47 protein-coding genes (2 of these 47 only partly in view) are annotated in these 57,671 nt (G+C 63.5%); 39 read left to right on the forward strand and 8 right to left on the reverse strand.

Translation table 11 applies throughout. From position 1 onward, the window contains the following. The 16 genes from Q5H93_RS11770 to amaB all read left to right on the forward strand — a co-directional run. Positions 1–34, forward strand: partial view of a hypothetical protein gene (locus tag Q5H93_RS11770; RefSeq protein WP_305006723.1) — the 3' portion only. 263 nt of this gene lie to the left of the window's left edge; only the last 34 of its 297 coding nucleotides appear in the window; its start codon lies off the left edge, out of view; the stop codon is at positions 32–34. A 72-nt stretch (positions 35–106) separates the two neighbouring features. After that, complete coding sequence (locus Q5H93_RS11775; RefSeq protein ID WP_305006724.1) at positions 107–1,906, forward strand: T9SS type A sorting domain-containing protein; 1,800 nt, start codon at positions 107–109, stop codon at positions 1,904–1,906. A gap of 57 nt (positions 1,907–1,963) precedes the next feature. Continuing rightward, entirely contained in the window at positions 1,964–3,691 is a 1,728-nt protein-coding gene (locus Q5H93_RS11780) for a T9SS type A sorting domain-containing protein (RefSeq protein ID WP_305006725.1), read from the forward strand. 102 nt (positions 3,692–3,793) lie between these two features. Further along, positions 3,794–5,560, forward strand: coding sequence for a T9SS type A sorting domain-containing protein (locus Q5H93_RS11785; protein WP_305006726.1), 1,767 nt, complete (start codon positions 3,794–3,796; stop codon positions 5,558–5,560). 48 nt (positions 5,561–5,608) lie between these two features. Then, positions 5,609–7,408 (forward strand): T9SS type A sorting domain-containing protein, encoded by a 1,800-nt coding sequence (locus Q5H93_RS11790; RefSeq protein ID WP_305006727.1) that lies wholly within the window; start codon positions 5,609–5,611, stop codon positions 7,406–7,408. Positions 7,409–7,429: 21 nt separating this feature from the next. Then, on the forward strand, positions 7,430–8,941 hold the full coding sequence (locus tag Q5H93_RS11795) for a hypothetical protein (protein WP_305006728.1): 1,512 nt from the start codon (positions 7,430–7,432) through the stop codon (positions 8,939–8,941). Between the two features lie 36 nt (positions 8,942–8,977). Further along, positions 8,978–10,075, forward strand: coding sequence for a glutamate 5-kinase (gene proB, locus Q5H93_RS11800; RefSeq protein WP_305006729.1), 1,098 nt, complete (start codon positions 8,978–8,980; stop codon positions 10,073–10,075). A gap of 45 nt (positions 10,076–10,120) precedes the next feature. After that, complete coding sequence (locus Q5H93_RS11805) at positions 10,121–11,374, forward strand: glutamate-5-semialdehyde dehydrogenase (RefSeq protein WP_305006730.1); 1,254 nt, start codon at positions 10,121–10,123, stop codon at positions 11,372–11,374. Between the two features lie 147 nt (positions 11,375–11,521). Next, positions 11,522–12,202, forward strand: a complete 681-nt coding sequence (gene deoC / locus Q5H93_RS11810; protein WP_305006731.1) for a deoxyribose-phosphate aldolase — start codon at positions 11,522–11,524, stop codon at positions 12,200–12,202. A 7-nt stretch (positions 12,203–12,209) separates the two neighbouring features. Further along, positions 12,210–12,761, forward strand: coding sequence for a hypothetical protein (locus Q5H93_RS11815; RefSeq protein WP_305006732.1), 552 nt, complete (start codon positions 12,210–12,212; stop codon positions 12,759–12,761). A 207-nt stretch (positions 12,762–12,968) separates the two neighbouring features. Further along, positions 12,969–14,159: a M20 metallopeptidase family protein gene (locus tag Q5H93_RS11820; RefSeq protein ID WP_305006733.1), complete on the forward strand. Its 1,191-nt coding sequence runs from the start codon at positions 12,969–12,971 to the stop codon at positions 14,157–14,159. 15 nt (positions 14,160–14,174) lie between these two features. After that, on the forward strand, positions 14,175–15,014 hold the full coding sequence (locus Q5H93_RS11825) for a hypothetical protein (protein ID WP_305006734.1): 840 nt from the start codon (positions 14,175–14,177) through the stop codon (positions 15,012–15,014). A gap of 234 nt (positions 15,015–15,248) precedes the next feature. Then, complete coding sequence (locus Q5H93_RS11830; protein ID WP_305006735.1) at positions 15,249–15,755, forward strand: Hsp20/alpha crystallin family protein; 507 nt, start codon at positions 15,249–15,251, stop codon at positions 15,753–15,755. A 279-nt stretch (positions 15,756–16,034) separates the two neighbouring features. After that, positions 16,035–17,543, forward strand: coding sequence for a Do family serine endopeptidase (locus tag Q5H93_RS11835; protein ID WP_305006736.1), 1,509 nt, complete (start codon positions 16,035–16,037; stop codon positions 17,541–17,543). A gap of 161 nt (positions 17,544–17,704) precedes the next feature. Further along, positions 17,705–18,103 carry a hypothetical protein gene (locus Q5H93_RS11840; protein ID WP_305006737.1) on the forward strand — a complete coding sequence of 133 codons (399 nt, stop codon included), beginning with the start codon at positions 17,705–17,707 and terminating at the stop codon, positions 18,101–18,103. 63 nt (positions 18,104–18,166) lie between these two features. Further along, complete coding sequence (gene amaB, locus Q5H93_RS11845; RefSeq protein ID WP_305006738.1) at positions 18,167–19,771, forward strand: L-piperidine-6-carboxylate dehydrogenase; 1,605 nt, start codon at positions 18,167–18,169, stop codon at positions 19,769–19,771. Between the two features lie 105 nt (positions 19,772–19,876). On the opposite strand, the gene Q5H93_RS11850 is transcribed toward amaB, so the two are convergent. Continuing rightward, complete coding sequence (locus Q5H93_RS11850; RefSeq protein ID WP_305006739.1) at positions 19,877–20,056, reverse strand: hypothetical protein; 180 nt, start codon at positions 20,054–20,056, stop codon at positions 19,877–19,879. A gap of 124 nt (positions 20,057–20,180) precedes the next feature. Between Q5H93_RS11850 and Q5H93_RS11855 the strand changes: the two genes are divergently transcribed. From Q5H93_RS11855 to Q5H93_RS11885, 7 genes are all read left to right on the forward strand, one after another. Further along, complete coding sequence (locus tag Q5H93_RS11855) at positions 20,181–20,759, forward strand: RNA polymerase sigma factor (RefSeq protein WP_305006740.1); 579 nt, start codon at positions 20,181–20,183, stop codon at positions 20,757–20,759. 133 nt (positions 20,760–20,892) lie between these two features. Further along, positions 20,893–21,663, forward strand: a complete 771-nt coding sequence (locus Q5H93_RS11860; RefSeq protein ID WP_305006741.1) for a hypothetical protein — start codon at positions 20,893–20,895, stop codon at positions 21,661–21,663. Further along, positions 21,660–22,913: a hypothetical protein gene (locus Q5H93_RS11865; protein WP_305006742.1), complete on the forward strand. Its 1,254-nt coding sequence runs from the start codon at positions 21,660–21,662 to the stop codon at positions 22,911–22,913. Before Q5H93_RS11860 ends, Q5H93_RS11865 begins: the two co-directional genes overlap by 4 nt. Positions 22,914–23,025: 112 nt before the next feature. Further along, positions 23,026–26,325, forward strand: coding sequence for a tetratricopeptide repeat protein (locus tag Q5H93_RS11870; protein WP_305006743.1), 3,300 nt, complete (start codon positions 23,026–23,028; stop codon positions 26,323–26,325). Positions 26,326–26,415: 90 nt separating this feature from the next. Next, positions 26,416–28,365 carry a DUF3857 domain-containing protein gene (locus Q5H93_RS11875; RefSeq protein ID WP_305006744.1) on the forward strand — a complete coding sequence of 650 codons (1,950 nt, stop codon included), beginning with the start codon at positions 26,416–26,418 and terminating at the stop codon, positions 28,363–28,365. Between the two features lie 80 nt (positions 28,366–28,445). Beyond that, positions 28,446–30,419, forward strand: a complete 1,974-nt coding sequence (locus Q5H93_RS11880) for a DUF3857 domain-containing protein (protein WP_305006745.1) — start codon at positions 28,446–28,448, stop codon at positions 30,417–30,419. 30 nt (positions 30,420–30,449) lie between these two features. Then, the gene (locus Q5H93_RS11885) at positions 30,450–30,929 is read left to right on the forward strand and encodes a DUF4442 domain-containing protein (RefSeq protein ID WP_305006746.1); all 480 of its coding nucleotides are present in this window, start codon (positions 30,450–30,452) and stop codon (positions 30,927–30,929) included. 7 nt (positions 30,930–30,936) lie between these two features. On the opposite strand, the gene Q5H93_RS11890 is transcribed toward Q5H93_RS11885, so the two are convergent. From Q5H93_RS11890 to Q5H93_RS11900, 3 genes are all read right to left on the reverse strand, one after another. Beyond that, positions 30,937–31,206 carry a hypothetical protein gene (locus tag Q5H93_RS11890; protein WP_305006747.1) on the reverse strand — a complete coding sequence of 90 codons (270 nt, stop codon included), beginning with the start codon at positions 31,204–31,206 and terminating at the stop codon, positions 30,937–30,939. Between the two features lie 75 nt (positions 31,207–31,281). After that, the gene (locus tag Q5H93_RS11895; RefSeq protein WP_305006748.1) at positions 31,282–32,808 is read right to left on the reverse strand and encodes a diadenylate cyclase; all 1,527 of its coding nucleotides are present in this window, start codon (positions 32,806–32,808) and stop codon (positions 31,282–31,284) included. A gap of 252 nt (positions 32,809–33,060) precedes the next feature. Continuing rightward, positions 33,061–33,870 (reverse strand): energy transducer TonB, encoded by an 810-nt coding sequence (locus Q5H93_RS11900; protein WP_305006749.1) that lies wholly within the window; start codon positions 33,868–33,870, stop codon positions 33,061–33,063. 303 nt (positions 33,871–34,173) lie between these two features. Here Q5H93_RS11900 and Q5H93_RS11905 point away from each other — a divergent pair, with 303 nt between their 5' ends. Then, positions 34,174–34,584 carry a RidA family protein gene (locus Q5H93_RS11905; protein ID WP_305006750.1) on the forward strand — a complete coding sequence of 137 codons (411 nt, stop codon included), beginning with the start codon at positions 34,174–34,176 and terminating at the stop codon, positions 34,582–34,584. 97 nt (positions 34,585–34,681) lie between these two features. Here Q5H93_RS11905 and Q5H93_RS11910 read toward each other — a convergent pair whose 3' ends face one another. After that, positions 34,682–36,481 (reverse strand): DUF8696 domain-containing protein, encoded by a 1,800-nt coding sequence (locus Q5H93_RS11910; RefSeq protein ID WP_305006751.1) that lies wholly within the window; start codon positions 36,479–36,481, stop codon positions 34,682–34,684. A gap of 119 nt (positions 36,482–36,600) precedes the next feature. On the opposite strand from Q5H93_RS11910, the gene Q5H93_RS11915 reads away from it, so the two are divergent. The 4 genes from Q5H93_RS11915 (at position 36,601) to Q5H93_RS11930 (ending at position 44,043) form a co-directional block, all read left to right on the forward strand. Beyond that, a complete protein-coding gene (locus Q5H93_RS11915; RefSeq protein ID WP_305006752.1) occupies positions 36,601–37,557 on the forward strand; it encodes a bestrophin family protein in 957 nt (318 codons plus the stop codon). 707 nt (positions 37,558–38,264) lie between these two features. Continuing rightward, on the forward strand, positions 38,265–38,699 hold the full coding sequence (locus tag Q5H93_RS11920) for a helix-turn-helix domain-containing protein (RefSeq protein ID WP_305006753.1): 435 nt from the start codon (positions 38,265–38,267) through the stop codon (positions 38,697–38,699). An 809-nt stretch (positions 38,700–39,508) separates the two neighbouring features. Continuing rightward, on the forward strand, positions 39,509–41,680 hold the full coding sequence (locus Q5H93_RS11925) for an FUSC family membrane protein (RefSeq protein WP_305006754.1): 2,172 nt from the start codon (positions 39,509–39,511) through the stop codon (positions 41,678–41,680). A gap of 122 nt (positions 41,681–41,802) precedes the next feature. After that, the gene (locus Q5H93_RS11930; protein ID WP_305006755.1) at positions 41,803–44,043 is read left to right on the forward strand and encodes a T9SS type A sorting domain-containing protein; all 2,241 of its coding nucleotides are present in this window, start codon (positions 41,803–41,805) and stop codon (positions 44,041–44,043) included. Positions 44,044–44,137: 94 nt separating this feature from the next. Here Q5H93_RS11930 and Q5H93_RS11935 read toward each other — a convergent pair whose 3' ends face one another. Next, positions 44,138–46,189 carry a S9 family peptidase gene (locus Q5H93_RS11935; RefSeq protein ID WP_305006756.1) on the reverse strand — a complete coding sequence of 684 codons (2,052 nt, stop codon included), beginning with the start codon at positions 46,187–46,189 and terminating at the stop codon, positions 44,138–44,140. A gap of 142 nt (positions 46,190–46,331) precedes the next feature. Between Q5H93_RS11935 and Q5H93_RS11940 the strand changes: the two genes are divergently transcribed. Then, positions 46,332–47,237, forward strand: coding sequence for a LysR substrate-binding domain-containing protein (locus tag Q5H93_RS11940; protein ID WP_305006757.1), 906 nt, complete (start codon positions 46,332–46,334; stop codon positions 47,235–47,237). A gap of 71 nt (positions 47,238–47,308) precedes the next feature. Continuing rightward, complete coding sequence (locus tag Q5H93_RS11945) at positions 47,309–48,334, forward strand: YeiH family protein (protein WP_305006758.1); 1,026 nt, start codon at positions 47,309–47,311, stop codon at positions 48,332–48,334. A gap of 176 nt (positions 48,335–48,510) precedes the next feature. Here Q5H93_RS11945 and Q5H93_RS11950 read toward each other — a convergent pair whose 3' ends face one another. After that, positions 48,511–48,696 (reverse strand): hypothetical protein, encoded by a 186-nt coding sequence (locus Q5H93_RS11950; protein ID WP_305006759.1) that lies wholly within the window; start codon positions 48,694–48,696, stop codon positions 48,511–48,513. Between the two features lie 94 nt (positions 48,697–48,790). Between Q5H93_RS11950 and Q5H93_RS11955 the strand changes: the two genes are divergently transcribed. From Q5H93_RS11955 to Q5H93_RS11975, 5 genes are all read left to right on the forward strand, one after another. After that, positions 48,791–49,045 (forward strand): T9SS type A sorting domain-containing protein, encoded by a 255-nt coding sequence (locus tag Q5H93_RS11955; RefSeq protein WP_305006760.1) that lies wholly within the window; start codon positions 48,791–48,793, stop codon positions 49,043–49,045. Between the two features lie 10 nt (positions 49,046–49,055). Further along, positions 49,056–49,709, forward strand: a complete 654-nt coding sequence (locus Q5H93_RS11960; protein ID WP_305006761.1) for a hypothetical protein — start codon at positions 49,056–49,058, stop codon at positions 49,707–49,709. A 211-nt stretch (positions 49,710–49,920) separates the two neighbouring features. Then, positions 49,921–50,175 (forward strand): hypothetical protein, encoded by a 255-nt coding sequence (locus Q5H93_RS11965; protein ID WP_305006762.1) that lies wholly within the window; start codon positions 49,921–49,923, stop codon positions 50,173–50,175. Positions 50,176–50,206: 31 nt separating this feature from the next. After that, positions 50,207–50,935, forward strand: coding sequence for a hypothetical protein (locus Q5H93_RS11970; protein ID WP_305006763.1), 729 nt, complete (start codon positions 50,207–50,209; stop codon positions 50,933–50,935). 6 nt (positions 50,936–50,941) lie between these two features. Further along, the gene (locus Q5H93_RS11975) at positions 50,942–51,601 is read left to right on the forward strand and encodes an SHOCT domain-containing protein (protein WP_305006764.1); all 660 of its coding nucleotides are present in this window, start codon (positions 50,942–50,944) and stop codon (positions 51,599–51,601) included. Between the two features lie 32 nt (positions 51,602–51,633). Here Q5H93_RS11975 and Q5H93_RS11980 read toward each other — a convergent pair whose 3' ends face one another. Then, positions 51,634–52,146, reverse strand: coding sequence for a KdsC family phosphatase (locus Q5H93_RS11980; protein ID WP_305006765.1), 513 nt, complete (start codon positions 52,144–52,146; stop codon positions 51,634–51,636). Between the two features lie 294 nt (positions 52,147–52,440). Between Q5H93_RS11980 and Q5H93_RS11985 the strand changes: the two genes are divergently transcribed. The 4 genes from Q5H93_RS11985 to Q5H93_RS12000 all read left to right on the forward strand — a co-directional run. Then, positions 52,441–53,424, forward strand: coding sequence for a hypothetical protein (locus Q5H93_RS11985; protein ID WP_305006766.1), 984 nt, complete (start codon positions 52,441–52,443; stop codon positions 53,422–53,424). Positions 53,425–53,522: 98 nt separating this feature from the next. Beyond that, entirely contained in the window at positions 53,523–56,555 is a 3,033-nt protein-coding gene (locus tag Q5H93_RS11990) for a sensor histidine kinase (RefSeq protein WP_305006767.1), read from the forward strand. A gap of 89 nt (positions 56,556–56,644) precedes the next feature. Continuing rightward, entirely contained in the window at positions 56,645–57,298 is a 654-nt protein-coding gene (locus Q5H93_RS11995; RefSeq protein WP_305006768.1) for a response regulator, read from the forward strand. A 77-nt stretch (positions 57,299–57,375) separates the two neighbouring features. After that, on the forward strand, positions 57,376–57,671 hold the 5' portion of the coding sequence (locus tag Q5H93_RS12000; protein WP_305006769.1) for a hypothetical protein. 202 nt of this gene lie beyond the right edge of the window; 296 of the gene's 498 nt are visible here — the first part of the coding sequence; its start codon is at positions 57,376–57,378; the stop codon falls past the right edge of the window.

The raw sequence follows: 57,671 nt of genomic DNA on the forward strand, positions 1-57,671 counted from the left end.
GTATAGCGCCCCCATGGGGCTACTCGTGGTGTAAGGCAATGCAGCGGGCTTCAAGCCAGGCCCCCAGGGGATAGATGATGTGAAAAAGAATGGCTTACTTTACTACATGAAGCACCTACTTGCACGGATGACGGAGCTGCGAAGCTCCGTCATTTTTGTTCTACCAAAGACTTGCCGCCTGCTGCTTGGCGCCCTGCTGCTGCTGGCCAGCCCCCGGGCCCACGCCCAAACGCCTAGCTGGCAACTGGCGCTGGCAGCCAACGCCGATAGCACCAGCCTGAGCACCATGACGGGCACGGCGACCGATGCGGCGGGCAATGTGTACGTGGCCGGCAATTTCAGCGGCCGCATTGCCCTGGGGAGGTTCAGCTTCAGTAGCGCGGGGCAGAACGATATCTTCGTGGCGTGCTGGAGCCCGGCGGCGCAGGCCTTCAGCTGGGCCCGGCAGGTGGGCGGCAGCGGCGACGACTGGGTGGCAGGCATTGCCGTGGCCGATACGAGCGTGTACCTGGCCGGTTCTTTCCTGAGCCCGGCCCTGCAGTTTGGCAGTACGCAGCTGGTGGGCGTGACTCTGTCCACGGCGCCGGGCGGGCCGGCCCTGCCATCGATGGATGGGTACCTGGCCAAGCTCAGCACGGCGGGCGCTTTTGGCTGGGCCCACCTGCTGGCCGATGGCAACCACAACCAGCTATACCGCCTGGCCGTGAGCGGCAACAGCGTGTACGTGAACGGCTCCTGGCAGGGCACCGACGTGGTGGTAGATGGCGTGGCCCAGGCCACCAGCGGCTCCGGCAACCACATAGTAGCCAAGTTTCGCGATGCCGGGGCCAGTGCCCGCTTTGCCTGGGCCCAGCGCCTGCCGGTGCCGGTGTATGCCCTGGCGGCCACGGGCACGGGCGTGTTCCTGGGGGGCGATTTTTCGCTCAGCAACCTGGAGCTGGGCGACACTATCCTGCACAGCAGCTTTGCGGGCAACGCGCACTGGTACGTGACGCAGCTGCTGGATGCCGGCAGCGGCGTACGCTTTGGCTGGAGCCGCACCACCGACAGCCCCGGCGACCAGACGGTGCGGGCGCTGGCAGTGCAGGGCGGCGCCCTGTACGTGGCGGGCACTTTTATGGGCAGCACGGCCCGGTTTGGGGCCTTCACGCTCACCAACAGCAGCACGCGCAACGATATTTTCGTGGCCAAATTTGCCGATACCAGCCCCGCCAGCCAGCCCACGTGGGTGCAGCAGGCCGGCGGCATCTACCACGAGCGGGTGGCGAGCCTGACCGTGGCCGCCAACCAGGTATACCTGACGGGTAGCTTCTTTAGTCCCGCCGTCACCTTCGGGCCCCACTCGGCCCCGAACAGCAATCCGACCGTGGCGGGCCTAAACAGCAACAACGACGTGTACGTGGCCAAATTGCTGGACCTGGGCAGCTCGGCCAGCTTTGCCTGGCTGCAGGCGGCGGGCAGCGCCACCAGCAATGCCCTCGACGAGAGCTGCGGCGTGGCCGTGGTGGGCACGCAGGTGTACGTGGCGGGGGGAGTGGGCCCCGGTTGCCGCTTCGGCCGCCACCAGCTCCCCGCCGCGTCGGGCGCGCTCACGGCCTTTCTGGCCCTGCTTGATGAAACCATTCTGGGCACCGCGCCGGCCACCGGCCTTGCGGCCACCCTGCAGTGCGTGCCCAACCCCGCCACGGGCCGCACCATCGTCTACGGCCTCCCCAGCCCCCCGGCTTTGGCCACCCAGCTGCTCCTGCTGGACGCGCTGGGCCGCCCCGTGCGCTCGGCTACGGTGCCCAGCGCCCAGCTCACCACCGGCTACTCCCTCGACCTGCGCGGCCTGGCCCCGGGCCTGTACCTAGTGCGCCTAAGCAGCGGCGGCACGCTGCTCACGCGCCGGCTGGTGGTGGAGTAAACCGCCGTCGGCCTCCTGCTACCTTTGCCTTATACTCTTCACCCTGATTTCTTTGCAATGAAACAGCTTTTTACTCTCGCCCTGCTGGCCGGCTGGTGCCTGCCACTGCTTAGTCCTGCCCAGGGCCCCACCTGGCAATTGGCCACGGGCATCAGCCCGGCCACTAATACCGCTTCGGAGGTGCTGGCCAGCGCCGCCGACAACCAGGGCAACGTGTACATGGCCGGTACCTTCTTCGGGCGGGCCGTATTTGGCAGCACCACGCTCGTGAGCGCCGGGGCCTACGACGGTTTCGTGGCCAAATACAACGCGACCGGCGCCGTGGTGTGGGTGCAGCAGTTGGGCGGGACCGGGTCGGAGCGCATCACGGCCATAGCGGCCAGCGCGGGGCGGGTGTGCGTGGCGGGCACCTTCGAGGGAACCAGCACCACGCTGGCAGGCACGTCGTACAGCAACGTGGGTACGCAAGGCACCGACGCTTTTGTCCTTAATTACCTCGATACCGGCGTAACCAGCAGCGTGGCGGGAGTGTATATGCTGGGCAGCGCCGGCACCGACCTGGTGCCGGCCCTGGCCTTGCGCGGGACCAGCCTGGTGGTGGCCGGTACGTTTTCGGGCGGCTCCCTCACGGTGGGCAGCACGGTACTGGCCAATGCGTCGGGCAGCCTGGGCGTATTCAGCGATGTATTTGTGGCCCGGTTTGAGGTCGGTAGCAGCAGTCTCACGCCTCGTTGGGCCGCGCAAGCGGGCGGCCAGGGCTTCGAGGAGGTGTCGGCGGTGGCGCTGAATGGCTCCAGTGTGTACATCGCGGGCCAGTTTACCGGGCCCCCGGCCACGTTTGGCAACACCGTGCTCACGGCCGCCAACATGAGCTACGATGGCTACGTGGCCAAGCTCGAAGATGCCAGCAACGCGGGTACTTTCACCTGGGCCGAGCGGTTCGGCAGCGGCGTCAACGACCACGGCACGTCGCTGGCGGTGGTGGGCAACAGCATTTACATAGGCGGCCAGCTGGGCCCGGAGCCCGGCACCTTTGGCACGCTCACAGCCACCGGCAGCAGCACCAGTCTGCCCGATGTATTTGTGGCTAAACTCACCGACGCGGGCCCGCTGGCCGCTTTCGACTGGGTGCAATTGCTGGGCAGCAGCACCGGCTACGAAAAGCTGGATGCCCTGACCGTGCAGGGGAGGCATATCTACGCGGCGGGGGTGTTTTCGGAGTCCAGTACCACCTTCGGCGGCATCACGCTCCCCAATCCGGCCCCGACCAATGCCGATGGCTTCCTGCTGAGCCTAGCCGATGGCCCGGCTGTGCCTACCGTGGAGTGGGCCGTGTCCATTGCTGGCAACGCGGCGGAGTTCGTCAATACCATCACGGCCCAGGGCAACCGGCTGTACGTGGGGGGCTCCACGGCCAGCAGCTCCGTCAGCTTTGGCCCGCTCACGCTGACCAGCACCTTCAACGGCAGCCAGGGCTTCGTGGCCGTGCTCGACGGCATTGTGCTCGGTACGGCCGAGGCAACGGCCACCCGCGCCGGCTTCAGCCTCGGGCCCAACCCCGCCCGCCACACCGTGGCCCTGCGCTGGGCCGTGCCTGCCACTGCCACCCCCGTGGCCCTGACGCTCACCGACGCGCTGGGCCGCCCCGTGCGCTCGGCCATGGTGCCGGCGGCCCAGCTCATCACCGGCTACTCCCTCAGCCTGACGGGCCTGGCCCCAGGCCTCTACCTCGTGCGCATGACGAGCGGCCGCACGCAGCTTACGCGGCGGCTGGTGGTAGAGTAAAAAATGTATCAGAAGCTTTGCTGCCCGCGCAAGCCCGTTATTTGTCCCATGAAATACTCCTACTTAAAAAAGAGAAAAGCAGTAGCTTTCGCCCCGGTCATTTTGCTGAAAGCTATAGCCTTGCTGGGCCTGTTGTGGCTGGGGCCGCCAGCAACCACCCGGGCCCAGGCCCCCACCTGGCAGACAGTGCTGACGCCTGGGGCCGTGGCGCCACACGGCTCCGACATCAGCAGCACGGCGGCCGACGCTAACGGCAACATCTACCTGGTTGGGTCGTTTTCGGGCAACCTGCGCCTGGGAAATATCCTCCTGGCCAGCGCCGGGCAGAACGACGCCTTCGTGGCCAAGTACAATCCCACCACCAGCACCTATCTGTGGGCGCGAAGCTACGGCGGGTTCGACGATGATGCCCTCTATGCGGTGACCGTCAGGGGCACGGCGGTGTATCTGGCGGGCGGCTTTCGCAGCCGTACCCTCACGTTGGGCAGCGTCACGCTCCAGAATCAGGGGGCCGTCAACAGCTCCCCCACGTATTCCTACAACGACGGGTTTGTGCTGAAGCTGACCGACCAGGGTACGAACCCTACCGTTGACTGGGCGCAGTCGGTGGGCTCGGGCGATACCGATTACATCGTGGCCATGACCCTGAACGGCAACGACCTGTACGTAGCCGGCGATTTTTCGGGGCCTAGTCTGACCTTGGGCAACCTGGTGGTTACCAACCCGCAGGGAACGATGAATAACCCGGGCGGCTCCTATGTAGCCAAGCTCAGCGATGCGGGCAGCACCAGCACCTGGCGCTGGGCCCTGCCCCTGGGCAGCGACATCAGTTCCCGCATCAACGCCTTCACGAGCGTGGGAACCACCCTGTACCTGACTGCTGACTTCATCGGTAGCCAGCTGCAACTCGGTAGCACACTGGTAGCGGCCAGCACGACCACTAATTTTATTGCCAGGCTCACCGACACGGGCAGCACGGCCACCGTGGGCTGGGTGCAGCCGCTGGCCGAGAATGCCTACGTCACGGCGCTCGCGGCCACGGCCACCAGCCTGTATCTGGGGGGACTTTTCTCAGGGCCTACGCTGACAGTTGGCCCGACTACCCTCACCAATGCCGCTGCCAGCACCCAGTGGCCGACTGAAGACCTGTTTGTGGCCAAGCTCACCAACCTGGCCGCTACGCCCAGCTACGCCTGGGCCCTAAGCGCGGGCGGGCTCGACCGGGAAGGGTTGAATACGCTAGTCATCAATGGCAATAACCTGTATCTGGCGGGCACTTTCTTCAGCAACAATGTCCAGTTCGGCCCCAGCTTGCTCGTCAATACCCTGTCGCCCGTCCCGCAAGGCCTCGACGCGGAGCTGTACGTAGCCAAAGTGGCCGATGCCGGCAGCAGCGCCCGCTTCGAGTGGGGCCAGCAGGCCAGTGGAGTCGGCGCGGACGTGGCTACCAGCATTACCTTGCACGGCACCACGGTGTATGTGTCGGGGTACGTCATCGGCAACCCCACTACGTTTGGCAGCTTGCCGGTGGCCGTGGCTACGCAGAACTTTCTGGGCTTCTGCGCCACCCTCACCGACAATACCTTGCTGGCTACGACGCCAGCTCCGGCCCTGGCCGGCCTGCGGGTGTTCCCCAATCCGGCCCGGCACAGCGTGCAGCTGCAGCTACCGGCCGCCCAGCCTGCTGCCCAGCCCCTGACCCTGACGCTGACTGACGCGCTGGGCCGTTCCGTGCGCTCGGCCACGGTGCCGGCGGCCCAGCTCGCCACCGGCTACTCCCTCGACCTCAGCGGCCTGGCCCCGGGCCTGTACCTGGTGCGCCTAAGCAACGGCGGCACGCTGCTCACGCGCCAACTGGTGGTGGAGTAGGGGCAAAGCCTAACCCTGTCTGCGTATAATACCTGCTTTCTTTACTACATGAATCACTTCAACACCTTCTGGGCAGGCGTGCGCAGCCTGGCTATGGCACTTTGTTGCAAATCAACGGGCCTTGCGCTGGCGCTGAGCGGGCTGCTGGCCCCCGCTGTGCAGGCGCAGGCCCCGGCCTGGCAACAGGCCCTGGGCCTGGCGCCCACCACCCCGGCCGCCACGCAGCTGCGGGGCATGGCCACCGACGCCAGCGGCAACGTGTACGTGGCCGGGTACTTTGAAGGCACCCTCACGCTGGGCAACACCACCCTGACCAGCGTGGGTGGGCGCGACGTGCTGGTGGCCAAGTGGCAGCCCAGCACCAGCACCTGGCTGTGGGCGCAGCGCGCGGGCGGGACCACCGACGACTACGCCACCGCCTTGGCCGTAAGCGGCAACAATGTATACGTGACGGGCCAGTTTGATAGCATAACGGCCGATTTTGGAGCTACCACCCTCACCAATGCCGGCACCTCGGGTACGTCGGGCGATGTATTTGTGCTGAAGCTGACCGACAGCGGCAGCAGTACCATCAACTGGGCACAGCGAGCCGGCGGCATCTTCGGCGACCGCGCCCAAGCCATTGCCGTGAGTGGCACGGGGGTGTACATCACGGGCGTGTACTCCAGCTCCACGGCCGATTTCGGCAGTACCACTCTCACGTGGGTAAACTCTCCGACAGGCGGGGGGGATATATTTGTAGCCAAGCTGGTTGATAGCGGCAGCACGGGCCAGTTTGCCTGGGCCATCAGCGCCGGCGGCGACGGCAATGACCGGGCCTACGCGCTAGCGGTGCAGGGCAGCTCCATCTACATCGCCGGCGACTACTCGGGCAGCACCGCCACCTTTGGCGGAACCCAGCTGCTCAATGTCCCGCCCCCGCCTAGCGATTTCAGCTACAACGCCTTTGTGAGCCGGCTCACGGAGTATGGCGCCGGGCCCGCATTTGACTGGGCGACGCAGCTGGGGGGCACCGGCAATGAGGTGGGGCAGGCGCTGCTGTGGCACAACGGCAGCTTGTATCTGGCGGGCAGCTTCACTAGCAGCAGCATGTTGGTCGGCAGCGACATACTAACCAATGCCGGGGGCAGTGCCAGCCCGGCCACCGCCGATGCCTTCTTGGCCCGCCTCGTAGACCGGAACGTGGGGGGGCAGTTTATGTGGGCGCAGCAGCTGGGCGGCCCCGGCAACGAGGCGGCGCTGGCCCTGGCGGCCCGCGCCGATGGCATTTACGTGGCCGGCTTGTTCAGCAGCGCCAGCATCGGCAGCGGCAACACCCTGCTCACCAATACTGGCCCCGTGAGTACCCGCGAGGTGTGGGTGGCCCGCTACCGCAGCGCCGCCGCCAGCGCCCAGCTGGAGTGGGCCCGCGCCGCCGGGGGCGTGGCCGACGACCAGGCCAACGCCCTGGTCCTGACTGGAAACTTGGTAGTAGTAGGCGGCACCGTAACGCCCGCCGCCACGTTTGGTCCCCAAGCCATCAGCGCCTCGGCCGGCACGCTCACGGGCTTCGTGGCCACCCTTGCCGACCCTGTGCTGAACGCCACGACCGCCGCCGCCGTGGGTACGCTGCAGCTAGCCCCCAACCCGGCCACCGGCCGCACGCTGTTGCACCTACCCCCGACCTTACAGGCCGCTGGGGCAACGCTCACCCTCGCCGATGGCTTGGGCCAGGTGCTGCGCACAACCGCCGTGCCCGGCGGCGCTGCCGCTTACCCCCTCGACCTCAGCGGCCTGACTCCGGGCCTGTACCTGGTGCGCCTAAGCAACGGCGGCACCCAGCTTACGCGCCGGCTGGTGGTGGAGTAGGGGAGAAGTAAGCAACTTGCCGTGTCCCGAACGCGCCTTTTCCTGCTGTTTAGCTGCCTGACAGCCCTGGCTGCCTGCACGCCCGCTCCCGAATGGGGCCCCGTGGCCGTGCCCAGGCAGTCGCCGCAGGGCTGGTCGGCCGCCTACGCCGTAACCACCGACTCGGTAGGCGACGTGTACCTGGCCGGGCAGTTTGACGATACCATCACCTTCGGCCAAACCCGGTTGGTAAGCGCCGGCCTCACCGATGCGTTCGTGGCCAAGTGGAGCCCTCGCCGCCAGCGCTGGTGCTGGGCCGTGCGCGCGGGCGGCGACAGCCACGAAAGCGCCCTGGCCGTGGCCGTGAGCCGGGCGGGCGTGTTCGTGGCGGGCAATTTTAGCAGCTACGCGGCCGATTTTGGCGCCGATACCCTCGCGAATACAGTAGTCGAGTTCCCCGGCACTTCGCATTGGCACAGTGATTTGTTTGTAGCCCGGCTGGCCGTAGATACCGTGGGCGCCCGCATTGCCTGGGCCCGGCAAGCTGGCGGCGCGGGTGACGAAAGCGTGCGGGCCCTGGCCGTGCGCGGGGCCGACGTGTACTTGGCCGGCACCTTTGCGAGCGCCGCCTTGGCCTTGGGTGACACCATCTTGTGCAATGCGCGCGACTCATTAAGCGATGGTAACGAATACGACCCGCTGACGCACGGCTTCATGGCCAAGTGGCACGACGAAGGCTCCTGGCCGCGCCCGTGCTGGGCGCGCCGTCTCGGCGGCCGCTTCGGCGGCTACGCCACGGCCCTGGCCGTGCAGGATTCGGGCGTGTACGTGGCCGGAAATTTCCAGGGCCCGGGCGACGACCTGGGCTCGGCCTACCTGCCCAACGCCGGCCAGACCGATATGTACGTGCTCAAGCTGCACGATACCGGCCGCCGGTCGGTCATTGAATGGATGCGCAGCGCGGGCGGGCGCGATACCGAGTACGCCACGGCCCTGGTGGTGCAGCCTGGACGGGTGTACGTAGCGGGCATGTTCAACAGCCCCGCAGCGGAGTTCGGCAGCCACCGGCTAGTCAATGCCGATACCGCCGACCTGCGCACCCCGTATGTAACCACGCTCGACTACGACGGTTTCATAGCGGCTTTGGACGATGCCGGCCCGGCCACCCGCTTCGTGTGGGTGCAGGCGCTGGGCGGCAGCCGCACCGAGGCCGTCACCGGTCTGGCCGTGCAGGGCCGACAGGTGTACGTGGCCGGGCACTTTCGCGGGCCGCGCCTGCCGCTGGGGCGCTACGTGCTGCGCAACCCGGCGCAGCTCGCGACGGAGGAGATTTTCCTGGCCCGCTTCACCGACTACGGCCCGCGCAGCGCCTGCACCGGCCTGCTGCAGGCCGGCGGACCCCACGACGAAAGCACCTACGCCCTGGCCCGCCACGCGGGCCGCCTCTATCTCACCGGCATTGCCCGCGACTCGGCCCGGTTTGGTGAGGTGCGGCTGCGTACGGACAGCACCTTTGGGAGCAGCTACCTGGCCGAAGTAATCACGGGTAAATAAGCGTTTTCCTGCCACCCGGCCGTACTTTCGTGGGTAATGCCTGCTTCCACCATGCCCTCCCTGCGCCGCCTCGTCGTCAAAATCGGCTCCAACGTTCTCACCCGCGCCGACGGCCTGCCCGACCTCGACCGCCTCAGCCACCTCGTGGACCAGGTGGCCCACCTGCGCCAGCAGGGCACGGAGGTAATTGTCGTTTCGTCGGGCGCCGTGGCCGCCGGCCGCAGCCTCATCCAGCTCCCGCCGAAGGCCGATGCCGTGAGCAGCCGCCAAGTGCTGGCCGCCGTGGGCCAGGTGAAGCTGCTGAGTATCTACGCCGGGCTCTTCGCGGGCCACGCCCTCACCTGCGCGCAGGTGCTCGTCACGAAGGAGGACTTCCGCGACCGCCGCCACTACCAGAACATGAAAACCTGCTTCCTCGAATTGCTGGCGGCGGGCGTGGTGCCGGTGGTTAATGAGAACGATGTGGTGTCGGTGACCGAGCTGATGTTTACCGACAACGACGAGCTAGCCGCCCTCATCGCCGCGCAGCTCGGCGCGGACGCGCTGGTGATTCTCAGCAACGTGGACGGCCTTTTCGACGGCCCGCCCACCACGCCCGGGGCCCAGGTAATTCGCGAAGTGGCGCCCGGCGCCACCGGCCTGGCCCAGTTCGTGCAGGCCAGCCGCTCGCAGTTTGGGCGCGGGGGCATGCTCACCAAAGCCAGTATGGCCCAGAAGGTGGCCCGGCTGGGCATTCACGTTTACATTGCCAACGGCACCACGCCCGACATCCTGCCCGGCGTGGTGGCGGGCACGGCCCTGAACACCTGGTTCCGCCCCCGACCCCGCACGGCCTCCGAAACCAAAACCTGGCTGGCCCACGCCCACGCGGCGGCCACCGCCGTCGTGACCCTGAACGCCGGGGCCGTAGCTGCCCTTGTGGCGCCCGGGCAGGCGCGCAGTCTGCTGCCGGTAGGGGTCGTTTCCATCGAGGGTGAGTTCCAGAAGGGCGACATCATCCATCTCATTGACGAAGCCGGCCAGCCCGTGGGCCTCGGCGTGGCCGAATACGGCGCCGATAAGGCCCGCGAGCGGCTGGGCCAGCAGCGCCAGCGCCCGCTGGTGCACTACGACTATCTTTTTGTGCAATCCTGATTACCAGGCTTGCCCGTATCTATTTCTACCAATACTCTTCCTGCTATGGACAACCTGTTGCCCCTCTTCGCGGCCGCCCAGACTGCCGCGCCTGCCCTCGCCCAAACGCCCGTGGCCACCATCGACGCTGTGCTGCACGACCTCGCCGCCGCCGTGGAAGCCGAAGCCGCCTTCCTGCTGGCCGAAAATGCCCACGACCTGGCCCGGATGCCCGACACCGACCCCCGATACGACCGCCTGCGCCTCACCCCCGGGCGCCTCGCCGGCATCGCCGCCGACCTGCGGGCCGTGGCCGCGCTGCCTTCGCCCCTGGGCGCCGTGCTCACGGAAAAGGAATTGCCCAACGGCCTGCAGCTGAAGAAAATCAGGGTGCCGCTGGGCGTCATCGGCATCATCTATGAAGCCCGCCCCAACGTGACGCTCGACAGCTTGGCCCTGTGCCTGAAATCGGGCAACGTGTGCCTGCTCAAAGGCGGCTCCGACGCCGCCAACTCCAACGCCGCCCTGGTGGCCAACGTGGTGCGCCCGGTGCTGGCCCGCCACGGCTTGCCCGCCGCGGCCGTCACCCTGCTGCCGCCCGACCGCACGGCCACCGCCGCGCTCCTGGCCGCCGTCGGCTACGTCGATGTGCTGATTCCGAGGGGCAGCCAGAGCCTCATCAACTACGTGCGCGACCACGCCCGGGTGCCGGTCATCGAAACCGGGGCCGGTATCGTGCACACCTACTTCGATAAAAGCGGCGACGTGGACCTGGGCCGGGCCATCATTCACAATGCCAAGACGCGCCGGGTGTCGGTCTGCAATGCCTTGGACTGCCTGCTGGTGCACGAGTCGCAGCTGCCGCATCTGCCGGCCCTGCTGGCGCCGCTGGGGGAGTCGGGCGTCGAAATCTTTGCCGATGAGGCTGCTTACGCGGCCCTGGTCCGCCACTACCCGGCCCCGCTGCTGCACCCCGCCGCCCCCGAGCACTTCGGCACCGAGTTTCTCAGCCTGAAAATGGCCGTGAAAACCGTGCCCAACCTCGCCGCCGCGCTCGCCCACATCGCCCGCTACGGCTCGAAGCACTCCGAGGCCATCATCTCGCAGGATGAAGCCAGCATCGAGCAATTCCTCAACGCCGTGGACGCCGCCGCCGTGTACGCCAATGCCTCCACCGCCTTCACCGACGGCGCCCAGTTCGGGCTGGGGGCCGAAATCGGTATCAGCACCCAGAAGCTGCACGCCCGCGGCCCCATGGCCCTGGAAGAATTGTGCAGCTACAAGTGGCAGGTGCGCGGCGCGGGCCAGGTGAGGAAGTAACGCGAAACGGCCACTCTGATAGACGAGCAAAACCAGGTCAGGCGTTGAGCGTTTAGGAGAGTTAAAAGTTAAAAGTTGAGAGTTAAAAGAGTTGCTACGGCTTTTAACTCTCAACTTTTAACTTTTAACTCCCCGTATCTTCGCCCTATGAGTCCGAACATCCCCCTCGCTTCCCGCATCGACCACACCCTGCTGCGCCCCGACTGCACTGCCGCGCAGGTAACCCAACTCTGCCAGGAGGCTGCCGACCACGGCTTTGCCAGCGTGTGCGTGCCGCCCTGCTACGTGGCCCAGGCCGCTGCCCAACTGGCCGGCTCAACCGTGAAAGTGGGCACTGTCATCGGCTTCCCGCTGGGCTATGCCGCTGCCAGCGCCAAGTTTAAGGAAGCCGAGGTGGCCCTCTACGACGGCGCTGATGAGCTGGACATGGTGATGAACATCTCGGCCTTCAAGTCGGGCAATTTCGACGCCGTCCGGGCCGAAATCTGTGACCTTACCGAGCTCTGCCACATGCAGGAGGCCACCCTCAAGGTCATCATCGAAACCGCCCTGCTCAACGAGGAGGAAATCACCAAAGCCGCCCAGCTCTGCGCCGAAGCCGAGGCCGATTTCGTGAAAACCAGCACCGGTTTTGCCAGCCGCGGGGCGTCTTTTGAGGATGTCAGGCTGTTGCGCAAAGTATTGCCCGACACCGTGCGCATCAAAGCCTCCGGCAGCATCCGCTCGCGGGCCGCCGCACTGGCCATGGTGGAGGCTGGCGCCGACCGCATTGGCTCTTCCAATAGTCTGGCCCTCATTACGGAAGAAGATGAACCCACTGCTGCCTAAGCTGCCCGTGCTATTGCTCTCTGCCACGCTGTTGCTGGCGGGTTGTGCGGGCGCGTCGTCGCAAGCCCCCCGCGCATCCGCGCCCCCCGACACCGTACCCGGCCGCACCACGGCCACTACGCCCGCCCGCCCCGCCCTACCCGCCGAGGACGTGACCAAGTACCGGCCCACTTTCCCAGCGCCCAAGCCTGCCCCGGCCTCCGCCACCACCCCCATAGCTAAAGCTGCCCCCGCGCCCACCAACCAGGTCAACACCCAGGTCGACCAGCGCCTGCGCGACCAGGCCTACACCAATCAGAACGTGAAATACACCCAGGGCTACCGCCTGCTGGTGTACCACGGCATCGAGCGTGAGGAAATGATGGCCATCCGCCGCACCATCATCGGCCGCTACCCTGATGAGACGGACTACGTTGTCTTCAAATCCCCCGTCTACCGCCTCTACATCGGCGACTACACTAGCAAGCTGGAGGCCGCCCGCGGTTTGGCCCGCGTAAAAGCTCTGACGCAGAAAGCCGAGTTGGAAATGACGCAGGTGCTGCTAAATAAAACGCCGTAGCAGCACGACAAACTCCCCTCCTTGGAAAGGAGGGGATGTGAGCGCCGAAGAGGCGCGAACGGGGGGGGGCGCCCGTCCGCGCCGTCTGGGTTTTTGTTAAAATACACTGCGTCGTTCTACCGGCGCGAGCGGGCGAACCACCCCCGTTCGGCGCTCTTCGCGCCTCACATCCCCTCCTTTCCAAGGAGGGGAGCTTCTCGTTCTCTCATGTCCGACCTTCTCGCCACCATCCAAGAAAAAGCCGCCCGCTATGCTGCCGACACCGTAGCCCAGCGCCGCCACCTGCACGCCCACCCCGAGCTGTCTTTCGAGGAAACCAACACCGCCGCTTTCGTCACCCGCGAGCTGGAAAAGCTGGGTTTGCACCCGCAGCCCTTGGCGGGCACCGGCGTGGTAGCCCTCATCGAAGGCCGCGAAGGTGGCCCTACGGTAGCCCTGCGGGCCGATATGGACGCCCTGCCCATCCAGGAAACCAACGAGGTAGCTTACAAATCGACTAACCCGGGCGTGATGCACGCCTGCGGGCACGACGTCCACACCGCCTCGCTGCTGGGGGCTGCCCGCATCCTAACCGAGCTGAAAAACGACTTCACCGGCAGCGTCAAGCTGATGTTTCAGCCGGGCGAGGAGCGGCTGCCCGGCGGCGCCTCGCTCATGATTAAGGAAGGTGTGCTCGAAAACCCCAGGCCCGCTTCCGTACTGGGCCAGCACGTATTTCCGCGCCTGCCGGCGGGCCAGATTGGCCTGCGCAGCGGCCAGTACATGGCCAGCACCGACGAGCTCTACCTCACCATCCGGGGCAAGGGCGGCCACGGCGCCATGCCCGAAAGCAACCTCGACCCCGTGCTGGTAGCCGCCCATATTATCGTGGCCGCCCAGCAAATCGTGAGCCGCCGCGCCGACCCCAAAACGCCCTCCGTACTCTCCTTCGGCAAAGTCATCGCCAACGGCGCCACCAACGTCATCCCCGATTCGGTGTACCTGGAAGGTACCTTCCGCACCTTCAGCGAGGAGTGGCGCAACCAGGCCCACGTACTGCTGCGCCAGCTCTGCGAAGGCCTGGCCGCCAGCATGGGAGCTGTCTGCGAGCTGGAAATCCGCCGCGGCTACCCCTACCTCGAAAACGACCCCGCCGTGACGGCCCGCACCAAAGCCGCCGCCGCGCAATACCTGGGTGCCGAAAACGTTATCGAACTGGACCAATGGATGGCCGCCGAGGACTTCGCCTACTTCTCGCAGGCCGCGCCCGCCTGCTTTTACCGCCTCGGCACGGCTTCGGCCGATGGGCGCTTCACCTCCTCGGTCCATACGCCGACCTTTGATATCGACGAAGCCGCGCTGGCTACCGGGCCGGGGCTCATGGCGTGGTTGGCTTTACAGGAATTGGCCGTTAAATAGCTCGCAATTATGTCTATGCGTTACTTCTTTCTTGCGGCGCTACTGCCTTGTTTTGCTTACGGGCAGGGTACCTCGCATCAACGGCGTCAGGTGGCGTTGCAACCTGAGGTGCAGGCTCAGGTTTTGCTTAGTCAGGGGGCTTATGTATATGCTGCTTTTGGCGGCGTGCGCTATACTGATTATACTTCCGCCTCGACCGACCGGACGCTGGGGCTGGATGTGCGCTACGCAGCGGCCGGATACGAAGCACCATTGCGAGGCTATAAGTGGAGTTGGGGAGCCACTGTGCGCGTGGCGGGCACCCAGGGCGTGGGCCCGGTGGTGCAGCCGGGGCTGCTGCTGCGCCATCGCAGCGAGCTAGGGCCGCTGGTGCTGGGACAGCGGTTGGGGGCCGAGTATGCTTTCTCCAAGGATTTTCGCCTGGACCCAGCATACAACATAGCTTCAAGCTATTCAGCGGTTAGCCCATTTTTACTGCGCTTGCGCCTGGATTTGTTTCCAGCCAAATACTTTCAGGTCGTTAATGGTTTGATGGTTAGACCTCGCGTTAGCTTTGAGCCAGCGCTATTCTTACGTCTGCAACGCGACGAAAACGACCCGGATAAGCGCACGATTGATTTCACTAGTCTGCGGGCCGATGTTGCATTTCGCATTGAGAAAGCTAAGTTAGATATAGCTCCTTGGTTTGCTTTGCAAACACAATACCTCCGCACTGTTATTCAGACCGACCCGAACGGCAACCCTACATCCAATGGGAAGCTAAATAGCGTGCTGCCCACGGTTGGGCTTGAACTGCGGTATCACTTATGGCAAGCAAACGATGTGTTGCTACCGGAGCTATCCACACAGCATTAAATTCATGATTATGTCAAAAGGTCAGAATTGCCAAAAATGATTTTAGGGCGATTGAGAGTTGTGGGAGCGTTTTTATCTTTTGGTAGCGGATGCTATAAAAAATTGCCTTAGTGAAAACAGACAAAAAGGCAGTTAAAGTTTGCTGCCTGGCGACTGGTACAGATTTTATAGAATACTCAGCGTACCGCAATCGGTACTGTTTCTGTAAAAATCTAACCAACACCCGCCTACACCATGGCTACGCTCGTTTATAACAACCGTCCCTCGCTCCGTCCTACCCGCGCCTTCAACACCCTGCTCGGGCAGATGCTGCGCGAAACCGGCGGCACCCAGCCCGCCCCCAGCTTCGTCCCCGCCGCCGACATCGTTGAAACCGCCCAGGGCTTTGAACTGCACCTCGCCCTGCCCGGCGTGAAAAAAGACGCTGTCAAAATCGAATTCATCGACGGCCAGCTCGTCGTGTCCGGGGAGCGCGCAAACCCCTTCGCCGCTGCCAAAGCATCTGCTGCCCCGGCCGCCGAAACTGCTGGCGCCGAGAGTGAAACAGCCCCCGTCGCGACCGAAGCCGCTCCGCGCTTCCGCCGCACCGAAACCAACTTCGGCCCCTTCCAGCGCAGCTTCCGTCTGCCCGACACGGTGAACGTGAAGAATATCGGTGCCGAGCTGACCGACGGCATCCTGCGCGTCACGCTGCCCTTCGACACCGAGAAGGTGACCAAGCAAACTATCGAAGTGCGCTAAGCTGTCCTGAGGTTTTAGAAAAAGGGCATCCCACTGGGATGCCCTTTTTCTGGCTCGGGGCTTGCTGAGAAAATGCCCGCGGCAGGGCGCTTTTTTCGGTGGCTTTGCGTTTAATTTGTAGTCTAAGCAACCCTCCTCCACCGATTGGAATCTTTGCGGCGTGGAGGATGTCAAAACAAAGCGGGTGTTTGTTCGTCCTCATTGCTTATTCACCTTTCTGCCTCCAATTTCGACTATCTAAACCCCTACTCCTTCATTACCTCATCACCGAATAAAACCATGCAAGCAAAACAAATGATGCTCGGCCTGCTCGGTTCCGCCATTCTGGGCGGGGGCGTGGCCGTAGGTGGGTACAAGATGCTGGAACCGACTGCCGAAAGCCGGAACCAGGTCGTGGCCGCCGACCCCAATGTGCGTTATACTTCCGAAATGCGCAGCAGCCATTACGCCGTGCCCGAAGGCCTGAACTTCGTGGCCGCTGCCGCGGCCGTAACGCCTGCCGTAGTGCACGTTATGACTGAATACGCCGCCCCGGCCGTCGACAACAGCCGGGCGCAGCAGATGGACCCCTTCCTGCGTCAGTTCTTCGGCGACCAGTTGGAGCAGTTCCGCGGCCAGCAGCCGCAGGGCGGTGGTGAAGGCTCGGGTTCGGGCGTAATCATCGCCGCCAACGGCTACATTGTCACCAACAACCACGTAATTGACAAGGCCTCGAAAATCGCCGTTGTGCTCGACGACAAGCGCAAGTTCGACGCCGAGCTGGTGGGAGCCGACCCCAGCACCGACCTCGCCGTGCTGAAAGTGAACGCCGACAACCTGCCCTTCGTGAAGTACGGCAACTCCGACGATGTGAAAGTAGGCCAGTGGGTACTTGCCGTCGGTAACCCCTTCAACCTGAACTCGACCGTAACGGCCGGTATCATTTCGGCCAAAGGCCGCAACATCAACATCCTGCGCCGCGAGGACAACATGGGCATCGAGTCGTTCATCCAGACCGATGCCGTGGTGAACCCCGGCAACTCGGGCGGTGCGCTCGTCAACCTCAACGGCGACCTCATCGGCATCAACTCGGCCATCTCGTCGCACACGGGCTCGTTTGAGGGCTACGCCTTCGCCATCCCCAGCTCCATCGCCAGCAAAGTGGTGGACGACCTGCTGAAATACAAAGTAGTACAGCGCGCCCTGCTCGGCGTACAAATCCGCGAAGTAGATGCCAAGCTGGCCTCCGAGAAAAAGCTGAACACCCTGAACGGTGTGTACGTGGAAGGCTTGAGCAAGAGCAGCGCCGCCGCCGAAGCCGGCCTGAAAGCCGGCGACGTAATTACGCAAATCAATGGCGTGCCGGTGAACACCTCATCGCAACTGCAGGAGCAGGTGGCCCGCTTCCGTCCTGGCGACAAGCTGAAAGTGAACTACCTGCGCGGCTCCGATGCCAAGGAAACCACCGCCACGTTGCGCAATGCCACCGGCACCACGGCCGTGGTGCGCGAAGAGCCCGCTTCGGCCACCGTTAAGTACGAAGGCGTGACGCTGTCGCCGGTTTCGGCCCGCGAGCAAAACCAGTTGGGCATTGCGGGTGGCGCCAAGATGTCGGGCGTGAAAAACAGTAATTTCCGCGAAGTCGGCATGGTGGATGGCTTCATTATCACGCGCATCGATAAGAATATCGTAACCAAGCCTTCCGACGTAAAAACCTTCCTAGAGGAGGCCAAAAATAGCTCGGGTGCTCTACTCGAAGGGGTGTATCCGGATGGTCGCAAGGCGTACTATCCGCTCATCCCAGAGTAAGCTACGGACTGACTTAAGTGACTTGAAAAGAGTCTGCTCCACGAGCAGACTCTTTTTTATTGTCTTCATTCCAGAAAAAATAGACTGATGCCGCTGGGTTTACGCAACAGTCGGGCTACGCCCCCGTATACCAGAAGCCGCTCAATGCGTACTTTTGCCTCATGGCCGACCACCTATCCATCATTTTTCGTTCCGATTTACAGGCTCTCATTGTGCGCTGGCTGGCTCCAGTCGACGACGAGCAGGTGCAGGCCGACTATGAGACGGTGGAGGCCGCCGCCAAGGAAAACGACGGGTGCCGGCTGTGGATGTTCGATGTGCGCCGCCGTTCGCTCGGCAGCGACGAATTTAACAACTGGGTAGGCAAAACCTACTTCCCGCGCATTGCCAAGTCCTCGGTGGGCCCGGTAAGCATTGCCTTTTTGGCCACGCCGCGCCAGTTGGCGGGGGTAGTACTGGGCAGTGGCCAGGGCGCCGTGGAGCAGGGCGCCAAAGCCGGCATTCGCTGCCGGTTTTTCGCCGATGAGGGCCCGGCCCTGACTTGGCTGACGGGCCACTAGCCTTGCTGCTTCGGTCGGTTTCGTAGCTTTGTGGGCAATAAACCACACACCCTGCATTTTCCAATGAAACAGGCCCTCGAAGAAGCCACCACGCCCGACGTAACCGTCGAGCATCCCCACGAAGACAAGCACGGCATCCGCGATGTGCTGCGCGCCCTCGGTGTTCAGTCCGAAAACGCTGCCTACAGCACCGGCCTTACCTGGGGCGGGCATAACAACCAGCGCAGCCGCACCATCTCGGCCCCGGCCGATGGCCAGCGCATGGCCAGCGTAGCCCTGGCTACCAGCGACGACTACAACACGGTGATTGAAAAAGCGCAGGAGGCCTTCAAGGCCTGGCGCTTATGGCCCGCCCCGAAGCGCGGCGAAGTAGTGCGCCAGATTGGCAACAAGCTGCGTGAGAACAAAGAAGCCCTCGGCAAGCTGGTAGCGGCCGAAATGGGCAAAATCCTGCAGGAAGGCCTCGGCGAAGTGCAGGAAATGATTGACATTTGCGACTTTGCAGTGGGTCTGAGCCGCCAGCTGCACGGCTTCACGATGCACTCGGAGCGCCCAGCGCACCGCATGTACGACCAGTATCATCCGCTGGGCATCGTGGGCATCATCTCGGCCTTCAACTTCCCGGTGGCCGTGTGGAGCTGGAACGCCATGCTGGCGGCCATCTGCGGCGACGTAAGCGTGTGGAAGCCTTCGGAAAAGACTCCGCTGACGGCCGTGGCAGTGCAGCACATCATCCGCGATGTGCTCGAAGAAAATGAAGTGCCGGAGGGCGTATTCAGCGTCATCATCGGCGAGGCGGAAGTAGGTGCGGCCATGGCTGCCGATACCCGCGTGCCGCTGGTGTCGGCCACCGGCAGCACCCGCATGGGCAAGAAAGTAGGCGAAGTGGTGGGCGCCCGCCTGGGCCGCGCCCTGTTGGAACTGGGCGGCAACAACGCCATCATACTCACCAAGCACGCCGACCTCGACATGGCCATGCGCGCCGTGGTATTTGGGGCCGTGGGCACGGCCGGGCAGCGCTGCACCACCACGCGCCGCCTCATCATCGAGGAAAGCATTTACGAGGACGTGAAAGCGCGTCTGCTGGCTATTTATCCCAAGCTGCCCATCGGCCACCCGCTGCAGGAAGGCACGCTGGTGGGCCCGCTAATTGATGGCGACGCGGTAAAAATGTTCTCGGACGCCCTGACCAAGGTGCAGGCCGAAGGCGGCAAGCTGCTCACCGGCGGCCAGGTGCTGAGCGGCGCCGAATACCACGGCGGCCACTACGTGCAACCCGCACTGGTAGAGGCCCAAAACCACTACCACACGGTGCAGGACGAAACCTTCGCGCCCATCCTGTACCTCATCAAGTACAGTGGCGGCGTGGAAAACGCCATCGAGCTGCAAAACGGCGTGAAGCAGGGTCTGTCGTCGAGCATCTTCACCCTGAACATGCGCGAAGCCGAAGCTTTCCTGGCTCAGGGCGGCTCCGACTGCGGCATTGCCAACGTGAACATCGGCACGAGCGGCGCCGAAATCGGCGGCGCCTTCGGTGGCGAGAAAGAAACCGGCGGCGGCCGCGAGTCCGGTTCCGACGCCTGGAAGGTGTACATGCGCCGCCAGACGAATACGATTAACTACTCTGACCAGCTACCGCTGGCGCAGGGGATTAAGTTTGACGTGTAGCGCCTGCTTTGGCTTGCGCAGCAAAAAGAAAACGGCCCGCCTGGATTTCCAGGCGGGCCGTTTTCTTTTGCAATCAAATTTCGTCCGAAGCGCGGCGGGAAAGCCTTACATCAGCCATTTGGCTAAGCGTTGTTTGGCTTCCCCTACTGTGATTACTTCGCTCCGTTTCGCCTGTTCCACAGCTTCTTCCATTTTTTGTAGGGCAATCAAGCGTTCAATGAGCTGCTCAGGCTCGAAAGAATCGGGCAGGTCCTGCAGGGAATTTAGCAACTGCGTTTTGGTCATGATTTTCCAGGGTTTTGTAACTTACCTGCTAAAATACGCGCTGCTGCTTGTAAAAGTGCCGCGTGCAACCCCGAACCACTAATCCGGTCTTTGGGTTGCTTAAGCTCTTACCCCCCTTCCCTGCATGGAAGCACTTTCGTATTCCGCCTACGTCGATATCAACGCTCCGCTGGTGGAGCGCTGCCGCCTCAACGACCGGCAGGCCCAGGCCGAAATTTACCGGCGCTACGCCAAGGCCATGTTCAACGCGGCCCTGCGCATCACCGGCGACTATGCCGAGGCCGAGGATGTGCTTCAGGAGTCGTTCCTGAGTGCGTTTCGCGAGCTGAGTAGCTATAAAGGCGACTCGTCGTTTGGCGCCTGGCTAAAGCGTATCGTGGTGAATAAGAGTATTAACTGCCTGCGGCAGCGGCGGCTGGCGCTGGTGCCGCTGGGCGAGCAGCACCACGACGCCCCGGCCGAAACCGCTGGCCCTACGGCCGACGACGAAGCCGAGACTAGCTACCGCGCCGACGTGCTGCGGCGCTGCATCCAGGAGCTACCCGACGGCTACCGCGTGGTGCTCACGCTGTATCTGCTGGAGGGCTACGACCACCTCGAAATTGCCAACATTCTGGGCATTTCCGAGTCTACTTCCAAGTCGCAGTACAGCCGGGCGCGGGTGAAATTGCGCGAGCTGGCTGCCCAGCGGGGCTTGAGCTAAAGGGCCGTATCCGGCCGAATTACCTTATCCATTTACTCCCCATTACCCTGCATTCCTTCTCTTTCGGCTGCGTTCCCCGTATATCCCCGACGCCGAACTTGTGAAACCGGAAGCTATGCGTCCGCTTATTCCCATGACAACTAAGAACCCCCATTCGCTGGAAAACTTCGTGGAGCGGCACCGCGCCGACTTCGACGTGCACGAGCCGCGCCCCGACCTCTGGGCCGCGCTGGAGCAGGAGTTGGACGGCACCACCGCGCCGACTCCGGTAGCCCCGCCCCTGATGGTGGTGGCCGCTGCAGATGCAGCGCCGGAAACAACCAAGGTGCTGCCAATCAAAGCTGAGCAGCACACCTGGTTGCAACGCTACGGCATCGCCGCCGCACTGGCCGCTTTGGTAATGGCCGCTGGCGCTGGCGAAGTTTGGAAAAGCCGGCAGCCTGCTGCCGAAATAGCCGCCGTTAACCCCGCCGCAACCACCGGAACGGCGAGCACCGACGACGCCGCCCTCTACCTGAGTGACGGGCCGCAAACTGTGCTCTCGGGCGCCCGGGGCGACTCCAACAGCATCCGTCTGGCCTCGGCCGTGCGCGGGATGGAAGCGTATTACAGCAGCCAGCTTAGCAGCCGGCAGGCCGAATTGAGCCAGCTCAGCGGCCCCGGCGTGGCGGGCATGACGGCCGACTGGCAGCGCGAGCTGGCAGCCCTTGATTCCAGCTACCGGGAACTGAAAATGGAACTGCCCAGCCACCCGCAGCCCGAAGCCGTGCTCACGGCCATGAACCGCAATCTGCAGATTCGCCTCGACATCCTCGACCAGCAGCTTCACCTCGGCAGCCCGCGGCCGGCCGAGCAGGAGCGGGGCGCCTACGTGCTGGCCGATAGTCGCAACCAGCCTGAATGAGCACCATGAACAAGCCCGGCGCCTGGCCCTGGCTGCTGGCAACTCTGGTGAGCCTGCTTTGTCCCCGGCTGGCATTGGCTCAAAATGAGGTGACTAACACCGTGCAGGTGCAGTACCTCTGGCTGCGCAGCCCCGATGAGGTGATGACCGTGCTGCTGCAGGCCCAAAACCCGCAGCCAGGCCAGAACGACCAGACCACCCCCGGCTGCCAACCTGGTGACGGGCAGGAAAACGGCACTACCGTGGAGCAGCGCCGCCGCCTGAGCCACAGCTATGCGGTGCCCGCCAAGGGCCGGGCCTTTTCGCTCGATACCCGCTACGGCAAGGTGCAGGTGAACCCCTGGAACAAGAAGGAAATCAAAGTGGAAGCCGAGCTGATAGCGCGGGCCGAAAGTGAAGCCAACGCCCGCCAGCTGCTGGATGCCCTGGGCGTGCAATGGCTTGACTACGACGCCCGCACAGGCGGCGTGGCGGTGAATACCTGGTTTGGCCCCGCCCTGCGCGGCCGGGCCGGCGGCTGCCGCTACGAGGTGAACTACACCGTGTGGCTGCCGGCCACTACGGCCCTGCGGGTGTATAATAACTTCGGCGAAATCACCGTGACTGGCGACATGAAGGGGCCAACGGAGCTGGCAGTGGAATACGGAACCCTGCGGACCGCCCGGTTGGAAGGTGCTCATAATCTGGTGCGTATTGGTAATGGCGACTGCACTATTCCGTACGTCCGGCGCGCCAGCATCGATGCCAGCTACGCCAGTCTGCGCCTGAAAGAGGGCGAGGTGGTGGACTTGCGTAACAATTACTCCGATGTGGACATTGGCACGGTGCAGGATTTGACGGTGCACAGCAAGTACGGCGACGTAGCGCTGGGCACGGTGCGCAACCTGCGCGGCTCATCGGGCTACTCGCGCTTTAGCGTGGATAGGCTGGGGGAGGGGCTGGATATGGCGCTACGCTATTGCCCCGATTTTGTGGTGCGCGACACCGGGCCGAACTTCCGGCAAATCAACCTAGATGGCGGGTTTAGCACCATTCGGCTGGGCTTTGCGGAGGTGCCGGGCTTCCGGTTCGATGTGAGCACGGAGCAAGGGCAGCTGCTGGTTGACAAGCAGATGGTCCGCATTCTATCGGAGGAAAACGGGCCGCAATCGAGCGACGTGCTGGGGGTGTTTGGCGGCGCGCTGCCGGCGCATAATGCGGGCAACGTCAACATTAAAGTACGCTACGGCACGGTGCGTTTCAGCCGCTAGAGCGGGCACACCGGTGGGATGTTGGCGGCGCAGCCAATGCTGCTTAATATTGTGGGAATGCAGGCGATGAAGCCCGGTAAAGTGCCGGGGCTGCTGACTGCTCGCTATTTCCATGAAATCTACCGCTACCCACGGCGCAGCACTGGCGCTGCTACTTGCCTTGCCCGTTGCCGCGCAGCAAAATTCGCCCGTTTGGCCCCGGCAGGGGCAATTGATTAAGGAAGGCATCGCCCTGCACGATAAGGAAGACTACGTGGGGGCCATTGCCAAGTACCGGGCCGTGACGCCCGGCGACTCGTCTTATGCCTGGGCACAAAGTGAGCTGGCCATGTCGCTAAGCGCCGCTGGTAAGCACGAAGAAGCCATTGCCGCCGCCAAAGAGGCTATTGCCCGCCAGCCCTTTGAACCGCAGACGTATAATACCCTGGCCGACTCGCAGGAAGAGCTAAAGCAGGTAGAGGCGGCCCTGGCTACTTACCAGCAGGCGCTGAAACTGTTTCCCTATAGCCCGCAACTGTATTTTAACCAGGGCCTGACGCTGATGCGGCAAAACCGCGTGGCCGAAGCCATGACCAACACCGGGCACGCCGTGGAGCTGCGGCCCCTGCACGCCCCCTCGCAGCGAATAATGGGCGTGCTGGCGGCGCAGCAGGGCCAGACGGCTCACGCGCTGCTCAGCTTTCTCACTTATCTCTGCCTTAATGAAAACGAGAAGGCTGGTAATGAGGTGCTGGTGTACGCGGAACGGCTGTCACAGGGCGCATCTATTATTGACGACAAAGACCGGGTGAAGCCTTCGGCTCCCAACACTGCTTTTGCCGAGCTCGACCAGCTGCTGGAAAGCAAGGTAGCGCTGCAAAAAGGCTACACCAGCAAGGTGAATTTCCCGGCGGCCGTGGTGAAGCAGACGCAGCTGTTGGTGGAGAAATTTCCGCTGGACGCGCCGGCCGATGATTTCTGGATGCGGACTTACGGCCCGATGGTGCGCGTGCTGAAACAGGATGACAACCTGACTACGTTCACCTACTTCATCTTGCGCCATGCCGAGTCGCCCAGCGCGGCCAAGTGGGTAAAAAGTAATGAGGGGAAGGTGAAAAAGATGCTGCTGGCGGTGATGTCGGCGCTGATAGAGCCGCGCCGGGAGCAACAGGTGGCGGGCGGAGCGGCCGGCCAGCGCCAGCCAGCCTGGTTTACTACCCAAGGCGTGCTCGATGGCCTGGGGCCGGGCCACATGGAGGGAGACAACCTAGTGCTTACCGGCGACTGGATTTCGGTAGAAACCACTGGGGCCGTGGAGGCCCTGGGCCGTTACAATGCCGCCGGCAAGCGCGTGGGCGAGTGGAAATCGCTGCGGCCCGACGGCACAGCGAAGAAAACCTTCACTTATGACGATAAAGGTGAGTTGGAGGGCCGGGCGCAGGAATTTCACCCCAATGGCCAGTCTTCTTTTGACGCTACCTACCACCAGGGCAAGCTGGAAGGGACGCTGACGCTCTACAACGAGTGCGGTATTCGCACCGAAGCGCGCACCTTCAAGGCCGGCGACCTCGAAGGGCCTTATACCACTTATTACACCAACGGCCAGGTGCGCTACCGCGCCACCACGCACGCCGACAAGGTTGAGGGCCAGGAGGAACGGTTTTACCCCGATGGCACGCTGCAGTACACCCAGGCCTACGTGGCCGGTAATCAGCAGGGGCCGCTGGTGGTCTATTATTCCAACAAAACCATTTCGAAAAAAGCCAACTACGACCAGGACAAGCTGCACGGCGCCTATGTGCGGTACCACCCCAACGGCCAGCCCAGTGAAAGCGGTAGCTTCGCGCACGGCCTGCGCACCGGCACCTGGCGTGAGTTTTACGACAATGGCAAGCCTGAGAACGAGGCCACTTATGACGAAAAGGGCGAGCAGCACGGCCTCTACCACCAATACAACGAAACGGGCCGCTTGTACTGTGATACGGAGTACGCCCACGGTCGTATCACGCGGCTGCAGTATTACGATGCCGCTGGCAAGCTCCTGCTTGAGCAGCCCGTGAAAAAAGGTCGTACTACCGTGAAAGCCATGGCTGCCGGCGGCTGGGTGAATTCCAGTGGCACCTTTACCGACGGCCAGCTCACCGGCGACTGGGAGTGGTACTTCCGCGACGGTACGGTGCGCGAGCGCATGCACTTCGATGATAAGGGTACGAAGGTGGGCACCGGTGAAACCTTCCACCAGGGCGGGCAGGTGCATCGCCGCGTGCACTACGGTGCCAATGGGCAGGAAGATGGTTACTACGAGGAATTTAATATTGCCGGCCTGCCCACTCAAACCGGCTACTACCGCGATGGTGAGCAGCAGGGACAGTGGCGTAACTACTACGTCAATGGCAAGGTGAGCGAGGAGTATGAGTACCACCGTGGCGAGAAAAACGGGGTGCATCGCAGCTACGCCCCCAGTGGCAAGCTCAGCCAGGAGCAGCTATACGTGTTTGGTAAGCTGCACCAGATAACGGCTTATGACTCGACCGGAAAGGTGACGAATATCGTTAAAGTGCAGCCTGACAGCAAGCTGCTGGCCACTAAATATCCCAGCGGCAAACCGCGCTATGAGTCCAGCTTGTTGTGCTACGAAGGCTACGGCCCTACCACCTGGCTGCGCCCCGATGGTCAGACCGAATCGACGGTGTCGATGCTCGATGGCCAGCGCCAGGGAGCCAGCAAGTCGCTGCATCCTAATGGTAAAGTGCGTAGCACCGGCAATTACGACGCTGGACAGGCCACCGGCGAATGGACCTTTTACTTCCCTAACGGTCAAATCGAAAGCAAAGGCCAGTACTATCAGGGCCAAAGCGAGGGCGAGTGGACGTTTTATCATCCCAACGGGCAGATAGAGCAGGTGCAAACCTACCGCGCGGGCGACTATCACGGCTCTGGCCGGTGCTACAACCCGGCCGGCGAACTGCTCATTGAGCGTCAGTATCAGGGCGACGACCTGCTACGCTACCGCGGACCAGGTGCTCCCACGGCTCCTTATCAAGAGTTTACCGGGCTCAGCGGGAACATCAAAACCTCCTTCGCCAACGGCAAGCCAGCGGTGGATGAAACCCTGAGCCATGGCCTGCACGTGGGCGCGCTCACGCGCTATTACGCTTCGGGCGAGGTGTTTGAGCGCATTAACTACGACAAGGGTATGCGCAAAGGTTTGATGGAAGCTTTCTACCCGGGTGGCAAGCCCATGAGCCGCGAAAACTACCTGTACGGCGCGCTGCACGGCCGCTGCCGCTACTACCGCCCCGACGGCACCCTGGAACGCGAAGAATCCTACCTCTGCGGCGAGCTGAATGGCCCCACCACGTACTTTGACGCCGTTGGCAAGCCGCTGCGCACCGAGCACTATTGGAACGCGATGCTTTACGACACGAAATAGTGCGTCTTCACGCACTTACATGGACCTGAATTTGCGCTAATTTAGTTGTCAGTTTCACTACGGTTCAGAAGCTCAATACATTTACGGAGTATGTTTGTAAGATATTGTTTACCAATTATTAGCCTGATAAGCCTGGGCGCGGCGGCCCAAACGCCGGCCCAGCTGGTGGCCGAGCTGAAGAAGCAGTTTCCGGGCGAGAAGGCGGTGTATCTGGAGCAGCGGCAGAATCTGACGGTCGAAATCCGCAACGACTCGGTGCAGGTGCTGGCCAAGCACCACAGCGACATGCTGCACCTCGACGAGCAGTCGGGCTACTACGCCAACGACCGCGTGCACAGCTCGCACTTCAGCCGCCTGCAAAAGCTGGAAGCCAGCACCATGGTGCCCAGCGCCAACGCCGACCGCTACAAAACCGTGCGCGTCACCGATTTTCACGAAAAATTTGCCACTCAGGAAGGCATTTTCTTCGACGACAGCCGGGCTACGTCCTTCACCTTTCCGGCCGTGATGCCGGGCGCCCGCACCGTCACCGACTACACCGTGCGCCACCCCGATGCGCGCCTCGTGCAGCCGTTCTACGTGGGCTCCTACGTGCCCGTGAAACACGCCGAGCTCACCATCACGGCGCCCAAAACGGTGAAGCTAGGCTACAAGATTTTTCAGGGCGAAAAGGCAAACATTCAGTTCAGTAAGCAGGCGAAGGGCGACCAGATTATCTACCGCTGGACGGCCGACAACCTGCCCAGTCCGCCCCGCGACTCCGACGGCCCGCAGGCCAGCTACTACCTGCCGCACATCGTCTATTACATCGAAGAAGCGACCGTGAACGGCCAGCCCCGCAAGCTGCTGGCCGGCGTGCCCGAACTGTACACGATGTACGCTGATTTTGTGCGCCGTATCGAGCATCCCGACAAGCCTGAGAGCGGCCTGCAGCACCGCGTCGACTCGCTGACGGCGGGCGCGGCCAATGAGGAGGAAAAGGTGCGCCGCATCTACTACTGGGTGCAGGACAACGTGCGCTACATTGCTTTCGAGCAGGGCCTGCGCGGCTTCATTCCGCACGATGCCGGCCTGGTGTATTCGCGCCGCTACGGTGACTGCAAGGACATGGCCAACCTCACCTACGAGATGATGCGGCTGGCGGGCGTCAAAACTGCCTACCTCACCTGGGTGGGTACCCGCGACCTACCCTATCACTACGCCGAGTTGGCCACGCCCGGCGTCGATAACCACATGATTGCCACCTACGAGCCGCGCCCCGGCGAGTACGTATTCCTCGACGCCACCAGCAAGCACACGCCCTACGGTCTGCCCTCGTCCATGATTCAGGGCAAGGACGGCTTGCTGGCGCTGAATTCTAAAGACTGCCGCGTGGTGAGCATTCCGGCGATGGACAAAGCCCGCAGCGGCGCCGACGATGCTTCAGTGCTGACCCTCGATGGCACCGACCTGCGCGGCAAGGGCAAGCTGAGCTTCAGCGGCTACGCCAAGGTAATGCGCAGCTACGGTCTCGATGGCCTCGACCGCACGCAGGAGCCGAAGTACGTGAAACAGCTGCTGGAGCGCGGCAACAACAAATTCTTTGTCGATAACTACCAGGTAAACAACCTGAGCAGTCGCGAAAAGCCGCTGAGCATCGACTACGAGTACCGCCTGCAGGACTATGTGCAGCGCCTCGACGACGAGCTATACGTGAACCTGAGCCTGGAGCGCCCCTACGCCACCGACCTCATCGACTCGACTACGCGCCGCCTGCCGCGCTACAACGAATATGCCTATACTGACCACACCCGCACCGAGCTGGTAATTCCGGCCGGCTATGAGGTGAGCTACCTGCCGCCCACCGCCGAAATGCGCGGCGATGCCCTGGGCTTCCAGCTCCGCTACGAACGGCGCGGCGACCGCATCATTCAGCACCGCGAGTTGTATGTGAACTACTTGCTGATGCCCGCCAAACAGTTTTCCGGTTGGAACTCGGTGGTGGGCAAGCTGGGCAGCGCCTACCGTGAGGTGGTGATTTTGAAAAAGAAGAAAGTGTAAATTTTTTGGACGATGCAGCGACGCATCTTTGCGGCTCTGTGCTGACCGGCTACTCGTTTTTTCGTCTTACTACCCGTTTAATGCGCCTTTACCCGCTTCTTTTCGCGCTGTTGCTTAGTGTTGTCGCTTCGGCGCAGAGCATTCCCACCGCCCTCATTCACGCCGGCTACAACTGGGATGTGAAGCGCACCAAGCGCCTGCCCGTCACGCCAGCCGAGGCCGAGCTGCCAGCCATTGTGCTCAAGGACTTTACCAGCCTGGAGTATTTTCTGGGCAGCGACCAGAACCTGCACCTCTACGCTACCGAGCACCGCATCATTCGGGTAAATAATTCGGATGGTATTGAGCGCTACAACAAAATCGTGCTGCCCATTCTGGCCAATGGGCAGACGGTGGACGTGAAGGCCCGCACTATCAGCCCGCGCGGCGAGGTGCGGGAAGTGCGTACCGCCGACATGAAAGAGTTGAAGGACGATAACAACCAGCGCGGCTACCGCATTTTTGCCGTTGATGGCGTGGAGAATGGCAGTGAGGTAGAATATTTCTACACCCGCGAGCGGCCCATGAATCACTTCGGCAGCGAAACTTTTCAGAATGGTACGCCCAGCCGCGACGTGATATTCGAGCTGATTTCGCCCGAAACCCTGACGTTCGAGGCAAAAGTGTACAACGGCCCGCCCGCTGTGGCCGACACCACCATGCCCGGCAAGCGCGTGCTGCGCCTCAGCCTGAAAGAAGTGCCCGCCGTGCGCGATGAGGCCTTTACCCAGGTGCGGGCCCAACTAATGCGCCTGGAGTACAAACTGGCGTTCATCGCCAACAAAGGGCAGGTGCGCCAGTTCACCTGGGCCGATGCCAGCCAGAATATCTACCGCAACCTGACTAGCCTGGGCAAGGACGAAGCCAAGGCCGTGGATAAGATTATAGCCGACGCCAAAGTGCCCGGCAGCGGCCCCGTGGCAGAGCGCATCGCGGCCGTGGAGCGCTACGTGAAGCTGAACTACAGCCTCGAAGATGGGGCTGATAATGACATTGCCCGCATCCGCGCCACCCGCAATGCTTCCGAAGTTGGTTTCACGCACCTGCTCACGGCGCTCTACCGCAAGCTGGATATCGAAACCCAGATGGTGATGACCAGCGACCGGAGCGAGCGCAAGTTCGACGGCAGCTTCGATACCTGGAATTTCCTCGACCACTACCTGCTGTATTTCCCCGCCACGCAGCAGTACCTGGCCCCCGGCCGCCCCGACTGCTACTACGGCCTAGTGCCCGCCGACTGGGCCGGCCAGTCGGGCCTCTACGTGAAGCCCTTGAAGCTGGGCAACATCGAATCGGCAATGGGCACGGTAAAGGAAATTCCGGCCTTGCCAGCCGACCAGAGCCACCAGGACTTGGACGTGACTGTGACCTTCGCGCCCGACCTGAGCAAGAGCACCGTGGCCCTGCGCCAGACCATGACCGGCTACATGGCCGCCGTCATTCAACCCTTCTGGACGATGATTCCAGAAGCCAAGCAGAAGGAGGTGCTGCAGGACATGCAGAAAAGCATCGTGCCCGATGCTGCCAATTTCAAAAACTTGACGGTGAAGAATGTAGAGCGCGGCACCAACTCGCTGCAAAAGCCCTTCATCGTCGAAGGACAGTGCGAATCGGCTGCTTTGCTCGACAAGGCCGGGCCCCGCTACCTGTTCAAAATCGGCACCCTGATTGGACCGCAGACGGAGCTTTATCAGAAAGAAGAGCGGCAGTTTGACGTGGATAACGACAGCAACCACGGCTACGCGCGTATCATCCGCTTTGAGGTGCCGGCTGGCTATACAGTGCGTAACCTCAAGGACTTGAACTTCGATGTGAAGGCGGGCAGCACGGCCGGCAAGCCGTTATTTGACTTCCATTCCAGCTACGTGCAGCAGGGGCAGACCATCATCGTAACCATCGACGAAAACTACCGGCAGCTGACCTGGTCTAAAGCTGATTTTGAAGCTTTTCGGTCGGTGGTGAATGCCTCGGCCAACTTCAATAAAGTGGTGCTCGTGCTCGATAAAAAGAGCTAATTGCCAATTCTTAGACTAAGAAAATCAAGCATGGACCAAATCGCCGCCTTCCGTCAGCAGGTACTCACCCCGTGGAAGTTGCGGGTATTCATGCTGCGCAGGCTGCCCATGGCCTGGCTGGCCGGCCTGCGCCTGCGCGAGCTGACGCCCCAGCGCGCCGTGGTCACCATTCCGTTCAAATACCTCACCCAAAACCCCTTCCGCAGTATCTACTTCGCCTGCCTGGCGATGGCCGCCGAGTTGGCCAGTGGCATCCAGGCCATGATGCACGTGCAGGCCGGCACGCCCGCTTCCATGCTGGTCGTGGGGCTGGAGGCTGAATTTATGAAAAAAGCCGTGGGCCTCATTACCTTCACCTGCCCCGACGGCCCGCAGATTGCCCAGGCCCTGGCCGAAAGCCGCGCTACCGGCGAAGGCCGTAGCGTGCTCTGCACCAGCACCGGCGTCGACGCGGCCGGCGACGTGGTGGCCGTATTCCGCATCCGGTGGTCGTTTAAGGCGAAGCAGTAGCTGCCAACTAAGCGCCCGGCTTCTGGAGCAGATTCAGAATCTGGTCCAATTTGCCGTCCATTGATACTTGATGCGCTTTTAGCTCCGCAATGTAACCTTTCATAGCCAACTGCTCGCGCAGCAAAAAGTTAAGCGTATCACTGTGCTGGGTAGCGGTAGTGATGAGCTGCCCGGCGGAATTCTGTAACTGCCTGAACTGAGCCGTATGACGGTCGAGAACCGCTAGGCCTTCAGATACGAGGGGTTCTAATTGATTTAGTCGTTCGTCAGCAGTCATGACAAAGGACGGATTATTGTTTTTGATAATGAATCAAATTCAATTCATTTTTTGACAAAAAGCAACGAGGGCGACTTATTTGTTCGCTTTTCGCTCCTCCTCCAGACTCTCCTTCGTCATCACATCCACCATCCCATCTTCGCTCACTACCACGGCCAGGCAGGGATGCGCCGAACTCTCGACGTAGCGTACGGCCGAGTTATAGCGGGCGCCGCGGGCACCGTCGCCGTGGCCCGAGGCCTTACCGTCGAGGATGACGCCGATGGAGTAGCAGTAGCCTGCCGGGTCGAGCAGCACGGCGCCGTCGATGCTGGTGACGAGGCGGGTGATGAGCGGCGTGAGCGGCACCGGCTCGATGAGCGTGCACTGCAGCTTGAGACGGTCGGCCTCGGCCAGGGCTTCGGTGGTGATAACGAGCAGCGTACCGCTTTGCTGGCGGCTGGCTTCGAGCACCACATCCCAAAGCAGTTCGGTATTGGCTTCGTCTATGACGCCGAAGGTGCGGCGCAAATCGCGGCGGAACCGGGCGCGGTTGAGGCGGGTGCGGGGCAGGCTGGGCAAGCCGTAGTGGCAGCGCATCAGCACCTGGCCGCCGTGCTTCAGCTCCCAGGCGTAGTGGTTCACGAAGTTGATGGCAAACAGGTCTTCACGGCTAGGGTCGTAGGTGCCTACCACGCGGCCCAGGCCGTACACGCTCTCGCCATCGGCCAGCAGATGTACGTCGGGCGTCGTCATCTCCAGAAGCTTGCGCACGGCGCGGTAGTCGGTCAGCTCGGTGGGGCAGGTGAGGGCAAATACCTCCTCCAGATTGGGATGGTGGCGGCGGGCCAGAATGAGCTTGCCTACCCCTTCGGCGCCCTCATAGCGGAGACTCGAAATAGTATTGCAGGTAGCAAATAGCTTGGCCGTGGCCGGGTTGAAGCCCAGCGCGTGCGCCGGCGTGTCGAGAAACGATTTGCCGGCGGCGCGCAGCACCTCGTCGGTTTCGCGGGGGCGGCTGAGGAAGCCCGCACCGGGCTCGGGCTCGCTCAGGGCCTTCATACCTTCCTCGTTGAAGCGGTAGAGGGCCGCCGTGAGCAGGGAGTTGGCCAGCGGCTTGCCTTCGGTAGAGTAGCGCCCGGCCTTCAGCGACGGATACGTGCGGAACGGCTTGCGCTGCAGCCGCAACACGGTCATAATGAAATGCTGATTGATGAGCACCGGCCAACCGGCGAAGTGCAGATACTTGCCGTCGGCATCCAGCTCATCAAACACTTCCTGAGTGGCTTTACGCACGCCCAGGCCCTCGAAGCGCTGCAGCAGCAGCGTCTGGCTCATGTCGTCGCGCTCGAGCAGGGCGGGCCAGTTGCTGGTCAGCTGCATTTCGCGGCCGCGCTCCAGCACCTGGTCGAAGCGTTCGGCGGGAATATCAGTATTGACGGGCTCCAGCACGCGGGCCAACTGGGTGGTGTCGACGGGCAATGCCAGGAGCAGCACCAGCGGCTTCAGGTCATCGTCGAGGTTGTCGAATAAATCCTGGGCTAGGGCCTGGCTGGCCTGACGGTAGCGGGCCTGGTGGGGCCACAGCAGTTGGGTGGGAGCGAGGATGGGCAGCGTGAGCATACAGCAGAAGAGGGGGGTGAACGACAAGCTCCCCTCCTGCTAAGGAGGGGATGTTTTCGCGCAGCGAAAACGGGGGTGGTTAGGCCACCCGCGCCGTTAGGTAATAAAGCTGAACAAGGCCCCGCGGGTTTCAAAAATCCACAGAAATTCTCCAGATATTACCCTGGCGGCGCGACCGGGCGAACCACCCCCGTCAAGCCTGCGGCTTGACATCCCCTCCTTGAGAAGGAGGGGAGCTTCGTACCAACCGCGCTACAGTTGAAACAAGACGGGCAGCACCATCTTTTGCTTTAACGGCTTGCCATTATAGCTGGCCGGCTCCCACTTTGGCGCCATTTTAATTAGCCGCAAAGCTTCTTCATCCAGCCCCGAGCCCATTTTCTTGATGACGCGGGCATCGGTGAGGGTGCCGTCGGCCTGCACCATGAACTCGACCATCACCTTGCCCTGGATTTTGCGCTGGCGGGCCAGGGTGGGGTACTTCTGGTTTTTCTCAATCCACTCGAAGAAGGCCTCGGTGCCGCCCACGGGGCGGGTGGGCTTGTCGGGCGCCACCACGGGCGGCCGGTCGGGGTTGGCTGAGGCGGCGATGTCGGCGGCATTGGCGGGGGCGGCGGGCGTACCCTTGGGGCCCACGGTCACCACCTCCGAACCGGGCGACATCACGAAGCTCACCGGCACCGTGATGCGCTGCCGCACCACCTTGCCAAAGTGCTGGGCAGGCGTCCACTTCGGCCCGCTCTTGATGAGGCGCAGGGCCTCGGCATCCAGCTCGGGCGAGAGCGGCTTGTCCACTTTTACCTCACCGATGGTGCCGGTCTTTTCCACCACGAAGCTCACCGGTACCGTGCCCTGAATGCCTTTCTGCATGGCGGCGGCCGGGTATTTCTGGTGGTCGGCCAGAAACTGGGCGTACTTCTCGGTGCCGCCCAGCGGCACGGCCGGCTTCGATACCGAGTCGTACACTTGCGAGGCGTCGGGCTTGGGGGGCATTTTGAGTTTCTTCTGGGCGTGAGCGGTGACGGACAAACCCAGGAGGCTGAGCAGGAGGAGGCGTTTCATGATTGGAGGGAATGGAGGGAGGTGCGAAGTACGAAGAAAGTACAAAAGAACGACACTCCCCTCCTTGGAAAGGAGGGGATGTTTTGCCGCCGGCAAAACGGGGGTGGTTGGCCCGCTCGCGCCGTCTGAATGTCGCAGTAACTCACAAGTAATCTAAAGCCCAACCGGCGCGACCGGCTCAACCACCCCCGTTCGGCGCTCTTCGCGCCTCACATCCCCTCCTTTCCAAGGAGGGGAGTGTCGTTCTTTTCTGCCGTTCTTTTGTGCTTTCGCAGCACCATCCATTTCCCCCCCTAACTACGCATGACTTCCCGCGCCCCCGAACCCGTTGGAGCTTACCCCTACACCCGCCGCGTCGGCAATTTGCTATTCCTCTCCGGCGTGGGCCCGCGCCAGCGCGGCCAGAAAGCCATTCCCGGCGTCGAGCTCGACGACGAAGGCAACGTCGTCAGCTACGACTTCGAAAGCCAGTGCCACGCCGTGTTCCAGAACGTGCGCTACATCCTCGAAGAAGCCGGCGCCGAGTGGGACGACCTCGTCGACGTCACCGTCTTCCTCACCAATATGAAGGATGACTTTCCCATCTACAACCGCCTCTACGCCGAGTATTTCGCCACCGCCCAGCCCTGCCGCACCACCCTCGAAATTAACTGCCTGCCCACGCCCATCGCCATCGAGCTGAAGTGCATTGCGGCAATTAACAATGAGCAATGAGCAATACTACTGCATCGGCTCAGTATTAAAACGCACAATGGGCAATGAACAATGCCGAACGACATTGCTCATTGCCCATTGTTAATTGCTCATTGAATTACTTAATCACGTCCACCCAGCCCTTGTAGGTCTGCGGGCGGCCGGCGCAGTCGTTGTAGTCGACACGGTAGTAGTAGGTGCCGCCCGAGGTGCTTTCGGCCGTCCAGCCTTCGTTCGGGTTGGTGCTTTCCCAGAGGCGGCGGCCCCAGCGGTTGAAGACGAACATGCGGTAGTTCGTTACCTCACTCGGGAATTCCAGGTGCAGGCTGCTGTTGCGGGCGTTCGGGCTGTTGGGCACAATCACGTTCGGGAACACCGGCAGGGCATCGCTCTTGATGCGTACCGAGGCAGCTGCCGAGGCCGGGCACAGCCCCGCGCTGGTGTAGGTGATGTTGTAAGTGCCGGCCGTGGAAGTAGCCAGGTCGATAACGCCCGTGCTGGCGTTGATGCTCAGCCCCGGCGTGGAGGCAAACGTGCCGCCCGCCGGCGTGAAGGCCGGCGCCCCGCTGCTGCCCGTGCGGCAGAACACGGTTTCGGCGTAGGCCAGCGAGGCCTCGGTGCGGATAATATTTACCGTAGTCGAGGCCGTGGCCGGGCAGGGTGCGGTCACCGTGTAGGTAATCGTGTACGTGCCCGTGGTGGCGGTCGCCACGTTTAGGGCGCCGGTGGTGGGGTTCACCGTGAGGCCGGGGCTGCTGCTGGTGAAGCGCCCGCTCGCGTTGTTCATCGGCGTGAAGCTCAGGGGCAGCACCGTGCCCTGCTGCGGGCAGAAGGTGGGCACCTCGGGCGGCGTGCCGTAGGCCAGCGTGGCCGTGTTGGGCAGAATGGTCACCAGCGTCACGTTCGAGAAGCTCGACTGAATGCCGCAGGCCACCCGCACCCGGTACGAGGTGTTCACCGTGGGCTGCACCGTGAGGCTGGCCCGGGTAGTAGCCCCGGCAACGTCAGTCCACGTCACGCCCCCGTCCGTCGACGACTGCCACTGGTAGGTAATGTTGCCGCCAATGGTACTTCCCGTCAGCGAAATCGTGGCCGAGCCGCCGGGGCAGATGGTCTGGTTGTTGGCCGCCGTCTGGCCCGGGGCGGGCGCCGTGAGGCAGGTCGCCCCCAGGCTCACGGCCATGATGTTCAGCACCGGGTCGGTCAGGGTTTTGAATACCGTCACGCTCTGCACCAGCTTGGTGTAGTTGGTAGGCGAGAGCGGAATGTGCACCTCGTACAGCGTCGGGTCCTGGTTATTGTTCTCCACCCCGTCGGCGGGGGTTGTGCCCCGGTTTACCCGGCTGCGCACGTAGATGGCCGGCGTGATGGTGCCGCCGTACCAGTCCGGTACAATAATACCCGGCACCACTTGCAACGTGCCGTCCGTAAAGCGCACCGTGAAAGTTTTGTCGGTAGAGTTAGTGCCGTTGCCCTCGGCCGCCAGCACGATAACCTCGCTGCACGACTGCGGCCGCGTAAGCGTAAGCGTGCCTGTGCCCGCACCGTCGATGCGCAGTGAGTTGCGGCCCGCGCTCGGCGTCGGGTTGCCCGATGAGCCCAGCTTGAAATACATGCCCGGCGTAGTACGGCTGCGCACAATGCCCGTCGGCGACAGTGCAAAGAGGGGACGCACCCCGGCCGGATTCACAAAGGTAGTGTCGGCCAAGCACCAGCGCACGGCCCCATTGCCTCGGTCAAATGCAGCCGTAGTGGAGTTAGCCACCGGCCCCACACCATCGGCAATCACGTCTTCGGTGTAGCCGGTTACCTCGGCCGGCACGTAGATGGTGGAGGCCTGCGCCATAGCTGCCGAGTGCAGAAAGAGGCTGCCAAGCACACCAAGCAAATAGCCAAAACAGGTACTGGGTTTTTTCATCAGTTAAGTTTGAGGAGTGAAGAGAATGCCTGAAAGGGGGGTGGGGAATGCAAGCGTGGTGCAAATAACGCGCCTGCCGCGCAGCTTTGCGATGAAGTTTAAGTTTATTTTAATAGCTCATGTACGTTCGCAACAATCTGCGTTTTTCCGTTGTTTGGCGATTCGCCTGGCGCGGCCTGGTCATCTTTACACTGTATGACCTGCTTATCTGCATTCTCTACGGCCCGCTCAACGTCCATTGGCTTGATATTCCGTGGGCGCCCGTGGCTACGCTCGGCACGGCCGTGGCCTTCTATATCGGCTTCAAAAGCAACGGCTCCTACGACCGGTTCTGGGAAGGCCGCCAGCTCTGGGGCACCATCGTCAACGTGAGCCGCACCTGGGCCGTACGCGTCTTCGACTACGTGGCCGACCCCGTCGCCCCCCTCGACCACTCCGACTCGCCCGCCCTCCAGGCCCTGCACCGCCGCCTCCTCTACCGCCAGATTGCCTGGTGCAACGCCCTGCGCCTGCACCTGCGCCGCCAAACCGCCGAGCACTGGGACGAGCAGGTAGCCCCCCTGCTCGACCCCGCCGAGTCGGCCGCCGTGCGCCGCCTCTCCAACCCGCCCACCCACCTGCTGCGTCGCCAGAGCATCGAGCTGCGCGAGCTCCAGCAGCAGGGCCTGCTCACCGAGTTCCGCCACGTCGCCCTCATGGAAACCATCCAGGACCTCTTCAACGCCCAGGGCGGCTGCGAGCGCATCAAAAACACCCCCTTTCCCCGCCAGTACGCTTTCTTCAGCTTCCTCTTTGCCTGGGTGTTCGCCGCCGTGCTGCCCCTGGGCCTCGTCGCCGAGTTCAACCGCATGGGCCCCTACCACCTCTGGCTCATGGTCCCCGTCGCCGCCCTCGTCAGCTGGGTCTTCAACACCATCGAAGTGGTGGGCCACATGAGCGAAAACCCCTTCGACAACCAGATGAACGACGTGCCCATGACCGCCATCTGCCGCAGCATCGAAATCGACCTCCGCGAGCTGCTCGCCGAAACCGACCTGCCCCTCCGCACCGAACCCCTCGACGACGTCCTCTTCTAACCCACCACGTACCGCGAAACTCCACCTTCGCGACGAGTGCAGCAAGTTCCCACGCGCTTACTACTCAACTCAAGTTGAGAACCAGCCGCGAAGCGGCGACACGTTGGTAGTTTGAGCCAGTTTCAGCGACCAGAGTCGCAAAGCGGCGGCACTTCCACCAGGCAAAAGTGTCGCCGCTTCGCGGCTCTGCTTACGTCAGCCAACAACACTAGCTACCAACGTGTCGCCGCTTCGCGGCTGGTTCGCTTGGGTTAATCAGAGCCGTAGGGTAGGGGCGGGGCTTGCCCCCACCCGGCATAACCGCGCCTCTGTCATCTTCCCAAAAGGCTTAGTCAGCAACCACAAAAGCTTAGTCGTAGTGCATGAGGTCTCGCTCGTCAATTGCAATGCTTGCCTGGGTTAAATAAAGCTTAGTTAAGCATTATAAAAACCTGGTCGATGTCCGCGAAACCCTGCATGGGGCTTGCAAAAGCCTGCCAGTGACTCGCGAAAGCCTACATGCAACCCGCGAAACCCTACATGGGACCCGCGAAATCCCACATGGAACCCGCGCAAGCTTACCCGGGCCTCGCGAAATCTTACATGGAACCCGCGCAAGCCTACCTAGTGCCTGCGCAAGCCCAGGATACCCGCGCACGGTCTTACCCACCACCCCAATATCCCCGGCGCCCCCTATCTTGCACCCATCCTAAGCCCGCCCCTCCGCCATGCCCACCCCCGAAGCCCTCGTCGCCGCCTTCGAGCAGCGCGTCCTCACCCGCGACGAGCCCGCCCCCATCCTCTTCGATGCCGCCAGCATCCGCCAGCGCCTGCGCCAGGCCCTCGCCACCGACTTCGGCCAGCGCGACCCCCGCCTGCGCAAGCTCACCACCATCTGCTACGACTTCCTCGCCCAGCCCGCCCAGCACAGCACCGCCCACCTCCCCACCTTTGGCTGCTCCCCCAGCGCCCTCTCCGACGCCTGGCGCATCCTCCGCGACGCCGACCTCGTCGCCTACACCCACGACGGCCCCCACCGCAACTACCGCCTCACCCGCTTCGGCGAAGACTGGCTCCTCAGCGTCGTCAAAGGCCAGCCCCTCGGTAGCCCAGATGCCCACGAGCCCCAACCGAAGGCCAGCGTAGCTAACGAGGTTCCGTAGCCTCCCCTGGAGCAGTGCTGTTCGGCCGTCCAGAAAACCCACCTGTAAGTTTGCCGAGGGAAGGCGCTATTTTAGTAGAGATTTTAGAAGAGTATTTGTCTGCTGTACAATGAACTAGAAGCATTTCTAACAATGTTTGTCGTATTAATCCGCTATTTCGTCTGTAAGTTTGCGTAGAATAGTTGGTCTACATAAGAAAACAAGGGAGCCAGGCACCCGGCCCAGCCCCCTTGCCAAACTACCCGAGTAATTGCGAGAACAGGAGCCAGCCAATGGCTTTACCTGCTCCACTCAAAAACCCGACTGCGACGGGCTTCCACCATTGCCGCAGTAGTTTTCTCACGCTTGCCTTTGTCATCTGTCAGGAAGGAAAGGGTTGCATCATAACCCCCACTTCTCGAAGCCCGACCCTGCCAGGTCGGGCTTCTCTTTTACAGAGCAGCCGTTGAGCTGGGGGACATACTTAACGCGAGTGGGGCAAAGGTACAAGGCGGGGTTGCCGGTTGACGCAATAGAATAGGGTAAATCGGTAGCGGATACGGAAAGGGCCTGCGTAATTACAGGTTTTTCATGAGTTTGTCTTATTTGGTGTCCCGTGCTGGCGCGCGTCTCCGACCCGTGCTGCCGCCTGGCGTGGCGTCTCCAGACGCCCCGGTTGCGCCGCCTGGCCCGGTCGTCCTACCAGCGCGTCAGAGACGCGAACCCAGTCGGCAGCGCGTCGGAGACGCGCGCCAGCGCCGCCTCGCGCCCGCCCCTCCCAACCCATTCCCCAAAATTTCGTGTTTATTAGCAGCCCCCCGCTGCTGCTTATGAATCACCACACCCGTCGCCTGCACTACTTCTTCTACGGCCAGAACTTTGCCGACGGGGTGCGCACGGCGCTGGCCATCCTGGTGCCGGCCGCCCTGGGCGCCCAGTGGGGGCAGCTCGAAGCCGGCATCACCATCAGCACCGGCGCCGTGTGCGTGAGCGTGGCCGACACCCCCGGCCCCGCCCTGCACAAGCGCAACGGCATGCTCGCCGCCTGGGGCCTCACCACCGCCACCGCCCTGCTCACCGGCGTAGTAGCCCCCTACAAATGGGCCCTGGGCCTCGAAGTGGCCGCCCTCAGCTTCGCCTTCACCATGCTGCTGGTGTGGGGCGCCCGCGCCGCCGCCGTGGGCACCGCCGCGCTGCTGTGCATGGTGCTCACCCTGGCCACCCCGCCCGCCCTGGCCGACGTGCTGCGCCACACCGGCCTGCTGGCGCTGGGCGGCCTCTGGTACCAATTGCTGGCCGCCCTGCTGCACCAGGTGCGGCCCTACTGGCCCGCCCAGCAGTCGCTCGGCGACTGCCTGCACGCCATCGCCCGCTTCCTGGATTTGAAGGCCGAATTCTACGAAACCGGCACCAGCCTCGACGACGACTACCGCCGCCTCGTGCAGCAGCAGGTCACGGTAAATGAAAAGCAGGAAGCCACCCGCGACATCCTCTTCCGCACCCGCCAGATAGTGCGCGAAAGCACCGTCGCCAGCCGCCGCCTCGTCCTCACCTTCGTCGAAGCCGTCGATTTATACGAGCACATCACCGCCAGCTATTACGACTACGCCGCCCTGCGCGACACCTTCGGCGCCACCGGCATCCTGCACGAAGTAGCCCTCCACATCCGCCACGTGGCCGCCGAGATGGACCACCTCGGCGCCGCCATCCAGGCCGGCCGCCCCTACGGCGGCTACTCGCCCGACCTCCCCGCCGAGCTCGCCCGCCTGCAAGCCCGCATCGCCGAGCTGGAGCAGGACCCCGCCCACGCCGGCCGCACCCGCGTGCTCAAAAAGATATTGGTGAACCTGCGCGACATCACCCGCCGCCTCCAGAACCTGCGCCGCTACTTCGACGAAACCCAGCTGCCCGAGGCCGCTCCCAACCGCAGCCGCAGCCGCGAGCACCGCCGCTTCGTGGCCCGCCAGGAGTTGGAGTGGAAAGCCTTCGGCCAAAACTTCACCCTGCAGTCGTCCGTCTTCCGCCACGCCCTGCGCATGACCCTGGCCTGCCTCACCGCCTTCATCATCGGCGAAACCCTGTGGCGCGGCACCCACAGCTACTGGATTCTGATGACCGTCACCATCATGCTCAAGCCCGGTTTCAGCCTCACCCGGCAGCGCAACACCGAGCGCATCCTGGGTACGCTGGGCGGCGGCGTGCTGGGCGCGCTGGTGCTCTACCTCGTGCCCGAGCCCACCGTGCGCTTCGGGCTGCTGGTGGTGTTTATGGTGATTTCCTACAGCTTCCAGCGCACCTACTACATGGTGACGGTGGTGTTCATGACGGCCTTCCTGCTCATCATGTTCAGCTTCCTGGGCCTGGGCTACCTCGGCGTCATCGAAGAGCGGATTATCGACACCGTGATGGGCTGCGCGCTGGCCTTTGCCGCCGGCTACTTCCTCTTTCCCAGCTGGGAGCGCGACCAGTTGCGCGACCACATGGCCGCCACCCTGCGCGCCAACCAGGCCTACCTGCGCCAGCTGGCCGAGCGCCTCGCCGGCCAGCCCGTGCCCCCCGTGCAATACCGCCTCCTGCGCAAAGACGTGTACGTGGCCTCGGCCAACCTCGCGGCGGCCTTTCAGCGCATGCTCTCCGAGCCCAAGAGCAAGCAGCGCCACGAGGCCGAAATCCACCAGTTCGTGGTGCTGAACCACATCCTCTCCTCCAACATTGCCGCCGCCACCGTCAGCCTCGACGAGGGCGCCACCCCGCCGCTCTCGGCCGACAGCCGCCGCGTCCTCACCAGCGCCCAGGCCGCCCTGGGCCGCAGCCTGACGCGCCTGGCGCCCCCCACCGAGCCCGCCGCCCCCGAGCCCGCCGCCCCCCGCTCCCCGGAAGCCCGCCCCGAACCCGCCTTGCCCGACGCCGCGCCCACCGACCGGCCGCTGCTGGAGCAGCTCACGTTTCTGCAAAAGGTGAGCGGCGATATCGGGCGCGTCACGGAGAATATCACCGGCTAGGAAGGCAAGAAAAAATGAAGGCTTTCGGTGTTTTTTCGGAATAAGTCCGCATATTCTGGTAGTTATGGCCTGAAAATTGTTCTGCTCGCGGGGAACTATTTTCTCACCAATCATCACTCCCTATGCGATTTTTACCCTCTCTCTTCACCTTACTGCTGGTGCTCGGCTGCTGGCTGGGCCGCGTAGCCCCGGCCCGGGCCACGCACGTGCAAGGCGGCCAGCTCACGTACCTCAACGTCGGCAATAACCAATACGTCGTCACGCTGTATCTGTACCGTGACTGCTCGGCGGCTTCCACCCTACCTGCCAGCATGACGCTGATGGTCAGAAACGGTTGTAGTGGCACCACGCAAGGCACCTATCCGATGAACCCGGTGCCCAACTCCGTAATGGTGGGCACCCAGTATTGCCCGGCTCAGCAGCAGGCAGCTCAGTGCGTCGCTACTGCCCCGCTGCCCAACTACCAAACGCAGCAGTACCGCACGGCCACCGTCACTATTCAGCCGGGGCAGTGGTTGCTGAGCACCGAAATCTGCTGCCGCCCCAGCACCGCCAACCTGGTAGGACAGGCTAATTTTCGCTACGAAGCCACGCTGAACAACCAGATTATGGTGAACGGCCAGGCCGTAACTATTCAGAACAGCTCGCCGCAGTATTCGCCGCAGGACGTACCGGTGCCCTTCGTGCCCGTCAATCAGCAAACCACCATCAGCTTCAACACCAACGACCCCGACAATACCCGCCTAAGCCCCGACCAGGACTCGCTGGTGTATTCGTTGACCCAGCCGCTCGAAGGCTGCAACGTGCCGGTGCCCTATCAGCCCTACCCGGTCTTTGCCAATAGCGGTGGCCCGTGCATAATCCTTCCGCCACCTGCTACCCCGGCTACCTATACGGCCCAGCTGCCAGTAGCAGTGGGTTTTACTACTACTGGTTCCTGCCCCTTATTGCAGGGCGTTGCCAACCAGTTTTATTTTAATGCTGCTGCCGGCCAGTTTACTTTCTCCCCAGTCCGCTACCTGAATACCCCGCCGCAGGATGGCTCTAATAAGTACGTGGTAGTAGGGCGCGTGGACGACTACCGCCGCCTGCCCGGCTCGAACCGCCGCTACCTGGTGGGCTCGGTGCGCCGCGAGATTTTTGTCGTTATCACCAACAGCACCAACGCGGTGCCGGCTCCCCCCAGCGCGGCCATGGTCACCGGTCAGGTGCCGGTCATTGTCAACGGCGACTCGCTCGATATCACTATCCAGCCCTGCAACTACGCGCAGATACTGGTGCGCTTCACCGACCCCGACCCGCTCGACCAGCTCACGGTGGCTTACACCGGTGCGGGTACCATTGCGGGTGATGTGCTGCAGAATGGCGACATCGGCACTTACTCGCTTACCGGCAACGGCACCCGCACGCCGGTGGCCCGCTTCCAGTTTCAGCCCTCGCCCGCGCATAGTGGCCAGGTGTTGCGCATTCCTTTCCAGATTCAGGACAATGCCTGCCCCATCCGGGGGCTGCAAACCCGCGTGCTGATTGTGCGCATTGCGGCGACGCGGCGCGATTTGGCCAGCATTGCCGTCGTGCAGTCGGGGGGCGGCACGCCGACCTCGGCCCGCGAGGCCACGGTGTGCGTAGGCGGCTCGCTGCAGCTGCGCGGCTCCGTCACGCGCCCCGATTCGGTGCGCGGCGGCCTCCAAACCTACAATTACGCCTGGACGGGCGCTGGAATCGTGAGCAACGCCAATCAGGCCACCATCACAATAAATCCGGTGATTGATACCCGCTACCGCCTCACCGTGACGCCCGCCAGTGGTTTCCAGACCGGCGTGTGCGGCGACACCGCCTCTATTCTCGTGCGGGTGGTGCCGCAGCCGGCCCAGCCCAGCATCAGCCGCCAGGGCCCGCTGCTGGTGAGCAGCGCCAGCGGCGGCAACCAGTGGTTTGTGAACAACAGCGAAATCCCGGGGGCTACCAGCCAGACGCACCAGCCCACGCAGCTGGGCAGCTACACCGTAGCCGCCCGCACAGGGGCTAACGCCGGTTCGGGCGGCTGCTCCTCGACGCCCTCGGCCGCCGTGGCCGTCACCACTCTGGGCACGCGCGGGGCGTTGGCGGGCAGCAGCGTAGAAGTGCTGCCCAACCCCACACCCGACGGCCACCTCACGGTGCAGCTGACGGGCTACCGCCAGGCCACCACGCTCACGCTGCTCGATGCCCTGGGCCGTACCATGCGCACGGCCACGATTACGGCGCCCAATGTGGCCGGCACCAGCCTGCCGCTGGACTTGAGCCAGCTGCCAGCCGGCGTGTACGCCCTGCGCGTGAGCACCCCCGGCGGCATCGACGTGCGCCGCGTGGTGCGGCAGTAAGTTGAGTTAAAAGTTAAAAGTGAGGAGTTAAAAATCCTGGAGAAAGCACCTCCAGGATTTTTAACTCCTCACTTTTAACTTTTAACTCAAAAATTTACTTCCCGCTCACGCCGCCGGGCTTGAGCGTGCGGCCCAGCCACTCGAAAAACACCCGCTGCCAGAGCACCGAGTTCTGGGGCTTCGTTATCCAGTGGCCCTCGTTGGGGAAGTACAGGAAGCGGCTGGGAATACCCTTGAGCTGGGCCGTGCCGAAGGCCTCCATGCCCTGGTCCTCGGGCACGCGGAAGTCCTTGCCGCCGTGGATGACGAGGATGGGCGTGTCCCAGTTCTTGGCGAAGCTTTGGGGGTTGAAGTCGGTGTAGGACTTGTGCAGCGGCGTCTCCCAGGGCGCGCCGCCGATGTCGTGTTTGGCGAAGAACATTTCCTCCGTCGTGGGGTACCAGCTGGTGAGGTTATACAGGCCGCAGTGGGCGATGAAGGTTTTGAAGCGCCCTTCGTGCTTACCGGCCAGAAAATACGTGGAGTAGCCGCCGTAGCTGGCGCCCACGCAGCCGCGCCGGTCCTTGTCCACGTAGGGCTCCTTGCTCACTTCGTCAATCGCCGAGAGGTAGTCGCGGATGGGCTGCCCGCCCCAGTCGCCCGAGATGGCATCGTTCCACTGGCGGCCGTAGCCGGGCAGGCCGCGGCGGTTGGGGGCCACCACGATGTAGCCGTTGGCCGCCATCAGCTGGAAGTTCCAGCGGAAGCTCTGGCTCTGGGTGATGGGGCTTTGCGGGCCGCCCTGGCAATAGAGCAGGGTGGGGTACTTCTTGCTGGGGTCGAAATCGGGCGGGAAAATGACGTACACCTGCATCTGCTTGCCGTCGGTGGTGGTCACGCGGCGGTCTTCCACTTTGCCCATTTTCAGGCCGCTCAACTCGGCTTGGTTGATGGTGGTGAGGGGCGTGGTTTTGCCGGTTTTCAAATCCACCCGTACCAGGTCGGGAAAGTCCGAAAGCGTCGTGCGGTTGGCCACCGCCAGGCCCTTGCCGGCCAGCTCAAAGGCGTTGAAGTTTTGCGCCCCGCTGGTAATCTGGCGGATTTTTCCGCCCTTCGCCGCCACTTCAAACAGCTGCTCGGTGCCCATCTGCACGCTGTTGAAGTAGATGGTTTTGCCATCGGCACTCCAACGCAGGTTCCCGCCGCTCAGCTCCGAGCCGCTGATGACGTCGCTCCGCTTTTTGGTGGCGAAGTCGTAAACGATGATGCTGTTGCGGTCGCTCTCGAAACCGGCCGTGGCCATACTCAGCCAAGCCACTTTCGAGCCGTCGGGCGAGAAGGCGGGCTCCACGTCGTAGCCCGGCATACCTTCGCTCAGGTTCATGGTTTTGCCGTCGTGAATGTCGTAGACAAAGATGTCCGAGTTGGTGCTTTCGGCCTCAGCGCGGCCCGTCAGCTTGCGGCTGGTGTAGGCAATTTTATACCCGTCGGGCGAAAACGCCAGCTGCTCCGAGCCACTCAGCGGCTGCAGCGGCGCGTCGAAGGCTTCCCCGGCCATCAGGTCTTTGCCGTAGCCCTGCGGCTTGCCATCGGGACCGATGGGCTGGAAGAACACGTGCGTGGCCTTGTGGTCGTCCCAGGCGTTCCAGTGCCGGTAGTTGAGGTCGTCGATGATTTTGGCGTCGGCCTTGGGCAGGTCCGGGAACATATCCTTGACCTCCGGCCGCACCTTCACATCCTGGGTGTAGAGGATGAAATTACCCTTCGGCGCGTATTTCAGGTTGCTCAGGCCCTCGTCCGGAAACGTGCTCAGCAGCTGCTTGCCCGAGCCGTCGGCGTTGATGACGTACAGCTGGTCGGTGCCACTCTCACCCGAGATAAACGTCAGCTTGCCATCGGCCCGCCAGTTCAGCGTATTCTCCGAGCTGGGTGTGGTGGTGAGCTGCTTAGTGGCGCCGCCTGCCACCGGCACTACCCAGATATCGGCGTTGCCTTTGTTGGCAGCCAGGTCGTATTTCGTCACGGTGTAGGCCACCGTTTTCCCATCCGGCGATACCTGCATTTCGCCCAGGCGGCCCAGCTGCCAGAGCTTCTCGGGGGTGAGGACGTTGGTGGGGTTTTGGGCCGCGGCCGCCAGGGGGAGTAGGGCCAGAAGTAGTCGTTTCATCTGGCGAAAATAACTCCTGTCGTGCTGAGCGCGGCGAAGCATCCTGTCACGGCCAAACAAAGTCGTAGTGGCGTGAGAGAGTGCTTCGCTGCGTTCAGCATGACAGTTTCGCGCTCTGCATGACAGTTCCGTACTTGCACTCATGTCCGATTTCCGTCTCCGCGTTTTCCAGGCTGTGGCCCGGCACCTGAGCTTCACCAAGGCCGCCCAGGAACTGCTCATCACCCAGCCCGCCGTCACCAAGCACATCCACGAGCTAGAGCGGCAGTACGAGCAGCGCCTGCTCGAGCGCCGCGGCAACCGCGTGACCCTCAGCGACGCCGGCCGCCTACTCCTGAGCCACGCCGAGGCCGTCATTGCCTCGCACCGCGCCCTGCGCGACCAGCTCCACGCCCTGCGCGACCCTGAAGAAGCGGCCGGGCACCTGCGCCTCGGCGCCAGCACTACCCTGGCCCAGTACGTGCTGCCGGCCGTGCTGCCCGCCTTCCAGCAGCGCTACCCCCGCGTGCAGCTTTCCCTGCGCTCGGCCAACTCCGAGCACGTAGCCGCCGCCCTGCTGCGCAACGAGCTGGATATCGGCTTCGTGGAGGGCTTCAGCAAAAGCCGCGACCTGCACTACGAGCCCCTGATGGCCGACGAGCTGGTGGCCGTGCGTAGCGCCACGCCCGCCGGCCCCCCCGCCCTCATGCCCCTGGCCGAAGCCCTCACGCACCCGCTGGTGCTGCGCGAGCGCGGCAGCGGCACCCTCGAAGTGCTGCAAATCACCCTGCGCGAGCTCAAAATCAAGCCCGCCGACCTTAAAATTGCCATTTTCCTCGACAACACCGAGGCCATCAAAGCCTACCTCGAAGCCGCGCCTAACACCCTGGGCTTCGTCTCGCGCCGCGCGCTCGACCGCGAGCTGGTGGCCGGGCAGCTCGAAATCGTGCCCATCGAAGGGCTGCACCTGCCGCGCCGTTTCGAGGCGCTGTGGCCGCAGGGACAGCCCTTGCCGCGCAATGCGCAGCGGTTTCTGCACTTCGCCCAGCAATGGTATAATAAAAAGTAATGGTTGATAAACTTTTTCGATAACCTAGGAGGGGAGGAGCCGCGTACTTTTGCAACATCCCACCCACCCGGATGCCCCTCACCCTCATGAAAGCCACCCTGCCCCAGCCTGCGCACACCCATGCGCCGGAGCGGTTGGCCGGGTTCCAGCAGCAGCACGAGCTGGCTGGAATCCGGTTTACCTGGGCGCAGGTGGTTTTCTGCGGGGTGCTGGCATCCTGCCTCACGCCCTGGGCCTCGGCCCCGCTGGCGCTGGCCCTGGGCCTACTCGTGGCTCAAACTTCCGGCAATCCTTTCGTAACCCAAACCAAGCCCGCCACTGCTAAGCTGTTGCAGTGGTCGGTTATTGGCCTCGGCTTCAATATGAATGTGCAGGCGGCGGCTCAGGCCGGCCGCGAAGGCTTCGTTTTTGCCATTGCTTCCATCGTTGGCACGCTGGTGCTGGGCTTTTTCGTGGGCCGGGCCTTAGGCCTGACGCGCACCGTCACGCACCTTATTTCCTGCGGCACCGCTATTTGCGGCGGCAGCGCCATTGCGGCCGTGGGCCCGGTGATGAAAGCGAAAGAAGAAGAGCTATCGGTGGCCCTCGGCACGGTATTCATCCTCAATGCCATTGCCTTGTTTGCTTTCCCACCCATCGGGCACCTGCTGCAGCTCACACAACACCAGTTTGGCCTCTGGTGCGCCATTGCCATCCACGATACCAGCTCGGTAGTGGGCGCGGCCACCGCCTACGGCGATGCCGCCCTGCAAACCGCCACCACCGTGAAGCTGGCCCGCGCCCTCTGGATTATCCCGGTAGCCCTGGGTACGGCCGTGCTGTTCAAGCAAAAGGACGTCAAGGTTAAAATCCCCTATTTTATCCTCGGTTTCATCGCCACCATGCTGCTCAATACTTACGTGCCCGCTCTGCACGAGGCCGGCCAGTGGGTCGTGAAGCTGGCCAAAATCGGCCTCACGGTTACGCTGTTTTTCATCGGCGCGGGCCTGTCGGGCAAGCTACTGAAAGCCGTCGGCCCCCGGCCGTTTGTGCTGGGCGTGGTGCTGTGGCTGCTGATTTCCACGGTTTCGCTCTACGTCATTCAGCACACGGTCTGAGTCGTTTCGCTCGTTTTACGTTTCCCACCCGTTTCGTTTCCCCTCCCTCACCCAGCTTCTACCACCACACCCACCCGTCCATTTTCCATTTCCCACAAAAAAGCCCGGCCGGATTTCCAGCTGGGCTTTTCTGTGGTGGTTATCGTACCGAGGCTAGCACATAAGTGCTCCGAATATCAATGGCCCTGTTTACGGCCCGAGCCGCCGGGAAGTTTCCCGCCGCCGTCATTTTTATTGACGGTAGCCCAGGCGCGGGCCTCGGCCTCGTCTTTCGACACGCCCTTTTTCTCGTAGCTCTCTTCGATGTGCTCGGCCTGGCGTTTCTGCTTGTCGGTGTACTTCGACTTATCTCCTTGGGGCATGGTGGTAGGTGGTGGAAAGGTGGAAGGAAAACGGGCCGGACGTCGGCCTGGGTTTGTATTTACGGCTGAATACCAGTCCTGTTACAGCAGAGCTATGGTTAAAACTGTTTTACGAAGCCCGGTCAGCAACTCGACCACCCTGCACCTGACCCTGGCCCGCCCGGCCGCCGTACGGGTGCGGCTGCTGGACCTGAGCGGGCAGCCTCGCCGCGAATTGCTGAATCAGCGTAACTTAGTAGCGGGCACCCACCAATTGCCCCTGGCCCTGCCAGGCCTCCCGCCCGGTATCTACCTGCTGAATGTCGACGCCGGCAGCGGCGAGCAAATAATTCGTCTTGAACTACTTTAATTCTGCCGCTATGAACAACTTTTTAGTGCAATCGAAAAAGGGCCTGCTCTGCGGGCTTATCCTGGCCCTGCTGGTAGCCGCGTGCACGGAGCGGGAAGAGTCGGGGCTGACGCGGGTGCGGGGGCAGGTGGTGCTGGCCGACAGCAACACGCCCGTGCCCACCCCACCCCCGGTGCAGGTGTGGGCGCAAGCGACGGGCGGGATGATAGGCAGCGCCTATGCCCCGGTGGGCGCGCCCCATGCCACGGACGAGCAAGGGAAATTTGACTTTAGCTTCCCGGCCGAAGGGGGCCAGCAGTACGTCTTGCGGGCGGCCGAGGGCAGGCTGGGCTACTACACGGACTGGAACCTGGCGCGAGCGCTGCGCAAGGGTGAGGAAAACGAGGTGCGCCTGCCGGTCTACGCCCCGGCCTGGATTCGCCTGGACCTCGTCGATGAGCCCCCACGCAGCCGCGTCTGGATGTTTTTCTCTGGGTTTGGGGGCGGGGGGCTAACGGTCCCTTATCCTCGTGATACGACGCTTATATTTCCTTATCTGACAGGCCCTGGTAAGGAGTCTTTCATCTTCTGGGCTATCAAGGATACTTTAGGTCGTGAAACGGAGTATCGGCGCACGTTCATTCAGCCCCCGCTGGACACGCAACGGGTGCGCATTGCCTTCTAAGCCATGACGACTCTCACAAAGCTGCTCCCCATGCTACTTCCTTTGGCCCTACTCGCAGGCGCGTGCACGGAGCGGGAAGAATCGGGGCTGACGCGGGTGCGGGGGCGGGTGGTGCTGGCCGGGAACTAAGAGACTACCACCATAAACAAAACCGGCCGGAAGAAGCCGTGGGCAGTATCTTCGTCCACGGCTTCTTCCGGCCGGTTTTGCTATGCGCCACGTCGCCGATATTCCGCATCCTTCCGTCAAAATCACGTTGCTGGCCTGGAACGGCAAGTTTCTGCTCAAGCTGGAGCAGGGCAACCTGGAGCAAACCTACAAGGTGGCCGAGCTGGACCTGCTGACCGGCACCGACACCGAGTTGCGCGAGCTGCTGGATGAGGAGTTTCTGGCCGCCGCCATTGCCCGTTTCCAGCCCATGCGCGCCGATTTGCAGGCCGCTCTCGACCGGCACGAACTTCGCTAAGCCGCTTCCTGCGAAAAAAACAATTTAACGTATGACCAAGCTGTTCACCCTGCTGCTGACCCTTAGCAGCCTGCTATTTACCCACCTCGCCACCGCCCAGCTCTACGACGTGCGCGAGGGCGAAACCAGCTACAACAAAGCTCCCCGCGCCACCCTCAAAGTGCAGGTGGATGGCAACGCCACCAATGTGCGCGACTACTTTCAGAAGTGGATGAAGGACAGCTACAATGTCAGGTTCAAAAGCGGCGGCGTGATGGGTATGGGCAAAAGCGCCGTGCTCGAAGCGCAGAAGGTGCAGGCCAGCACCGTGTCGGGCAAGCTCGTGAACCTCTACGCCACCATCATCGCGCCGTCCGACTCGGTGTCGGAAGTAGCCATCTTTGGCGGCTTCGACGACAAAACCTTCTTCGACGCCGACCGCAGCGCCAACGAGTTTAACGCCCTGCGCGGCATGCTGCAGAACTTCGCCGGGGCCGCCCGCGTGAAGGCCTACCGCGACATGATTGAGGACGCTGAAAAGAAGCTGCGCGAAGCCGAAAAGGAAAAGGACCGCCTCGAGAAAGAGCGGCTGACGCTGGCCGCCAACACGGCCTCCAACCTGCTGAAAATTCAGGAAATGCTGCGCCAGAACACCCAGAACACGCTGCTCTCGCGCTCCGACTCGACGCAGCTGGTGAAGAACGCCGCCCAGCGCGAGCTCGACCGCGCCCGCCTGCAGCGCCGGCGCGACCGGCTCTCGGCCCTCGACCGCAAAAACTAAGCAGCGATGAACAACCAGCCTTCGCCCATCGAGACCCTGCGCCAGCTACGCGAAATGCTCGACGCCGGCACCATCACTGCCACCGAGTTTGAGGCCCTGAAGCAGCAGCTGGTTTTCAGCGCCCAGGCCCCAGCAGCTCCGGCCGCCGAGCCGCCCGCGCCGGATTTTACTGCCCCGGCCGTGGCGCTGCCCGCACCCGCCGAGCAAGACTCGCCCATGTTTGAGGATGCACAGCTGCCGCCCGGCTCGACCGACCTGGAGGCGCCGCTGCCAGCTGCGCCCACTGCCGCGCCCCAGGCTGTGCCGCCGGCCGCTACCAACGAGCTGGACGGGTTTAGCCAGCCGCCGGCCCGCAATCCGCTCAATCTGGTGCTGGCTATCGGTGGCCTGCTGGTGCTGCTGTCCGTGTTTGCCTATCTGGCGCTCAATCAGAACGACTCGGAGCACATCAGCAGCAATAGCATGACGGCCGCCGACTCGCTGAACACGAACGTGGAAGAAGGCCCGCAGGCCGCGCCGGTGGAGCAGCCCGTGGCCGTGCCCGAAACGGTCCGCGTCGCGCCCCTGAACCCCGCGCCACCCGTGGTGAAGCCGAGCGTGGCGCCAGCAACCGCTGATTCGACCGCGACCGTGCCGACGGCGGTTGATTCGACTCAGAAACCGTAGGGACAAATACAGAGACGCAAAGTATTGCGTCTCTATACCCTGATGGCTGTCTGCTGCGCCGAAATAATCAGCTCTGCCAATTCCCGAAAACACCCGTGGCCACCAAAGGCCTGGCAGTGATACATGGCCACGTTGCGGGCAAAAATAGTGGCGTCGCCGGGGCAGGCTGAGAGGCCCACCATGTCCAGGATTTCGAGGTCGTTGGTGTCGTCGCCGATGAAGGCAATTTCGTTGGCCGTGAGGCCGGTGCGCGCCAGGATTTCGCGTAGCCGCCCCGGCTTGTCCTGAATACCCAGGTGCAGCTCTTCAATTTTGAGCTTGGCGGCGCGGGTGACCACCGAAGGCGACGTTTCGCCAGTGACGATGCCCGTGGCGATGCCGTGCTCGCGCAGGCGTACCACGCCCATGCCGTCGCGGATGTTGAAGCGCTTCATTTCTTCGCCGCGTTCGGAGTAGTACACGCCGCCGTCGGTGAGCACGCCGTCGCAGTCGGTCAGCACGAGGCGGATGCGGCGGGCGCGGGCGTATAATTCGGCTTGCTTCATAAGAAAAAGGGGAAATGCGGGTGCAAGTTGGGGCCGGGGGCGGGATTTTGCGGCGCGGGTAATTTTTTTTCTCCGCACCGTTGCTGGCAAGAAGTAGGACTTGGCAGGGGCCGCGTGTGGCGTAATTGGGATAGGCCCCTACGCAATGCAAAAAAATAGGAGAATCGCTGCAAACCGGCCTGCGGAACGGACCAGTATGTAAGCCGGAGAATGCCTGATTCAGCGGGTAGTAGCTGCCGGATTATGGCCGCGCCTGCGTAACTTGTTTTTGTAATTCTACCTTAATGGGATGCTATGAAGAAAACCTTGACCCTTGGATTGCTGACTATTCTTGCCGTGGTCGGCCCGGCCCACGCCCAACAGGCTCGGGAGGCCATAATAGCCGCCGAAAAGACCTTTGCGGCCCAGGCCGCCCGCGAGGGCAGCGCCGCCGCCTTCCTGGCTAATAGCACCGCCGTCTCGATGGTAGTGGAAAACGGCCAGCTGGCCAATGCCCAGAAAGTGTGGCAGAGCAAGCCGCCCGCTACCGGCACCCACCGCCTGGCCTGGCACCCCGTGATGGCCGACGTGGCCCAATCGGGCGAGCTGGGCTACACCACCGGCCCCTGGACGTTGGGCTCGGGCACGCAAACCGCCGCCGCCGGCGAGTACGTGACCCTGTGGCACAAGCAGCCCGATGGCCAATGGAAATTTGTGGTGGATATGGGCGTAGAACACAGCGACGACGCCATTGCCACGCCCGGCACCGTGGCCCGGCCACAGCTGTTTGCCGGGCCGGCCACGCCCGTGCCGGTGCCCGCCCACGCCATCATCGACCTCGACCATACCTTCTCCAAAGCCGAGCTGCACAAGCCGCTGGAAACCTACCAGGCGTATCTGAGCAAGGAGGCCCGCCTGCTGCGCCCAGGCCAGCTGGCCTTGCTGGGCCCCACGGCGCAGGTGGTTATCAGCAACACCCTGAGCCGGGCTTACCTGTTTGCGCCCACCGGCGGCTACCTGGCCGCTTCCGGCGACCTCGGCTACGTGTACGGTACCCTGCGCCGCCCCTCCACCGACCCCAGGCAGCCCGAGGAAACCGGTAGCTACCTGCGCATCTGGCGCCGCGAGGCGGTGGCCGGCTGGCGTATTGTGCTGGAGGTGTTGAACGAGTCTACCCCGGCGGCTCCGGCAGTAGCGGTTACGCCCGTGGCCCCGGCCAGCACGCCAGCTGCCCCGGCTACGGCTACCACGCCCGCCACCCCGCCAACGACAGACGGTGCCGCTCCCGTGCGGCAATAAGCAAGCTTTGCTATCCCTCAACAAAACCTCAACAAAAAGACCGGCCCGCTTCTGGGCCGGTCTTTTTGCGTTCCCGGGAATTTGCCTAGCTTTCGGCAATGGCACGACCATCCATCATATGGTATTGGAAATTCTGGTTGCTGGGCTGCCTGGGCTGGCTACTGACGGCCCCGGCAGTGAGCCAACCGGTTCCGGCCCGCCTGCGCCCGCTAAGCTCGGCCGACGGCCTCGTGAATGACGTGGTGCAGAGCATCGCTCAGGATGAGCAGGGCTTTCTGTGGATTGGCACGCAGGATGGCCTGAGCCGCTACGATGGCAGCGGCTTTCGCACGTTTCGGGCCGACGAGCGGCGGGCGGGCAGCCTGCTGAGCAACTTCGTGCGGGCCGTGGCCGCCGACCCCCGGCGCGGCGGCGTGTGGGTGGGCACGGGCAGCGGCCTGTGTTATTATAATCCCCGTACCGAGCTGTTCGTGCCCGTGCCGATGGGCCAAGCTGCGGGCGCCTCCTTCGTGCACGCCGTGCTGCTGGACCAAAGCGGCCAGGTGTGGGCTGGCACCGAAGACGGCCTGTGGCGCTACGAGCCGCGCCGTCGGCGCCTGCAGCGCATTGCCGGGCCGCCCGGTAGCGCCCGGCAAAATTCCATCCGGACCCTGGCCCAGGATGCAGCGGGCGTGCTGTGGGTGGGCACCGGCGCGGGCGCGCTGCTACGCTACGACCCGCTGGCGCGCAACCTGCGCCACGACCGCCGCCACAACTCGCCCGGCCCGGCGCCGGTGAGTGCGCTGGCCGCCCCGCCCGGCGGTGGTCTGTGGGTGGGCACCGAGGCGGGTGCCCTGCGCTACCTGCCGCCCGGCGAGCAGCCAGCCATCGACTTATTAACGACTGCGCCCGCCGTGCGCAGCCTTTGGGCCGATGCCGCCGGCGCCTGGGTAGGAACGGCCGCCGGCCTGCGCTACTGGCCCCAGCCCACGGCCAGTTCGCCGCCTGCCATTCCACCTTTGGTGCTAACCGAGCCCGTGCAGGCCCTGTGCCCCGACCGCGTGCGGCAGCTCTGGCTGGGAACCGAGGCCGGCCTGCGCCGGCTGGATATCCGGCCTTCGGCGTTTGGCCGGCCGCTGGCAGCGGCGGCGACGGGGGCGGTGTGGGCGGTGGACACTACGCCGGCCGCCGTGTGGCTGGGCACGGAGCAGCTGGGAATCCTGCGCCTCGACCACGCGACCGGCCGCGTGGCCGAGCAGCTGCGCCATAGCCCAGCCGACACAACCAGTCTGGCCGACAACTACGTGCGGGCCCTGCTGGCCGCGCCCGACGGCGGCCTGTGGGTGGGCACTCAGCGCCACGGGCTCGACTACCGGCCGGTCGGCGCCACGGGCTTCCGGCACTTCCGGCACCGGCCGGGGCAGGCGGGCAGTCTGGCCGATGACTTCGTGCGCTGCGTGTACCGCGACCCGCTCGACGGCGGCATCTGGGTGGGCACCGAGGGGGGGCTATGCCGGCTGGCCGATGCCCGCCGCGGGCGCTTCGTGAGCTACCGGCACCAGGCGGGCGTGACCACTTCGCTACCCAGCAACTACGTGCGCTGCGTGCGCCGCGACCCAGCCGGGCGGCTGTGGGTGGCCACTGGCGGAGGCGGCCTGAGCCGCCTCGACGATGCCCGTAGTGGGCGCTTCACCACCTTTCGGGCCGATGCGCAGGACGAGCGCAGCCTGGCCAGCAACTTCGTGCGGGCGCTGGCTTTTGACAGGCAGGGGCGGCTGTGGGTGGGCACCGAGGGCGGCGGCCTCTGCCGGCTCGACGACCCCGAGCGCGGGCGCTTCACCACTTTCGGCGAAGACCAGGGCCTGCCCAGCGAGCTGGTGTATGGCCTGGTAGCCGACCCGGTCACGGGCGTGCTGTGGGCCAGCACCAACCGCGGCCTGGCCCGGCTCGACCCCGCCACCGGCCACCTCACCAGCTTCGACACCCGCGACGGCCTGCCGCAGGACGACTACAACGCCGGCGCCGCTACGGCGGGCCCGGGGGGGCAGTTGTTTTTCGGTGGGCCGGCGGGACTGGTGGCCTTCCGGCCGGCGCGGCTGCCGCTGCCGGCGCGCCCGCAGGTGCTGCTCACGGGCCTGCGCCGGCTAAACCGGCCGGTGGCCCTGCCCGATACGGCGCTGGCCCAGCGGCGGCTGCTGCGCATCGGGCCGGCGGATTACGTGTTTTCGCTGGAGTTCGCGGCGCTGGATTTGCGGCGAGCCGGGCGCTACCCCTTGCTGTACCGGCTCGAAGGCTTCGACCGCGAATGGCTGGCGGCGGGGCCGGGCCGGGAGGCCACGTACACCAACCTCGACCCCGGGCACTACACCTTCCGGGTGCGGGGGGCCGATGCGCCGGCGGGGAGCGGGGCGGCCCTGCGGCTGGTGGTGGAGCCGCCGTGGTACGGCACCTGGTGGTTCCGGCTGGCGGTGGGGCTCACGGTGGCGGGCCTGGGCTGGCTGGCCTACCGCCTGCGGGTGCAGCAGCTGCTGGCGCTGGAGCGGGTGCGCCACCGCATTGCCCGCGACCTGCACGACGATATGGGCTCGACGCTGAGCAATATTTCCATCCTGAGCCAGCTGGCCCAGACGCACCAGCAGGCCCAGCGCCCGGCCCAGGCCGCCGCCCTGCTCACCCAGATTGGCGACTCGTCGCGCCGGATGCTCGACTCGATGGACGACATCGTGTGGGCCATTAACCCCGCCCACGACGGGCTGGACGACGTGACCACCCGCATGCTGGCCTTCGCCTCCGAAGTGCTGGAGGCTCAGGGCGTCGAGCTGCACTTCGAGATGGCCCCTGGCGTGGAGCAATTGCGCCTGCCGATGGAGGCGCGGCGCGAGTTTTTCCTGCTCTTTAAGGAGGCAGTAAACAACTTGGCCAAGTATGCCCGCGCCCAGCACGCCACTATCAGCCTGCGCTACGCCCAGCGCCATTTGCAGCTAACGATTATGGATGACGGCGTGGGCTTCGACCCCGGCGCGCCGGCGCAGGGCGGCGGCAATGGACTGACCAACATGCGCACCCGGGCGGCGGCGCTGGACGGCACGCTGGCCATCGAGACGACGCCGGGGCAGGGCACCACGCTGCGGCTGCGGGTGCCGCTGCGCTAAGCCATTCAGCTCACATCATTATGCGATACTTTCGCATTGTTACGTTTGCTACCTTCGCAGCCCCTTTTACCCTGCAAAATACCCACCCTATGGAAACCCCCACCCGCCTGGTTATTTACGAAGACAACCCCGACCTGCGCGCCGGCCTGAGCGAGCTGCTGGCCCACGCGCCGGGGCTGGCGCTGGTGGGCGCCTTCGGCAACTGCGTGCAGGCGGCCGACGACGTGCGCCGCCTCGCGCCCGACGTGGTGTTGATGGACATCGACATGCCCGGCTGCTCGGGCATCGAGGGGCTGCGCGCGGTGAAGGCCACGGCCCCCACTACGAACGTGCTGATGCTAACGGTGTTCGAGGACAACGACCGGGTGTTCGAGTCCATCTGCGCCGGGGCCGACGGGTATTTGCTGAAGAAAACGCCGCCGGCGCGGCTGCTCGAAGCCATCGGGGAGGTGCGGGCCGGGGGGGCGCCGATGACGCCGGCCGTGGCCCGGCAGGTGCTGCGTCTCTTCCCCAAGCCGGCGCCGGTGCGGGCGGCCCCTACGGAGTCGCTGGCCCACCTCAGCGCCCGCGAGCAGGAAGTGCTGAACCTGCTGGTGAAGGGCTACAGCTACAAGATGATTGCCGCCGACCGGGGCATCAGCATCGATACGGTGCGCTCGCACATCAAGAAAATCTACGAGAAGCTGCACGTGCGCTCGATGACGGAAGCCGTGAGCAAGGCCATGCGCGAGGGGCTGGCGTAGGTGGGGGTGTTGGGTGCGAGTCGCGAGCGTATCGATAGAACAACTGGCGCTTAGCCATCACTTAGAAGCTTCAGCGTATGAAATTCGGACAGCTGCTTATCGGAGTCTTGCTTGGCGGAGTGCTGGGCTTTGGACTGACGACCTATTTCGCGGGCACCAGGCCGCCGGCGGGCCCGGCCCCGGCAATCGGCCGCGCGGCAGCGGCGGCAAAGTGGGCCTGGCCCGACAGCCTGGATGCCGTGCGGGCGGCCCCAGCCAACCACAAGGTGGTGTACGAGGATAGCACCGTGCGGATATTGCAGGTGCTTTTAGCGGGGCATCGGGCAGAGCCGGTGCACACCCACCAGTGGAAGAGCATCATGTGGATTGCCAA

Origin of the sequence: Hymenobacter aranciens, from assembly GCF_030580865.1 — a bacterium.
Lineage (GTDB): Bacteria > Bacteroidota > Bacteroidia > Cytophagales > Hymenobacteraceae > Hymenobacter > Hymenobacter aranciens.

Coding starts and splice junctions, on each gene's coding strand:
- Q5H93_RS11775 (WP_305006724.1), top strand. CDS start 107: ATGAAGCACCTACTTGCACGGATGACGGAGCTGCGAAGCTCCGTCATT.
- Q5H93_RS11780 (WP_305006725.1), top strand. CDS start 1,964: ATGAAACAGCTTTTTACTCTCGCCCTGCTGGCCGGCTGGTGCCTGCCA.
- Q5H93_RS11790 (WP_305006727.1), top strand. CDS start 5,609: ATGAATCACTTCAACACCTTCTGGGCAGGCGTGCGCAGCCTGGCTATG.
- proB (WP_305006729.1), top strand. CDS start 8,978: ATGCCTGCTTCCACCATGCCCTCCCTGCGCCGCCTCGTCGTCAAAATC.
- Q5H93_RS11805 (WP_305006730.1), top strand. CDS start 10,121: ATGGACAACCTGTTGCCCCTCTTCGCGGCCGCCCAGACTGCCGCGCCT.
- deoC (WP_305006731.1), top strand. CDS start 11,522: ATGAGTCCGAACATCCCCCTCGCTTCCCGCATCGACCACACCCTGCTG.
- Q5H93_RS11820 (WP_305006733.1), top strand. CDS start 12,969: ATGTCCGACCTTCTCGCCACCATCCAAGAAAAAGCCGCCCGCTATGCT.
- Q5H93_RS11825 (WP_305006734.1), top strand. CDS start 14,175: ATGCGTTACTTCTTTCTTGCGGCGCTACTGCCTTGTTTTGCTTACGGG.
- Q5H93_RS11830 (WP_305006735.1), top strand. CDS start 15,249: ATGGCTACGCTCGTTTATAACAACCGTCCCTCGCTCCGTCCTACCCGC.
- Q5H93_RS11835 (WP_305006736.1), top strand. CDS start 16,035: ATGCAAGCAAAACAAATGATGCTCGGCCTGCTCGGTTCCGCCATTCTG.
- Q5H93_RS11840 (WP_305006737.1), top strand. CDS start 17,705: ATGGCCGACCACCTATCCATCATTTTTCGTTCCGATTTACAGGCTCTC.
- amaB (WP_305006738.1), top strand. CDS start 18,167: ATGAAACAGGCCCTCGAAGAAGCCACCACGCCCGACGTAACCGTCGAG.
- Q5H93_RS11850 (WP_305006739.1), bottom strand. CDS start 20,056: ATGACCAAAACGCAGTTGCTAAATTCCCTGCAGGACCTGCCCGATTCT.
- Q5H93_RS11855 (WP_305006740.1), top strand. CDS start 20,181: ATGGAAGCACTTTCGTATTCCGCCTACGTCGATATCAACGCTCCGCTG.
- Q5H93_RS11860 (WP_305006741.1), top strand. CDS start 20,893: ATGACAACTAAGAACCCCCATTCGCTGGAAAACTTCGTGGAGCGGCAC.
- Q5H93_RS11865 (WP_305006742.1), top strand. CDS start 21,660: ATGAGCACCATGAACAAGCCCGGCGCCTGGCCCTGGCTGCTGGCAACT.
- Q5H93_RS11870 (WP_305006743.1), top strand. CDS start 23,026: ATGAAATCTACCGCTACCCACGGCGCAGCACTGGCGCTGCTACTTGCC.
- Q5H93_RS11875 (WP_305006744.1), top strand. CDS start 26,416: ATGTTTGTAAGATATTGTTTACCAATTATTAGCCTGATAAGCCTGGGC.
- Q5H93_RS11880 (WP_305006745.1), top strand. CDS start 28,446: ATGCGCCTTTACCCGCTTCTTTTCGCGCTGTTGCTTAGTGTTGTCGCT.
- Q5H93_RS11885 (WP_305006746.1), top strand. CDS start 30,450: ATGGACCAAATCGCCGCCTTCCGTCAGCAGGTACTCACCCCGTGGAAG.
- Q5H93_RS11890 (WP_305006747.1), bottom strand. CDS start 31,206: ATGACTGCTGACGAACGACTAAATCAATTAGAACCCCTCGTATCTGAA.
- Q5H93_RS11895 (WP_305006748.1), bottom strand. CDS start 32,808: ATGCTCACGCTGCCCATCCTCGCTCCCACCCAACTGCTGTGGCCCCAC.
- Q5H93_RS11900 (WP_305006749.1), bottom strand. CDS start 33,870: ATGAAACGCCTCCTCCTGCTCAGCCTCCTGGGTTTGTCCGTCACCGCT.
- Q5H93_RS11905 (WP_305006750.1), top strand. CDS start 34,174: ATGACTTCCCGCGCCCCCGAACCCGTTGGAGCTTACCCCTACACCCGC.
- Q5H93_RS11910 (WP_305006751.1), bottom strand. CDS start 36,481: ATGAAAAAACCCAGTACCTGTTTTGGCTATTTGCTTGGTGTGCTTGGC.
- Q5H93_RS11915 (WP_305006752.1), top strand. CDS start 36,601: ATGTACGTTCGCAACAATCTGCGTTTTTCCGTTGTTTGGCGATTCGCC.
- Q5H93_RS11920 (WP_305006753.1), top strand. CDS start 38,265: ATGCCCACCCCCGAAGCCCTCGTCGCCGCCTTCGAGCAGCGCGTCCTC.
- Q5H93_RS11925 (WP_305006754.1), top strand. CDS start 39,509: ATGAATCACCACACCCGTCGCCTGCACTACTTCTTCTACGGCCAGAAC.
- Q5H93_RS11930 (WP_305006755.1), top strand. CDS start 41,803: ATGCGATTTTTACCCTCTCTCTTCACCTTACTGCTGGTGCTCGGCTGC.
- Q5H93_RS11935 (WP_305006756.1), bottom strand. CDS start 46,189: ATGAAACGACTACTTCTGGCCCTACTCCCCCTGGCGGCCGCGGCCCAA.
- Q5H93_RS11940 (WP_305006757.1), top strand. CDS start 46,332: ATGTCCGATTTCCGTCTCCGCGTTTTCCAGGCTGTGGCCCGGCACCTG.
- Q5H93_RS11945 (WP_305006758.1), top strand. CDS start 47,309: ATGCCCCTCACCCTCATGAAAGCCACCCTGCCCCAGCCTGCGCACACC.
- Q5H93_RS11950 (WP_305006759.1), bottom strand. CDS start 48,696: ATGCCCCAAGGAGATAAGTCGAAGTACACCGACAAGCAGAAACGCCAG.
- Q5H93_RS11955 (WP_305006760.1), top strand. CDS start 48,791: ATGGTTAAAACTGTTTTACGAAGCCCGGTCAGCAACTCGACCACCCTG.
- Q5H93_RS11960 (WP_305006761.1), top strand. CDS start 49,056: ATGAACAACTTTTTAGTGCAATCGAAAAAGGGCCTGCTCTGCGGGCTT.
- Q5H93_RS11965 (WP_305006762.1), top strand. CDS start 49,921: ATGCGCCACGTCGCCGATATTCCGCATCCTTCCGTCAAAATCACGTTG.
- Q5H93_RS11970 (WP_305006763.1), top strand. CDS start 50,207: ATGACCAAGCTGTTCACCCTGCTGCTGACCCTTAGCAGCCTGCTATTT.
- Q5H93_RS11975 (WP_305006764.1), top strand. CDS start 50,942: ATGAACAACCAGCCTTCGCCCATCGAGACCCTGCGCCAGCTACGCGAA.
- Q5H93_RS11980 (WP_305006765.1), bottom strand. CDS start 52,146: ATGAAGCAAGCCGAATTATACGCCCGCGCCCGCCGCATCCGCCTCGTG.
- Q5H93_RS11985 (WP_305006766.1), top strand. CDS start 52,441: ATGAAGAAAACCTTGACCCTTGGATTGCTGACTATTCTTGCCGTGGTC.
- Q5H93_RS11990 (WP_305006767.1), top strand. CDS start 53,523: ATGGCACGACCATCCATCATATGGTATTGGAAATTCTGGTTGCTGGGC.
- Q5H93_RS11995 (WP_305006768.1), top strand. CDS start 56,645: ATGGAAACCCCCACCCGCCTGGTTATTTACGAAGACAACCCCGACCTG.